Source organism: Pseudomonas nabeulensis, from assembly GCF_004682045.1.
GTDB classification, from domain to species: Bacteria; Pseudomonadota; Gammaproteobacteria; order Pseudomonadales; family Pseudomonadaceae; genus Aquipseudomonas; species Aquipseudomonas nabeulensis.
The window spans coordinates 1-42525 of the sequence record NZ_QUZT01000062.1; the positions used below are offsets into that span (position 1 = coordinate 1).

At 63.4% G+C, this 42525-nt stretch carries 36 protein-coding genes; 27 read left to right on the forward strand and 9 right to left on the reverse strand.

Annotation, left to right across the window (positions count from 1 at the left end):
* Positions 1–504: 504 nt before the first annotated feature.
* Positions 505–3249: a beta-glucosidase gene (locus DYL61_RS24795; protein WP_135310518.1), complete on the reverse strand. Its 2745-nt coding sequence runs from the start codon at positions 3247–3249 to the stop codon at positions 505–507.
* A 496-nt stretch (positions 3250–3745) separates the two neighbouring features.
* Between DYL61_RS24795 and DYL61_RS24800 the strand changes: the two genes are divergently transcribed.
* The 22 genes from DYL61_RS24800 (at position 3746) to DYL61_RS24910 (ending at position 25349) form a co-directional block, all read left to right on the forward strand.
* Positions 3746–3958 carry a hypothetical protein gene (locus DYL61_RS24800; RefSeq protein ID WP_135310519.1) on the forward strand — a complete coding sequence of 71 codons (213 nt, stop codon included), beginning with the start codon at positions 3746–3748 and terminating at the stop codon, positions 3956–3958.
* A gap of 139 nt (positions 3959–4097) precedes the next feature.
* On the forward strand, positions 4098–5819 hold the full coding sequence (gspE, locus tag DYL61_RS24805; protein ID WP_135310520.1) for a type II secretion system ATPase GspE: 1722 nt from the start codon (positions 4098–4100) through the stop codon (positions 5817–5819).
* The gene (gene gspF, locus DYL61_RS24810) at positions 5816–7018 is read left to right on the forward strand and encodes a type II secretion system inner membrane protein GspF (RefSeq protein WP_135310521.1); all 1203 of its coding nucleotides are present in this window, start codon (positions 5816–5818) and stop codon (positions 7016–7018) included. Before gspE ends, gspF begins: the two co-directional genes overlap by 4 nt.
* 20 nt (positions 7019–7038) lie before the next feature.
* The gene (gene gspG / locus DYL61_RS24815; RefSeq protein WP_105696441.1) at positions 7039–7455 is read left to right on the forward strand and encodes a type II secretion system major pseudopilin GspG; all 417 of its coding nucleotides are present in this window, start codon (positions 7039–7041) and stop codon (positions 7453–7455) included.
* Positions 7456–7464: 9 nt separating this feature from the next.
* On the forward strand, positions 7465–7896 hold the full coding sequence (locus tag DYL61_RS24820) for a GspH/FimT family pseudopilin (RefSeq protein WP_105696440.1): 432 nt from the start codon (positions 7465–7467) through the stop codon (positions 7894–7896).
* Positions 7893–8261: a prepilin-type N-terminal cleavage/methylation domain-containing protein gene (locus DYL61_RS24825; protein ID WP_135310522.1), complete on the forward strand. Its 369-nt coding sequence runs from the start codon at positions 7893–7895 to the stop codon at positions 8259–8261. Before DYL61_RS24820 ends, DYL61_RS24825 begins: the two co-directional genes overlap by 4 nt.
* Positions 8258–8878, forward strand: a complete 621-nt coding sequence (locus DYL61_RS24830) for a prepilin-type N-terminal cleavage/methylation domain-containing protein (protein ID WP_135310523.1) — start codon at positions 8258–8260, stop codon at positions 8876–8878. The genes DYL61_RS24825 and DYL61_RS24830 overlap by 4 nt, the downstream gene beginning before the upstream one ends.
* On the forward strand, positions 8875–9597 hold the full coding sequence (locus DYL61_RS24835) for a general secretion pathway protein GspK (protein WP_135310524.1): 723 nt from the start codon (positions 8875–8877) through the stop codon (positions 9595–9597). The genes DYL61_RS24830 and DYL61_RS24835 overlap by 4 nt, the downstream gene beginning before the upstream one ends.
* On the forward strand, positions 9594–10619 hold the full coding sequence (locus DYL61_RS24840; RefSeq protein WP_135310525.1) for a PilN domain-containing protein: 1026 nt from the start codon (positions 9594–9596) through the stop codon (positions 10617–10619). The genes DYL61_RS24835 and DYL61_RS24840 overlap by 4 nt, the downstream gene beginning before the upstream one ends.
* Positions 10594–11205, forward strand: coding sequence for a type II secretion system protein GspM (gene gspM / locus DYL61_RS24845; RefSeq protein ID WP_135310526.1), 612 nt, complete (start codon positions 10594–10596; stop codon positions 11203–11205). The genes DYL61_RS24840 and gspM overlap by 26 nt, the downstream gene beginning before the upstream one ends.
* Positions 11202–11726: a general secretion pathway protein GspN gene (locus tag DYL61_RS24850; RefSeq protein WP_135310527.1), complete on the forward strand. Its 525-nt coding sequence runs from the start codon at positions 11202–11204 to the stop codon at positions 11724–11726. Before gspM ends, DYL61_RS24850 begins: the two co-directional genes overlap by 4 nt.
* Positions 11723–13930: a type II secretion system secretin GspD gene (gene gspD, locus DYL61_RS24855; RefSeq protein ID WP_135310528.1), complete on the forward strand. Its 2208-nt coding sequence runs from the start codon at positions 11723–11725 to the stop codon at positions 13928–13930. The genes DYL61_RS24850 and gspD overlap by 4 nt, the downstream gene beginning before the upstream one ends.
* A gap of 973 nt (positions 13931–14903) precedes the next feature.
* Positions 14904–17297, forward strand: coding sequence for a TonB-dependent receptor plug domain-containing protein (locus tag DYL61_RS24865; RefSeq protein ID WP_135310529.1), 2394 nt, complete (start codon positions 14904–14906; stop codon positions 17295–17297).
* Positions 17298–17313: 16 nt separating this feature from the next.
* Entirely contained in the window at positions 17314–18279 is a 966-nt protein-coding gene (locus DYL61_RS24870; protein ID WP_135310530.1) for an amino acid ABC transporter permease, read from the forward strand.
* Positions 18272–19045: an amino acid ABC transporter ATP-binding protein gene (locus tag DYL61_RS24875; protein ID WP_135310531.1), complete on the forward strand. Its 774-nt coding sequence runs from the start codon at positions 18272–18274 to the stop codon at positions 19043–19045. Before DYL61_RS24870 ends, DYL61_RS24875 begins: the two co-directional genes overlap by 8 nt.
* A gap of 18 nt (positions 19046–19063) precedes the next feature.
* Positions 19064–19987 (forward strand): ABC transporter substrate-binding protein, encoded by a 924-nt coding sequence (locus DYL61_RS24880; protein WP_135310532.1) that lies wholly within the window; start codon positions 19064–19066, stop codon positions 19985–19987.
* Between the two features lie 12 nt (positions 19988–19999).
* Complete coding sequence (locus tag DYL61_RS24885) at positions 20000–21583, forward strand: flavin monoamine oxidase family protein (RefSeq protein ID WP_135310533.1); 1584 nt, start codon at positions 20000–20002, stop codon at positions 21581–21583.
* Between the two features lie 11 nt (positions 21584–21594).
* Entirely contained in the window at positions 21595–22029 is a 435-nt protein-coding gene (locus tag DYL61_RS24890) for a RidA family protein (protein ID WP_135310534.1), read from the forward strand.
* A 154-nt stretch (positions 22030–22183) separates the two neighbouring features.
* Complete coding sequence (locus tag DYL61_RS24895; protein WP_135310535.1) at positions 22184–23536, forward strand: LLM class flavin-dependent oxidoreductase; 1353 nt, start codon at positions 22184–22186, stop codon at positions 23534–23536.
* A 162-nt stretch (positions 23537–23698) separates the two neighbouring features.
* Positions 23699–24331 carry a hypothetical protein gene (locus DYL61_RS24900; protein ID WP_135310536.1) on the forward strand — a complete coding sequence of 211 codons (633 nt, stop codon included), beginning with the start codon at positions 23699–23701 and terminating at the stop codon, positions 24329–24331.
* Positions 24328–24846 carry a hypothetical protein gene (locus tag DYL61_RS24905; RefSeq protein ID WP_135310537.1) on the forward strand — a complete coding sequence of 173 codons (519 nt, stop codon included), beginning with the start codon at positions 24328–24330 and terminating at the stop codon, positions 24844–24846. The genes DYL61_RS24900 and DYL61_RS24905 overlap by 4 nt, the downstream gene beginning before the upstream one ends.
* Positions 24843–25349: a hypothetical protein gene (locus DYL61_RS24910; protein ID WP_135310538.1), complete on the forward strand. Its 507-nt coding sequence runs from the start codon at positions 24843–24845 to the stop codon at positions 25347–25349. The genes DYL61_RS24905 and DYL61_RS24910 overlap by 4 nt, the downstream gene beginning before the upstream one ends.
* Positions 25350–25616: 267 nt before the next feature.
* On the opposite strand, the gene DYL61_RS24915 is transcribed toward DYL61_RS24910, so the two are convergent.
* Genes DYL61_RS24915 through DYL61_RS24945 form a run of 7 tightly spaced genes read right to left on the reverse strand, consistent with a single transcriptional unit; the run spans position 25617 to position 34375 of the window.
* Positions 25617–26735, reverse strand: coding sequence for an LLM class flavin-dependent oxidoreductase (locus DYL61_RS24915; protein WP_135310539.1), 1119 nt, complete (start codon positions 26733–26735; stop codon positions 25617–25619).
* A complete protein-coding gene (locus DYL61_RS24920; protein WP_135310540.1) occupies positions 26725–27702 on the reverse strand; it encodes an LLM class flavin-dependent oxidoreductase in 978 nt (325 codons plus the stop codon). Before DYL61_RS24920 ends, DYL61_RS24915 begins: the two co-directional genes overlap by 11 nt.
* Positions 27695–28675, reverse strand: a complete 981-nt coding sequence (locus DYL61_RS24925) for an LLM class flavin-dependent oxidoreductase (protein ID WP_135310541.1) — start codon at positions 28673–28675, stop codon at positions 27695–27697. The genes DYL61_RS24920 and DYL61_RS24925 overlap by 8 nt, the downstream gene beginning before the upstream one ends.
* Positions 28672–29652, reverse strand: a complete 981-nt coding sequence (locus DYL61_RS24930; protein ID WP_135310542.1) for an LLM class flavin-dependent oxidoreductase — start codon at positions 29650–29652, stop codon at positions 28672–28674. The genes DYL61_RS24925 and DYL61_RS24930 overlap by 4 nt, the downstream gene beginning before the upstream one ends.
* On the reverse strand, positions 29649–30557 hold the full coding sequence (locus DYL61_RS24935; RefSeq protein ID WP_135310543.1) for a 5'/3'-nucleotidase SurE: 909 nt from the start codon (positions 30555–30557) through the stop codon (positions 29649–29651). Before DYL61_RS24935 ends, DYL61_RS24930 begins: the two co-directional genes overlap by 4 nt.
* Entirely contained in the window at positions 30554–31891 is a 1338-nt protein-coding gene (locus DYL61_RS24940; RefSeq protein WP_135310544.1) for an LLM class flavin-dependent oxidoreductase, read from the reverse strand. The genes DYL61_RS24935 and DYL61_RS24940 overlap by 4 nt, the downstream gene beginning before the upstream one ends.
* Positions 31892–31948: 57 nt before the next feature.
* A complete protein-coding gene (locus tag DYL61_RS24945; RefSeq protein ID WP_135310545.1) occupies positions 31949–34375 on the reverse strand; it encodes a TonB-dependent receptor plug domain-containing protein in 2427 nt (808 codons plus the stop codon).
* Positions 34376–34661: 286 nt separating this feature from the next.
* Between DYL61_RS24945 and DYL61_RS24950 the strand changes: the two genes are divergently transcribed.
* Positions 34662–35657, forward strand: coding sequence for a P1 family peptidase (locus DYL61_RS24950; protein ID WP_135310546.1), 996 nt, complete (start codon positions 34662–34664; stop codon positions 35655–35657).
* A 121-nt stretch (positions 35658–35778) separates the two neighbouring features.
* Here the strand turns inward: DYL61_RS24950 and DYL61_RS24955 are convergent, their stop codons facing one another.
* Positions 35779–37125, reverse strand: coding sequence for a tetratricopeptide repeat protein (locus DYL61_RS24955; RefSeq protein ID WP_135310547.1), 1347 nt, complete (start codon positions 37123–37125; stop codon positions 35779–35781).
* A gap of 317 nt (positions 37126–37442) precedes the next feature.
* On the opposite strand from DYL61_RS24955, the gene DYL61_RS24960 reads away from it, so the two are divergent.
* Genes DYL61_RS24960 through DYL61_RS24975 form a run of 4 tightly spaced genes read left to right on the forward strand, consistent with a single transcriptional unit; the run spans position 37443 to position 42431 of the window.
* Positions 37443–39026 carry an ABC transporter substrate-binding protein gene (locus DYL61_RS24960; protein WP_135310548.1) on the forward strand — a complete coding sequence of 528 codons (1584 nt, stop codon included), beginning with the start codon at positions 37443–37445 and terminating at the stop codon, positions 39024–39026.
* A complete protein-coding gene (locus tag DYL61_RS24965; RefSeq protein WP_135310549.1) occupies positions 39023–40000 on the forward strand; it encodes an ABC transporter permease in 978 nt (325 codons plus the stop codon). Before DYL61_RS24960 ends, DYL61_RS24965 begins: the two co-directional genes overlap by 4 nt.
* On the forward strand, positions 40000–40827 hold the full coding sequence (locus tag DYL61_RS24970; RefSeq protein ID WP_135310550.1) for an ABC transporter permease: 828 nt from the start codon (positions 40000–40002) through the stop codon (positions 40825–40827). The genes DYL61_RS24965 and DYL61_RS24970 overlap by 1 nt, the downstream gene beginning before the upstream one ends.
* Complete coding sequence (locus DYL61_RS24975) at positions 40824–42431, forward strand: dipeptide ABC transporter ATP-binding protein (protein ID WP_135310551.1); 1608 nt, start codon at positions 40824–40826, stop codon at positions 42429–42431. Before DYL61_RS24970 ends, DYL61_RS24975 begins: the two co-directional genes overlap by 4 nt.
* Positions 42432–42525: the final 94 nt, after the last annotated feature.

Consider the following 42525-nt stretch of genomic DNA (forward strand, 5'->3'; position numbering starts at 1 on the left):
GGGGGGGGCGATTCCAGATCAAAAGCAAGAGCGCGGCGGCCTTAGAGCCGACCGGTATTTTATGCCGTTCACAGTGCAAATGTGGGAGGGGGCTTGCCCCCGATGGCGGTGTGTCAGCTGTAAAATTTTCGGCTGACACTCCCTCATCGGGGGCAAGCCCCCTCCCACATTTTGATCTCCACAATTCTGAAGATTTTGATCTGCTCTGGCTCTTGATCTTAGGCGCCCCGTTAAACCACGCTGGCCGAACGCAGGCTTGAATCCGTGGGTAACCCGGCAGGACGGCGGCCCACGGATTCAAGCCGGAGTGAGGGCATGTCGAGCCTAGGCGAGGCACCGAGTGGTGGGGCAAGAGTCTTTTGGTTACTTTTGGGCTCTTTCCAAAAGTGACCCGCCGTAAGGGCGGAACCAATAGCCGCCGTTACCCAAATAACGGATATGCACACCGACAGACCGCCATCGGGGGCAAGCCCCCTCCCACCGAAAAGCACCATCACCTAGCGATCAATTACCGGCAGCGCTGCCTTGGCTGCTGTCGTACCCATCTCCTTCACTGCTATCACTGTCATCACTCTGGCCTTGATGCAGCACCCCACCCGTCTTCACCTGCGGCAGCTCGCGCAACGTCGAATTCAACGCCGAGCGCGGCAGAGGATTGCTGGTGGTGGTCGACAGCTCCTGACGGAACGGGTTGACCAGCTTGGCATTCAGGCGAATGTCCTGGGACGAAGCCCCCACCGACAGATTGAAACTGTCAGCATCCACCACCCACTGCTTGCTCTTCACATCGTAGTAAGCCAACGAGCGGTCATTCAGTTCGATGGTCACGCGCTTGCTCTCGCCAGGCTTCAAGAACACCTTCTTGTACCCCTTGAGTTCCTTGAGCGCACGCTCGACTTTCGGGTGATTCTGGCCCACGTACAACTCGGCCACTTCAGCCCCTGCAACCTTGCCAGTGTTGGCCAGGTCGAACGACACCTTGATCGGCGCACCCGCCACGGCAACCCCAGGCGTCACGCTGATATTGCTGTAGCCGAAGGTGGTGTACGACAAGCCATAACCGAACGGATACAGCGGCTTGATGCCCTTTTTCTCATAGCCGCGATAGCCCAGGAACAGGTCGTCCTTGTAGCTCATCGTGTCCAGGGTTTCCTGGTTGTCGAATTTCGGGAAAGTCCCATAGATCGGGTTGTCTTCGATATTGCGCTCGATGCTGATCGGCAGCTTGGCCGACGGGTTGACCTTGCCCAGCAGAATCTCCGCCAGCGCCTGGCCGCCGTTCTGCCCAGGGTAGAAGGCATGCAGCGCCGCCGGCACCTGGTCGATCCAGTCGCTCATCTTCAAGCCAGTGCCGCCATGCAATGTCACCACGGTATGCGGGTTGACCTTGGCGATGCTCTGGATCAACTGGCCCTGGAACTCCGGCAAATCGAAGCTGTGGTCGAAGCCTTCGCCCTCGTACTCATTGCTGTTACCGGCTGCCACCAGCACCGAGTCGTACTGCGCCAGATCCTTGGGCGCAACCAGCGAAGCCCAGCTCATTTGCACGCCCACCAGGCCGCCCATGGTCGACAGGTAGCCGTTGCGGCGCGAGTACTCAAGCTTGATGTCGACTGCTTTGCCGGCCTCCAGCTTGACCTTGGCGAACACTGGGATGGTCGGTGGAATGCTGTTGTTCGGCAGTGGATTGCCGTCGCCGTTGTCGAGGATTTTCTTGCCGTCGACGTACAGGCGCACGGCCCCGTCGGCGCGGATCTTGAACACCTGCTCGCCGCTCACCGTCGGCGTGACCTGGCCGCTGTAGCGGATCGAGGTGGCGGCGGTGTCACCGTTGACCGGCACGTTGTCGGTGGACCAGTCCAGGTCGACATGGGTGTCGGTACGGCTGGCGGCGGCGTCACCGGACCAGTTGCTGTTGCTGAAGAACTCGGTCTTCAAGCCCTTGGCGCTGTTGCCGGCGCTGTCGGTGTGGGTCCACACCGAGGCGCTCGGGTCCAGGGACAGGCCGTCGATAAACTCGACCTTGGCGCCCGGTGCCAGTTGTTGCAGGCCGCTCAACTCGCTGATGTAGTTGGCCGCCATCACATTGGCGCTGCCAAAACCGGTGGGCGGCGCGTACTTGGCCAGGTTGCCGACCACGGCGATGCGCTTGGCTTTTTGAGGGTCCAGCGGTAACAGGCTGTCCTGGTTTTTCAGCAGCACGATGCCTTCGCGGGCGGCATTCAGGGCCACGCGGTTGCTGGTGGCGCTGTTCATGTTGTGGTTGGTCAGCGGCGCCTTGCTGTCGAACTTGAACAGGTAGATCTGCTTGAGGATGCGTCGCACCTTGTCATCCAGGGTCGCGCCGCTCAGCTCGCCACTGTCCAGGAACGGCTTGAGCACCGCGCTGTTCATCTGGTAGCCCATCATGTCCAGGTCGGTCCCGGCCTGGGCGGCGGGCAAGCCATTGACCACGGCGTTGTAGTCGCTCTGTACAAAGCCTGGATAGCCCCATTCGGTCTTGAGGATGTCGTGGATCAGGTGCGAGTTCTCGCAGGCGAATTCACCGTTCACCTTCTGGAACGCGCACATCATCATTGCCACTTTGCTGTTCTTCGAGGCGGACTCGAACGGCGGCAACGTCATCTCACGCAGCACGCGTTCGCTGATGATTTCATCCAGGTGGAAACGGTTGCTTTCCTGGTCGTTGGCCGCGTAGTGCTTGGCGTTGGCCCACACCCCACGGGACTGGATGCCGTTGATCAACGCCGGGCCCAGGCTGGCGCCGAGGAACGGGTCTTCGCCGGACAGGTACTCGAACGCCCGACCGCTGTAGGGCATGCGGTACAGGTTCACGCCCGGCCCGGTGACGAACTGGTAGCCGCCGCTGGCGGTGTCGTAGCCCAGGGCGCGACCCACGTCGATGGCACGGCGCGGGTTCCAGGTGGCCGCCACGTTCGGGCCGGACGGGTACACCACGCCCTGGTCGTTGCCTTCACTGGTGTAGCGCACGCCCACACCGCCGTCGGCGCCGTGAATCTGCGGGATGCCGTACTGGCTCAGCGGCTTCACATCCCAGCCACCGATGCCGCCGATGTAGGCGAGCTTTTCTTCCTGGGTCATCTTCGCCAGGGTCTTGTTCGCCGCCTTTTCCGCGCGGCTTACCATGCCTTCGTCCAAGGCCGGGCTGGTGGCCGCGTGCGCATGGGACACGGCCAGCGCCAGCAGGGCGAACGCCGACTGTGCACCGATGATCTTGCGTTTACTCATGGGTCTCTCCAACAACGGTTGTTAAACATGGCGCGCCAACAAGTGCGCGTTCGTCACTTTTTTGCAGGCAATAGTTGGCCTGTATCGCAATTTCTGGCCGATGGCTAATTGCAATTACTTGGCGAATTTCGCTGCTTGCTTAGTTTAAAAATTGTATTGCTTGTTGTTATAAGTAATGTCTATGCGATATCACGAGATGGCATTTTGAATCGCAAAAGCCGAATAATTAAGGCAATTCTTGCGCTTATAAGTCAAACAAAAGCTAAATTTTGCGTTAAATAAGAAATATTTCATTACGATTCTGAACTAAGGCTAAACCTACCAGTCGATTGGTTTAGCGATTTTCATGCTGGCATGGCGAACTAATGGCTTTGCTCGATAGTTCTAAAAGGCCATGTTTAATACACGCTGTCATACACAACGCTTTGGTGTAGGGTCTTGAGCGAATTCAAGGCGCCACTTGAGCAATCTGCTGTTTTTGATCTGGAGAAAGTTGATGAAGATTTCCCTGTTGAGTGCCGGTGTCGTGCTGGGTGTTGCGCTGAGTGGCGTGGCCATGGCGGCTGAGTCCACGGATGCGGATGCCAAGTCCGGTGCGGCGGATTCCACGGTGATTACCCAGGCCCACGATGCCAAGGCTGCCAAGAAGCAAAAGGCGGAGACCACCAAGGGTGGGCGGCCGTTGAAAGAGAGCAAGGCCTCCAACTGATCCCCTGTGGGAGGGGGCTTGCCCCCGATAGCGGTGTGTCAGCCACAGCTATACAAACTGACACTCCCTCATCGGGGGCAAGCCCCCTCCCACACAGCTCGCTCCTACAGGTTTTTATTCGTCCCTCAGATTTGTACCTATGTCCCCGCCCATCGACGCCTGCCAACTGCACCTCCCCGACACCGACCAGGTGTGCGCCTGGTTGATGCAGCACGCCGGCTTGAAAACCTTCGACCTGGAGCGCGCCCGCCGGTTGTCCCAGGAGTCTGACGACACCGAATTGCTCGGCCTGCTCACGCGCCTGGGGCTGGTCTCCGAAGTCGAGTTGGCGCGGGCCTGGGCCGGTTTGCTCGATGCGCCGCTGGTGCTGGCCGATGCCGCGCCGCCGCTGCTGGACCCGTTGCCCGTGCTGACCGAGCGCTTTATGCGCCATCACCAAATCGTGCCGCTGGGCTGGAGCCACGGCGGCTTGCGCGTACTGGCGGCCAACCCATCGCAGCTGTATCCGTTCCAGGCCGTGGCGTATGCCTGTGGTGTGCCAGTGTGGCTGGCGATCGGCCCGCGCAATGAAGTCGACACGTTGATCGAGCGCTACTACGGCCAGGGCCGCTCGGCCATGGGCACGCTGATCGAAAACCTCGACGAGCAGGGCGGGTCGCTGGAAGACATCGAACACCTCAAGGACATGGCCTCCGAAGCGCCGGTGATCCGCCTGGTCAACCTGATCCTGCAACGCGCCGTGGAACATCGCGCCTCGGACATTCACATCGAACCCTTCGAAAGCCAACTCAAGGTGCGCTACCGCATCGACGGCGTGCTGCACGAAGCCGAAGCGCCGCCGTCCAGTTCGTCGGCGGCGGTGATTTCGCGGGTGAAGATCATGGCGCGGCTCGACATCGCCGAGCGTCGCCTGCCCCAGGACGGGCGCATTATGCTGCGCATCCAGGGCAAGGAACTGGACCTGCGGGTGTCCACGGTGCCCACCAGCTTCGGCGAATCCGTGGTGATGCGCTTACTCGACCGCCAGACCGTCAGCTTCGACTTCCAGAGCCTGGGTTTCGACGGCCAGCGCCTCGCCACCTTTCTTGACGTGTTGGAGCGGCCCCACGGCATCCTGCTGGTCACCGGGCCCACCGGCTCGGGCAAAACCACCACGCTCTATACCGCGTTGTCGCGGCTCAACACCGCCGAACGCAAGATCATCACCGTGGAAGACCCGGTGGAGTACCAGCTCGAAGGCATCAACCAGATCCAGGTCAAGCCGGCCATCGGCCTGGATTTTGCCGGCGCGTTGCGCTCCATCGTGCGCCAGGACCCGGACGTGATCATGATCGGCGAGATCCGCGACCTGGAGACCTGCCGCATCGCGATCCAGTCGTCGCTCACCGGCCACTTGGTGCTGTCGACGCTGCACACCAACAGCGCCTCGGCGAGTATCACGCGGCTGTTGGACATGGGTGTGGAAAGCTACCTGATCGCATCGACGGTCAACGGCATCCTTGCCCAGCGCCTGGTGCGCCGCCTGGACCCGGCCACCCGCGAAGCCTTTGAAGCGCCGCCCGAATTGATCGCCGAGCACGGCCTGGATCGCTTCACCGATGAGCGGCCCATCAAACTCTATCGTCCCCGTGCCGGCGCGCCCGGCGGCGGCTATCACGGCCGTAGCGCAATCACCGAATTGCTGGTGATGAACGACGAATTGCGCAGCCTGCTGATGCGCCAGGCCGACGCCGCCACCCTTGAAGAAGCCGCCCGCCGTGGCGGTTTACGCACCTTGCATGAAGAAGGCTTGCGCCAGGCCGTGGCTGGCGTGACCTCACTGGAAGAAGTGTTGCGCGTGACCCGAGGCGACGGCACATGAGCCTGTTCAAATACCGCGCCCTGGACAGCCAGGGCGCGCCGCAGAACGGCACCCTGGAAGCCAAGGACCAGGCCGCCGCCGTTGCCGCCTTGCACAAGCGCGGCCTGCTGCTGTTGCAGATCGAGCCCGCCGGCAGCCAGGGCTTGCGCAATGCACTGGGACGCGGCCAATTGAACGGCGCTGCGCTGGTGAGTTTTACCCAGCAACTGGCCACGCTGCTGGGCGCCGGCCAACCGTTGGAACGCTCCCTGGGCATCTTGCTCAAGCAACCCGGCCAACCGCAAACCCGCGCGCTGATCGAACGTATTCGTGAACACGTCAAGGCCGGTAAACCGTTATCCAAAGCGCTGGAAGAAGAGGGCAGCCAATTCTCCCCGCTGTACCTGAGCATGGTCCGTGCCGGAGAGGCTGGCGGTGCGCTGGAGAATACCCTGCGCCAGCTCAGTGATTACCTGGAGCGCAGCCAGCTGTTAAGGGGCGAAGTGATCAACGCGCTGATCTATCCGGCGTTTCTGGTGGTGGGCGTGCTGGGCTCGCTGGCGCTGTTGTTGGCTTACGTGGTGCCGCAATTTGTACCGATCTTCAAAGACCTCGGCGTCCCCATCCCGCTGATTACCGAAGTGATCCTCGGCCTCGGCCAGTTCCTCGGCGCCTGGGGCCTGGCGGTATTGGCCGGGTTGATCGTAACGATCTGGAGCCTCGCCGCCCGCCTGCGCAATCCCCAGCGCCGCGAGCGCTATGACCGCCGCGTGCTCGGCATTCGCATCATCGGCCCGCTGTTGCAGCGGGTCGAAGCCGCCCGCTTGGCGCGCACCCTCGGCACCTTGCTCAGCAACGGCGTGGCCTTGCTGCAAGCCTTGGTGATCGCCCGCCAGGTCTGCACCAATCGCGCCCTGCAAGCCCAGGTCGCCCAGGCTGCCGAGTCGGTGAAAGGCGGCGGCACCCTGGCCAGTGCGTTTGGCAGCGAACCGCTGCTGCCGGACCTGGCCCTGCAAATGATTGAAGTCGGCGAACAGGCCGGCGAGCTCGACAGCATGCTGCTCAAGGTCGCCGACGTGTTCGACGTCGAAGCCAAGCGCGGTATCGACCGCCTGCTCGCCGCCCTGGTGCCGTCGTTGACCGTGGTCATGGCGGTGCTGGTGGCGGTGATCATGCTGGCGATCATGCTGCCGCTGATGAGCCTGACCAGCAATATATGAACCCCAAAGGACCTAACCCCATGCGCTTCAAACCTGCACGCCGCCAAGGCGGTTTCACCCTGTTGGAAATGCTCGCCGTGATCGTGCTGCTGGGCATCGTTGCGACCATCGTGGTGCGCCAGGTCGGCGGCAACGTCGACAAGGGCAAATACGGCGCAGGCAAGGCGCAACTGGCCAGCCTGTCGATGAAAATCGAAAGCTACGGGCTGGACGTCGGTTCGCCGCCCAAGACCCTGCAACAGTTGGTGGACAAGCCCGCCAACGCCGCCGGCTGGGCTGGCCCGTACGCCAAACCGTCGGACCTCAAGGACCCGTTCGGCCATGCCTTCGGTTATCGCTTCCCCGGCGAACACGGCGCGTTCGACCTGATCTTCTACGGCCAGGACGGCCAACCCGGCGGCGAAGGCTACAGCGCCGACCTGGGCAACTGGGAATAACCCGCGACCATGCCCAACCCTCAACGCGGCTTTACCTTGCTGGAGATGCTGGTGGTGATCGTCTTGATCAGCATCGCTGCCGGGTTGGTGGGATTTGGCTTGCAACAAGGGCTCAAGGCCGCACGCGAACGCCAGGTGGTCGGGCAAATGGTCGATGCCTTGCGCAGCACGCGGGCGCGAGCGATTGTCAGCGGGCAGGCGGCCAGGACCGAATTCGACCTGCGTGCCCTGAGTTTCCAGGCCCCCGGTCGACCGCTCAAACACTGGCCGGCGGACTTGCAAGTGACGCTGCACACCGCTGAGCAAGCGGGCTCGGCGGTGGAGTTTTACGCCGATGGCAGCTCCACCGGCGGCAACCTGTTACTCGCCAATGGCAGCCGCCGTTGGCGTATCGACATTGGTTGGCTGACCGGCAGCGTGCAGTCCAAGGCGCTGCCATGAAGCGGCAGGCGGGGTTCACCCTGCTGGAGATGCTCGCCGCGCTGATGCTGATGGCGCTATGCAGCACGGTCTTGCTGGTCGCGTTTGGCCAGAGCGCGCGGTCGTTGGCGCAGGTCAATCACAGCGATCGTCTCACCCACGCCGCGTTGAGTGTGTTGGATCAGCAAGCGTCGGGGCCGCTGGCCAGTGGTGTGCAGCAGGGCAAGCTGGACGCTATCCATTGGCAACTGCGCATCGCCCAGCAGCCGACGCGCTTCGGTCAACCGCGTTTGTTTCGCCTCGACCTGACGGTCAGCGAAGGCCCGCGCCAGGCGCATTTCAGCACGCTCAGGTTGCGTGCCGTCAGCGACAGGGCGCCCCTGTGAAACGTCGCCAACAGGGTTTTACCTTGCTCGAAATCATGATCGTGCTCAGCTTGCTCGGCGTGTTGCTGACCCTGGTCGGCGGTGCGTTGCTGGGGGCCAATCGTGCCGTGCAAAAGGCCCAACGCTACACCGACAGCCTGGATGAAATCCGCGCCGCGCAGCAGTTTTTGCGCACCGCCATCAGCGAAGCGTTGCCGCTGGACGTGACCGAAGACGACAGCCAGACCGATGGTTTTTTTGTCGGCTCGGCCCAGCGCCTGCAATTTGTCGCGACGTTGCCTGGTGTACTCGGGGGCGGGATTCAGCGCTTTACCTTGCAGCTCGTTGGCCGTGATGTGCAGGTGGCGTTCGCCCAGTTTGAATCTGCCGCCCAAGTCAGTGTGCCGGCTTCGCGCGCAGAGCCGCAGGTGTTGTTGAGGCATGTCGAAGACTTGCAATTGAGCTATCGCGGCACTTCGCCCAAGGGCCAGGCCACCGGCTGGATCAGTGCCTGGCCGTGGACCAAGCGCTTGCCCTCTGCGGTGCGGATTGACGCGACGGTGAGCGGGCCGGTGCCGTGGGTGAGCCAGGTGGTGGCGTTGCGCTTGAACCTGTCCGGCGGAGCGACCGATCAATGAAACATCAACGCGGCGTGGCCTTGTTGCTGGTGCTGTGGGTGCTGGCGTTGCTCAGCCTGTTGCTCGGCGGCCTGGCCGGTTGGGTGCAGTTGGAAACGCGCCAGGCGGCGTGGCACCGCCAGCACACCCAGGTCGCGTTGGCGGCAGAGGCGGGCGTGGCGTTGGCTGTGCAGGCGCTGGCCGATCCGGTGCAGCGCAAGCAGTGGGTCGCTGACGGGCGCGAGGTGGCGTTGGTGTTCGACGACGCGCAGTTGCACGTCAGCCTGCGCAGCGAGCGCGGCAAGTTGTATCTGAACAGCGCCGAGCCCGCGGACTTTGCCCGCGTGGCCCTGGCCTGCGGCGCCAGCCAGGCCCAGGCCAGCCGCCTGGCCAAAGACCTGGAAACCCGCCGCGACCAGGGCGTGGCGCCGTTCCGGGTAGTCGAAGAATTACGCCAGTTGCCGGGCATGACCCAGGCGCTGTACAGCCGGCTGGTGCCGCAGATCACCTTGTGGAGCGGCCTGGATCGGCCCGATCCGGCGTTCGCCAGTGCGCTGATGCGCAAGGCCATGAACCTGCCGCAACAGAGTGCGGTGGGCGCCGACCCCGGCGAAATCCTGGTGATCAGCAGCCGCGCCGAACGCCCCGGCGGTTACCACGCACGGTTGCACGTCACTGTCTTATTGAGCCCAGCGGAGGGAAGCGCGCAACCGTATCGGGTGCTGCGTTGGCAAGAATGAATCGACTGTTATCCAAACCCCTGACGCAGCTTGAACCGTTGGCCGAGCGCTGGCGGGGCAGCCTTCTACAGCAAGGTTGGCGCCTGTGGCTCAACGAATTGCGCGGCTGCCTGCCGGCTTGGTTGCGGCAAAACCAGCCGCCCGAACAGCACTATGCCTGGCCGTTAACCGAACCGGTGATGGCGGTGCCCGACAACGTGCGCCAGGTGCTGGTACTCGAACCCTCGGCGGTGCTGCTGCAAAGCCTGCCCCTGCCGTTGGCGGCGGCGCGCAACCTGACGGCGGTGGTCGGCTATGAGCTCGACCGCTTCACACCGTTCGACGCCGACCAGCTGTACTTCGTCGCCCGTCAGGAACGGCGTACCCCCACGCACCTCAAGGTGACGCTGGTGGCGATCCTGCGCGAGCGCCTCGACCAGATCCTGCACGACTGCGCCGCCCTGGGCTTGCGTCCCCATCAAGTGGATGTGCAAGGCCTGGGCATCGACCTGTTGCCCGCGCCGTTGCGTCCGCGCCAACGCACCGCCGGCAAGGGTTTGCAACGCAGTCTGCCGTGGCTGTGCGGTGCCTTGCTGATTGCAGCGATGGTGCTGTGGCTCAACGACCGCCAACGGGTACTCGACGTCATGCACGACAGCGTCCAGCAACAAAAGGTGCAGGTCGCCGAAGTCCAACAGCTGCGCCAACAACTGCTCAACACCCGGGGTGCGGCGCAGTACCTGATCCGGCGCAAATCCGCGCAGCCGCCGTTGGCAGCACTGCTCAACGAACTCACGACCTGTTTGCCCGCCGACACCTGGATCGATCAATTGGAAATCAGCGATGGCGCCGACGTGTCGTTCTCCGGGCAAAGCGCCAAGGCCAGTGCCTTGATCACCCGGATCAAGGCCTGCCACAGCCTGGAAAACGCCCAGTTCGAAGGGGTGATCCAACCCGATGCACAAACCGGCAAGGACCAGTTTTCCCTGCGCGCCCACTTGCACCAGGAGGCCGCCGATGCGCCGACCACTGACACCCCGTGAGCGTCGCGGCGCCGCACTGTTATTGCTGGCCGTGGTGCTGGGCGCAGCGTATTGGTTGTTGATCGACAGTTGGTTCGCCGGGCCCTTGCGCAGCATGGGCGAACAGGCTGAACAACTGCGCGAGCAGCAACAACGCTACGCCGGATTGTTGCAGCAGGGCGCCTCGTTGCGTGAACAACTGGAGCAGGCACGCCAGGACCCGGCCAGCAGCACCAGCCTGTTGCCCGGCGATGATCCCAGCGCGGTGGCCGCCGACTTGATGCAGCGCGTCGCCGACTTGATCAGCAGCCAGGCCAGCCTCGGCGGTGGCTGCAAGCTCACCCAGCGCATGCCCATCACCCCCGAACAGGACGACAGCGAACCGTACCGCCAGGTCAAGGTCAGCCTGACCCTGGACTGTGCCATCGAGCCGTTGACCGCGATCCTGCATGCGCTGGAGTACCAACGGCCGTTCCTGTTCGTGGATGAAATGAGCATCCGCCGCCGACCCGATGCGCCCGCCAGCGGCGGCGCCGGCAAACTGGTGGTGCACTTGTTGGTGCGCGGTTACCTGCAACCGGCTGGCGCCAGGCAGGTGAACCGATGATCCCGGTATTGCGCCCCATCGAGTGGGGATTGCTCGGCTTGTCCGGTGTGTTGGGCGTGTTGATGGTGGTGATCCTGAGCAGCGTCGGCGATGCGCCGCAGTGGCTGCCCGAGCCTGAACCCACCGCGTCGGCCAACGCCTCGGCCAAGGTCCTCAGCGCGCCGCAGGCCAGCCTCGAAAGCCTGGCTGGCACCTGGCAGGCGCCGTTGTTCAGCCCGGACCGCAGCCCTGATCACGCAGTCGGCCAAGCCCAGGCATCGAGCCTGTCGAACCTGGTACTGACCGGCGTGGTCCTCGACGGCGCGTTGCGCGTGGCGTTGCTCAAGCCGGCTGATGGCCCTGCGTTGAAAGTCCACCAAGGCCAGAGCCTGCCCAACGGCTGGCGCCTGGAACACCTCACACCCCGCGATGCGCGTTTTGCCCTCGATGGCCGCACGCAAACCCTGAGCCTCAAGGCCCTGCGTTTGCCGCCGCCGTCCACGACACCCCCAATTACCCTTCCTCACGAGCTCAACCCTTGATCGATACAGTTCCCGGCGCCTTGCGCACCACCGTGTTTTGCCTGGCCACCGCCGTTTCCCTCGGCGGCTGCGGCTCACTGCCTGACCACCTCGACCCGGACGACGCGCTGATGCACGAGGCCATGCAGGGCACCGGCTCGCAGCGCCCGCCCGTTGAGCCGGCCAGCGAGCAACCGCCGCAACCCGTGGCCAAAGCGCCTGCGCAGCGCCAACTGATTCGCGGCAACCAGCAATTCGTGCGCCCGCCCACGGCAGCCGCAGCGGGCGAGCAGGCCGGCGGCGATATCGTGTTCAACTTCGCCGACCAACCCATCGAAGCGGTGATCAACAGCGTGATGGGCGACCTGCTGCACGAGAACTACAGCATCGCCCAGGGCGTGAAGGGCAATGTCAGCTTCTCCACCTCCAAGCCGGTGAACAAACAGCAAGCGCTGTCGATCCTGGAAACCCTGCTGTCCTGGACCGACAACGCCATGATCAAGCAGGGCAATCGCTACGTGATCCTGCCTGCCAACCAGGCGGTGGCGGGCAAGCTGGTGCCGCAGATGCGCGTGGCGCAGCCGTCCAGCGGCCTGTCGGCGCGGTTGTTCCCTCTGCGCTATATCTCGGCCACCGAGATGCAAAAACTGCTCAAGCCATTTGCGCGGGAAAACGCCTTTTTGCTGGTGGACCCGGCGCGCAATGTGCTGAGCCTGGCCGGTACTCCGGAAGAACTGGCCAACTACCAGGACACCATCGACACCTTTGACGTGGATTGGCTCAAGGGCATGTCCGTGGGGGTGTTCGGCCTGCAACGCGCGTCGGTGGCCGAGCTGATGCCCGAGCTGCAAAAAATGTTCGGCCCCGACAGCGGCATGCCGTTGGCGGGCATGGTGCGTTTCCTGCCCATTGAACGCACCAACTCGGTGGTGGCGATCTCGTCGCAGCCGCAGTACTTGAGTGAAGTCGGCGACTGGATTCATACCATCGACGAAGGCGGCGGCAACGAGCCGCAAATGTATGTGTACGACGTGCGCAATATGAAAGCCACCGACCTGGCCAAGTACCTGCGGCAGATCTACGGCACTGGTGCGATCAAGGACGACGCGCCGGCCAAGGTTGCGCCCGGTTTGCGCACCGCCACGCTGTCTTCACCGGGCACTAATAGTACGTCGGGCAGTACGTCGGGCAGCACGCTGGGTGGGCTGAGCAACAACCTGAACAACAACCCGCCCACCGCCGATGATGAAGAACAGGATGCCGACGTCAGCCAGGACAGCGAAAGCGTCGAACAGGACGCGCCGACCAAAAGCCTCGACGCGGGCACCCGCATCACCGCGCAAAAGAGCAGCAACCAACTGCTGGTGCGTACCCGTCCCGTGCAGTGGAAGGAAATCGAATCGGCGATCAAACGCCTCGACAATCCCCCGCTGCAAGTGCAGATCGAAACCCGCATCCTCGAAGTCAAACTCAGTGGCGAACTGGACCTTGGGGTGCAGTGGTACCTCGGGCGCCTCGCCGGCAATTCCACCAGCACCACCGTGGCCAATACCTCCGGCAGCCAAGGCGCCTTGGGCGGTGGAGGGGCAGGGCTGGGGGCGACGGATTCGTTGTTCTATTCCTTCGTCAGCTCCAATTTGCAGGTGGCCTTGCACGCCCTGGAAACCAACGGCCGCACCCAGGTGCTGTCGGCACCGTCGCTGGTGGTGATGAACAACCAACCGGCGCAGATCCAGGTGGGCGACAACATTCCCATCAGCCAGACCACGGTGAATACCGGCACCTCGGATACCACCCTGAGCAGCGTCGAGTATGTGCAGACCGGGGTGATCCTGGATGTGGTGCCGCGGATCAATCCGGGTGGGTTGGTGTATATGGATATTCAACAGCAGGTCAGTGATGCCGAGAACCAGACGGCCAGTGATACGCAGAATAATCCGCGTATTTCCACGCGCTCGGTGTCGACACAAGTGGCGGTGCAGAGTGGGCAGACGGTGCTGTTGGGTGGGTTGATCAAGCAGGACAACGCCGAGTCCGTCAGCGCGGTGCCGTACCTGGGAAAGATTCCGGGGTTGCGGTGGTTGTTTGGCAATACCAGCAAGTCCAAGGACCGGACGGAGTTGATTGTGTTGATTACGCCGAGGGTGATTACCAGCAGCAGCCAGGCGCGGCAGGTGACGGATGATTATCGGCAGCAGATGCAGTTGTTGCGGCCAGCTGACTGAAGAAACGGGGTTGGAATGTGGGAGGGGCGGTGCGACGATTCGACTTGCCCCCGATGGCGGTGTTTTGGTGTACATATCCATGGCCCAGTGCGGCTAACCCGGCGTCCTGCCGGGTTAGCCACGCTCCGAAGCCTGCGTTCGGCCAGCGTGTTTGACGGGGCGATCGCAGATCAAAAGCAAGAGCGCGGCGGCCTTAGAGCCGACCGGTGTTTTATGCCGTTCACAGTGCAAATGTGGGAGGGGGCTTGCCCCCGATGGCGGTGTGTCAGCTGCAAATTTTTTGGCTGACACTCCCTCATCGGGGGCAAGCCCCCTCCCACAGTTTTGATCTCCATGTATCAGATGGAAAGTAGTTTGCTCTGGCTCTGGCTCTGGCTCTGGCTCTGGCTCTGGCTTTTGATTTGGCTTTTGATCTTGATCTTAGGCGCCCCGTTAAACCACGCTGGCCGGAGTGAGGGCATGCCGAGCCAGAGCGAGGCACCGAGTGGTGGGGCAAGAGCCTTTTGGTTACTTTTGGCTGGGCCGGCATCCCGGCTCTTTTCAAAAGTGACCCGCCGTAAGGGCGGAACCCTAAGCAGCCGTTACCGCAGCAACGGATATGTACTCAATCCCCCCCCAATCCATAATCTCAAAAAGACATTATTTAAATGAATAACCAAATCTAAAAATAATAAAATACAAGAATATTAGCTTAGACCAAAACAGCATTATATTTTCAAAACCCATTCCGTTATGTTTGATCCCAACAGCCTACCCCTGACCATGGATGGTACCCATCGTGATTCAGATTCTGCTTCCATAACCGGGTAAGCATGCCCGCAGCAGAATCGTTGGAAGGGAATTCAACGTATGTTGCCGATTCAACCCCTGCACGCGCCTTAGCCCCAAATCGCCGCGACACCCCAAAAAATCCGAGCACCGCGCCCACCCGCGTGACTGCCCGACTGCGCGATTTGGAAAGACAGGCACGCCTATGAAGCAAACGTTAACCCCCACCGCCGTATTGGCCCTGGCCCTCCTGGCCAACACTGCCCAGGCCCAGGACGACAGCACCCTCTCCACCGTCGTCGTCACCGGTAACCGTGGCGCCGAACAGCGCACCGTCACCAGCAGCCCGGTGCCGATCGATGTGGTCAGCGCCAAGCAATTGCAGAGCACCGGCAAGCCCGGTTTGATGGAGGCCTTGAGTGCGGTAATCCCGTCGCTGACCCTGCCGGAAAAAACCGGTTGGGACGCCAGCGGCATCGCCCGCGCCCCTAACCTGCGGGGCCTGAGTGCCGCCGAAGTGTTGGTGCTGGTGAACGGCAAGCGCCGTCATACCAGCGCCACCCTGAACATCAACGGCATCAACACCGGCGCGGCGCCTGCCGACCTGGACCTGATCCCCATCAGCGCCATCGACCATGTGGAAGTATTAAGGGACGGCGCCGCCGCCCAGTACGGCTCCGATGCCATCGCCGGGGTGATCAACGTGATCCTCAAGGCCGACACCAGCGGCACGTCGGTGACCAATGTCGGCCAGGGTTACGACGGCAAGAAGCAGACCGTGCAACAAAGCCTCAACAAGGGGTTCGAAATCGGCAACGGCGGCATCGTGCAACTGGCCCTGGACGCGCGCAGCCAGAACGATGACAACAAGGCCAGCGCCAACGGCTACACCTACGATCAAGCCTATGAACAGGCCGGCCGTTCCACCTATGGCGGCTACGGCACGCCCAAGACCAACCTGCTGACCCTGGGCTACAACGCCGAGCTGCCGATTGACGACACGTTCAGCCTGTACTCCTTCACCACGTATTCGCGACGCAAGGCCGAGCAGGGCCAGAACTTCCGCCTGCCGACCATCACCAACACCATCACCACCGGGCCCAACGGCTACCCGGCGGGCTACACGCCCACCTGGTTTATCGACGAAGACGACTTCCAGGCCGCATTCGGCGGCAAGGGCACCGTCGGCGAGTGGGACTGGGACCTGTCCACCACCTACGGGCGCAACGAAGCGGAGCAGGGCACCACCCATAACCAGAACCCGTCCCTGGGCGAGGCCACGCCGAATCACTTCACTTCCGGCACCTGGATTTCCACCGAGCTGACCACCAACCTCGACTTCAAGCGCGGCTTCGATGTCGGCCTGCAAAAGCCGCTGGACCTGAGCTACGGCTTCGAACATCGGCGCGACACCTATGAGGTACAGGCCGGCGACTATGCGTCCTACGCCAACGGTGGTTATTGCGTGGCACCGGGCAATTGCGCTTCAAGTGGAGCGCAGGTGACCAACGGCATCTCGCCGGATGAAGAAAGCAGCGCCTCACGCAACAGCCTGGCGAGCTATGTCGACGTGGGTTTCAACCCGGTGCCGGATTGGTACATCGGCACCGCGTTTCGCTACGAGCATTACAACCAGGGCGTCGGCGCTACGCGCAGCGGTAAGCTGACCACCCGCTACGACTTCACCCCACAATTTGCCGTGCGCGCCACGGTGAGCAACGGTTTCCGTGCGCCGTCCCTGGCCAACAGCCTGTTCAGTGCGCGTTCCACCACCTATGGCGTGGTGGACGGCGTGTACCAGTCGATCAACTACGGCGTGCTGCCGGTGGGCTCCGCCGCGGCCCAAGCCCTGGGCGCGCAGGAACTCAAACCCGAACGCTCCACCAACTTCAGCCTCGGTTTCACGCTCACGCCCACCGACCGCCTGAGCTTCACCGCCGACGCCTACGTGATCAACCTGCGTGACCGCATCACCCTGACTGGCACCTTGCTCGGCCCGGAGATCACCCAGGTCTTGCAAGGCAACGGCATCACGTCCACCTCCGGCGGCCAATACTTCATCAACGGCGCCGACACCCGCACCAAGGGCCTCGACCTGGTCAGCAACTACAACCAGGACCTGGGCCAATACGGCTCACTCAAGTGGACCGCCGCGTTCAACTGGAACCAGACCAAGATCCTCAACTACAAGGAATCCACCACGATCCTCGGTACGTCCTACGACCTGATGGATCGCCAGGCACGCAACCTGATCACCGGTGTACAGCCCAGCACCAAGCTGATCCTGGGCGGCGACTGGAGCATCGACCGCTTCAACCTCAACCTGGCCCTGACCCGCTACGGTTCCTACAAAGAGGTCAACGTCTCCGCCGACCGCAGCCTCGACCGGGTCTACAGCGCCAAATGGATCACCGACCTGGACCTTGGCTACAACCTCACCAAAGACCTCAACATCGCCATCGGCGCCAAGAACCTGTTCGACATCTACCCCAAGAAACAAGGCGTGCCCAGCAGCACCATGGTCAGCAGCTACGGCACCTATTCGCCCTTCGGTTTTACCGGCGGGTACTACTACACCCGGTTGACCTATGCCTTCTAAGGCCGAGGAATAAAACATGCCCATCGTCGCCAAACCCTATGACCTGATAGATCAGCCCGCTCCGGTTCGCCAGGCGCGCGTCGCCACACCGATCAAGGCCCTGCAAGTGGTGCCCGCACGGCACCCCTGGCGCTGGGCCGGGTCGATCTTTGCCGCGCTGGTGTTGTTGACCATCGTGCATTCCCTGGCCACCAACCCGCGCTGGGAGTGGGGCGTGTTCGGCCAATGGTTCTTCTCGCCCTCGGTACTTCGCGGCCTGGGCCAGACGCTGTTGCTGACCTTGCTGAGCACCGTGTTCAGCATGATCCTCGGCACGGCACTGGCATTGGCGCGGCTATCGGGCTCGCCACTGCTGGCGGCGTTGGCCTGGGGCTATATCTGGTTTTTCCGCTCGATGCCGGCGCTGCTCGTGCTGATCATCCTCTACAACTTTGCCTACCTGTATGACCACATCGTGCTCGGCGTGCCGTTCACCTCGGTGGTGTTCGCCGAATGGTCCACCGTGGATGTGCTCAGCCAGTTCACCGTGGCGGTGCTGGGCTTGAGCCTGATGCAAGCGGCGTACGCAGCGGAGATCATTCGCGGTGGCCTGATCGGGGTTGATGCCGGCCAGCATGAAGCGGCGGCGGCCTTGGGATTGCCAGCCTCACGACGGATCTTCCGCATCATCCTGCCCCAGGCATTGCGCTCGATCTTGCCGTCGGGTTTCAACGAAATCATCGGCCTGGTCAAAGGCACCTCCATCGTCTACGTGCTGGCCTTGCCGGAGCTGTTCTACACCGTGCAGGTCATCTACAACCGCACCCAGGCGGTGATCCCGCTGCTGATCGTGGCGACGGTCTGGTATTTGATCATCACCACCGTGCTGACCAGCGCCCAGTATTACGTCGAACGCTACTTCGCCCGTGGCACTGCGCGGGTACTGCCGCCCACACCGTTGCAACGCATTCGCGGCTGGATCAAGGAGAAGACCCATGGCTGAAGCCCGCGCCGGACGCATCCAGATCCAGGGCGTGGGCAAGCGCTTTGGCAACCAACAGGTGTTGAAAGACATCGACCTGACCATCGATCCCGGCAAGGTCACGGTGATTCTCGGGCCATCGGGCTCGGGCAAGTCGACCTTGCTGCGCACCATCAATCACCTGGAAAAGATCGACAGCGGGCATATCACTATCGACGGCGAATACGTCGGCTACCGCCGCAAGGGTGACCTGCTCTACGAACTGAAAGAGCGCGAGATTCTCAAGCGCCGCATCGACGTCGGCTTCGTGTTCCAGAACTTCAACCTGTTCCCGCACCTCACCGCCTGGGAAAACATCGCCGAAGCGCCCCTGGCCCACAAGCGCTGGGGCAAGGCCGAAGCCCACACCAAGGCCGCCGAATTGCTGGCCAAGGTTGGCCTGGCGGACAAGGCAGACGCCTACCCACGCCAGCTCTCCGGGGGCCAGCAACAGCGCGTCGCCATTGCCCGCGCCCTGGCGCTGGACCCCAAAGTGCTGCTGTTCGACGAACCCACCTCGGCCCTCGACCCGGAATTGGTGGGCGAAGTCCTCGACGTGATCAAGGGCCTGACCCAACTGGGCGTGACCCTGGTGATCGTCACCCACGAAATCGGCTTTGCCCGCGAAGTCGCCGACCACGTGGTGTTCCTCTGCGACGGCCAGTTGATCGAAGAAGGCCCGCCTGAACAGATGTTCCGCCAACCCCGACACCCCCGCACCGTGGCCTTTCTCGGCAAGGTGCTTTAGTTCAAGGAGTGACTGCCCATGTTTATCGCTACTGCCCGCGTGGCCCTGCTGGCACTTGCCGTCAGCACCGCGCAAAGCGCGTTCGCCGTGCAACAGGTCGACCTCAGCCCCGACCGCGTGCGCATCCATGTGCCGCGTAATGAAGCGGCCATCGCGCAGATTCCGCCGGGCTTCAAGTTCGCCCAGCCGGGCAAGTTCACCGTGGCCGTGTCCGGTGTCGCCGGGCCGCCCCTGGCGCTGTTGGCCAGCGATGACAAGACCACCATCGGCAGCGAGGCCGACACGGCGCAGCTGGTCGCCGACAGCCTGGGCCTGCAACTCAACGTGGTGCAGACCAGTTGGGAAGATTGGCCGCTGGGCGTCAGCTCGGGCAAATACGACGCGGTGATCAGCAACGTCACCGTCACCGAGGCGCGCAAGAAGCGCTTCGACTTCGCCACCTATCGCCAGGATGTGCTCGGGTTCTACGTGAAGAGCACCAGCAAGATCACCGAGATCAAACAGGCGGCGGACATCGCCGGGTTGAAGATCATTGTCGGCTCCGGCACCAACCAGGAAAAAGTCCTGTTGGCCTGGAACGAGGCCAACGAAAAGGCCGGCATCAAGCCCGCACTGTTGCAGTACTTCGACGACCAGGCTGCCGCGCAACTGGCGGTGCAATCCGGACGCAGTGATGCGCTGTTCGGTCCCAACTCGGTGTACGCCTATTCGGCGGCCATCACCGGCGGCATCAAGCGCGTCGGCACCGTCAACGGCGGCTGGCCGTTGCAGGCGGACATTGCCGTGACCACGCGCAGAGACAACGGCCTGGTCAAGCCGATCCACACCGCTCTCGAAACCGTGATTGCCGGCGGCCAATACGAACAGGTGCTGCAACGCTGGGGCCTGGACGTGGAACGCGTCGACAAGTCGCTGATCAACCCACCGGGCCTGCCGGATTAAGGAGCGTCACCCATGGGACTGACACGACGTGAAGCGCTGTCGAGTATCGCAGCGGTAGGGGGCGAACACGCCGTCAAGGACGTGCTGGCGGTGCTGGGCCTGGGGCCTTCGTCTCACCGCCGCCCGCAACCGTTGAAACTCAAGGAGGGCCTGGGGCAGGGCACCCGCGTGCTGGTGCTGGGCGCCGGGATTGCCGGGTTGGTCACGGCCCTGGAACTGAGCCGAGCCGGGTTTGAGGTGCAGGTACTGGAGGCGCGCGAACGGGTCGGCGGGCGCACCTGGACGATTCGCAACGGCGACCGCGTGGACTACAAGGATGGCCGCACGCAGACCGCCGCGTTCGACCAAGGCCACTACTTCAACGCAGGCCCGGCGCGGATTCCCAGCCAGCACCGCACCATCCTCGACTATTGCAGTGAGCTGGGGGTGCCGCTGGAAGTGCTGGTCAACAGCAGCCATGGCGCCCAGGTGCGGCCAGATGTGAACAAACCGGCGTTCAGCGTCGGCCAGGCGATCAACGATGCACGCGGGCAGGTGTCCGGCTTGCTGGCCAAGGCCGTGCAACGCGATGCCCTCGACGATGTACTGAGCGGTGAAGAGCGCACGCGGTTGCTGGCGTTTTTGCAGGTGTACGGCGACCTGTCGCAAGAGCTGGCCTTCGAGGGCACGATTCGTTCGGGGCATCTGGAATCACCGGCTCATCCTGGCGCATTACCCGCCAGCCGCAGCCCGTTGTCGCTGGACCAACTGCTGCATCCAGAGCTGTGGGGGGCATTGCTGCACACCGAGTTCCCGGAGTTTTCCGCCACCATGTTCCAGCCAGTGGGCGGCATGGACCGCATCACCGATGCCTTCTACGGGCGGGTGCGCGACCACGTGCAACTCGGTGCCCAGGTACGGCAGATCCGCCAATTGGAAGACGGCGTGGCGGTGACTTATCACGACCAACACAGTGGCCGCGAACAGGTGGTGCGGGCCGACTACCTGATCTCCACCTTGCCATTGCCGCTGCTGGCCAGGCTCGACACGGATTTCAGCGACCCGATCAAGGCCGCCTTGCTCAGCACCCGCAGCGACCAGGCGACCAAAGTGGCGTGGCAATCGCCGCGCTTCTGGGAGACCGACTACCGCACCTACGGCGGCCTGTCGTGGATCGAACACCCGGCGCGCCTGCTGTGGTACCCGAGCAACGACCTCAACACCCGCGAAGGCTTGTTGGTGGCGGGCTACGTGACCGGGGAGGGCGCCGATGTCTTCGGCGCGCAACCGTTCGACCAGCAGTACGCCACCTCCAGGGAAGCCGTGGAGCTGCTGCACCCCGGTTATTCCCAACACCTGCGCAACCCGCTGGCGGTGTCCTGGGAACAGATCCCCTACAGCGAAGGCCCGTGGCTGCAACGTGAACACTTCCCGGCGCACGCCAGCGCCCTGCTCGAAGCCGGCCACGGCCGCGTGTACTTCGCCGGCGACGGTCTGGTGCAAAGCGGCGTAGGCATCTGGCAGGAATCGGCGGCCAACTCGGCGCGCCATGTGGTCGGGCAACTGGCCGAGCGTGTGACCCAACAACGACAGACTGCGGCCCTTGCCGCCTCTTAAGGAGCTTCATCATGAGCGATAGCATTCAACGCACCAGCGTCGGCAACTTCCCGATCTCCCAGACCGTCACCGTGCCGGCCTCCGCCAGCCTGGTTTTTGTCAGCGGCACCTTGCCCGACCTGCACGACGCCAACGCCCCGGCGGGTACGCCGGCGGCCTATGGCACTACCGAGGTGCAGACGGTGTCGGTGTTCAACAAGCTCCGCCAGATCCTGCGCCAGCAAGACCTGGACCTGGGGGATATCGTGCAGTTGCGGGTGTTTTTGGTGGGCGCGGAAGAGACCGGCGGCAAGCTGGATTTTGCCGGGTTGCAGGCGGGGTATACGCAGTTCTTCGGCACGCCTGAGCAACCCAACAAACCGGCGCGGACGGCGTTGCAGGTTGTAGCGCTGCCGTTGCCCGGCGCCTTGATCGAAGTCGAAGCCATCGCCGCCAGAACTGACTGACAAACTCGGTCAAAATGTGGGAGGGGGCTTGCTCCCGATAGCGGTGTATCAGCAGCAAATTTATTAGCTGACACTCCCTCATCGGGAGCAAGCCCCCTCCCACATTTTTGATCCGGTTCCTCCAGTGATTTCCATCTATTTCAGGAGAACTCCCATGCCAACCTCACCCCGCCAGCTCAAATTCGGCGCCATCCTCACCGGCGTCGGCACCGCGCAAAACGAATGGCTGCACCCGCAGATCCCCGGCAATGCCAGCGTGGACATCAACTGGTATCGCGCACAGGCCCAACAGGCCGAAGCCGCCAAGTTCGACCTGGTATTCATCGTCGACAGCCCCTACATCACCCCCGATTCCGCGCCGCACTTTCTCAACCGCCTGGAGCCGTTGACATTGCTGTCGGCCATCGCCGGTGCCACGTCGAAAATCGGCCTGGTGGCGACTCTCACCACCTCCTACACCGAACCCTTCAACGTGGCGCGCCAGTTCGCCTCGCTGGACCATATCAGCGGTGGCCGCGCCGGTTGGAACGTGGTGACCACAGGCCTCGAAGGCGCCGCCGGCAACTTCGGGCTTGAGCAACATATCGACCACACCGACCGCTACCGCCGCGCCGCCGAGCACCTGGATGTGGTGCAAGGCCTGTGGGATTCCTATGAAGACGACGCCTTTGTGCGCGACAAGCCAAGCAAGGTGTTCCTCGACCCGCAGCGCCAGCATCGGCTTGATCATCAGGGCGAGTTTTTCTCGGTAACCGGCCCGTTGAATATCGAGCGTTCAGCCCAGGGCCAGCCGGTGATTTTCCAGGCGGGGATTTCCGAGTCCGGGCGCGGTCTGGCGGCGAAGTATGCCGAGGGGATTTTTGCCGGTGTCGGCAATTTCGAAGATGCCCAGGCGTACTACCGCGATATCAAGCAACGCACGGCGGCTGCGGGGCGTAACCCTGATCACGTGACCATTCTGCCGGGCATTTCACCGATCATTGCCGACACCGATGAACAGGCCCAGGCCATCGACCGTGAGCGCAATGGCGAGCTGGATCTGACCAAGGCATTGGTGCAGTTGGGGCGGCCGTTCAACTACCACGATTTCAGCCAGTACCCACTGGACGAACCTTTCCCTGAACTGGGTGATCTGGGCAGCAACGGCTATCGCGGGCATGCCGAGAACATCAAGCAAGTGGCCCGCGACCAGGGCCTGACCTTGCGCCAGGCGGCGTTGCGTTTTGCCAAGCCGTTCTCCAGTTTCGTCGGCTCGCCAAAAACGGTGGCGGATGAGATTGAGCGCTGGTTTGTCGAGGGCGCGGTGGATGGGTTCAACATTCACGTCGGTGCGCCGGAGGACTTTGCACGCTTTACCGAGCAAGTGCTGCCGTTGCTGCGTGAACGCGGGTTGTTCCGCAGCGAGTACAGCCACAGCACGTTGCGTGGGCACTTGGGGTTGCCGGTGCCGGTTAATCGCCATACCGCTGCGCGTGAGGTTGCGCCTTTGCAAGGGGTTAGTGCATAGGTGCCGAGGTGTGAGTACAGGCCCCACCACTCACCCGCTGGTCAACCCCCCCATCCTGCCGTACCATTTGCGCCCCTCGCAGTGACGCGAGGCACAGCGCCAGGAGGGCATTCACATGCTTGTCCTGTGCCGCTTTTTTAAAGCCAGCACTCAGGATCGAACATGTCTCGCTTTTCCAGGCCCCTGGCCTTGTTGCTTATGGCCGCCGCCTTGACCGGCTGCGGCACCCAGCCCGCCGCCGTGGTCAGCGAACCGCTGCTGCCGGGCCCGCAGGAGCCGGTGGCGTATCTGGTCGGCTCCATCGGCCCGCAAAGCCTGGCGGCGTCTCCTGCCCCCAACCAACGCCTGTTGTTTCGCAAGCGCGGCTCGGCCTATGGCGCGGCCGGCGTGTGGGTCGGCATGGGCCGCGAAACACCCCAGGACGTGAAGGACGCCACCGGCGCCGCCAGCGTGTTCGTGTTGCCGCTCAAGCCCGGGGACTACGAGTTCTACGATTTCCAGTTCTTCTCCAGCAACTACTCACCCTACATGGGCACCACCTACACCTCGGTGCAGGCGCGAGAGAAGTTCAACCTGCCGCTGCGCCTGCAACCGGGCAAGGCCTACTACCTCGGTGAATTCCGCTCGTTATGCCTGGGCGGTTCGCTGTGCGCCTTCCGTTGGCGCGACCAGCAGGCGCGGGATGAGGCCATCGCGCGCCAGTCCGTTCCCGGCCTGCCGCCGCTAGAGTTGATGCCGCTGGATTACCGCAGCGCCGCCCCCTACATCATCGTGCCCCAGGAGGCCCGCCCATGAACCGCCTTATCGCCCTGAGCGCCCTGGCGCTGCTGACGGGTTGCGCCACCAGCAACACCTTGCCCGAACGCACCTTGCCCGATGGCCAGGACTACCTCCAGCCGATCCACGTCATGGTGGATGACCCGCTCAACGCTGCGCAGATCCGCAACCAATTGCGCGAAACCGGCGTATTTCGCAGCGTCGAGACCGGCATGGGCAAACCAGGGGACTACTCGGTACTGGTCCGCTTCAACAGCCAGCGCGAGCTGCCACCGTTCCCGGTGATCCTGCTGAGCACCGCCACCCTGTTTTTGCTGCCGTTGTCCCAGAGCATCGACACCACCACCGAGTTCGCCGTGCAACAGGACGGCAAACCGTTGAAGCATTACAGCTACCGTAACGTCACTCAGAAATACACCTGGCTGCTGGACGGCAGCGGCGGCATGCAGCAAGAAAACATCGGCCGCATCACCCGCGCCTTTGCCCAGGATGTACAACGCGACGGCCTGCTGCCCAAGGAGCAAGCGCAATGATCAAACCGACCCTCTTGGCCGCCGTGCTGTTGCTGGCAGGTTGCAGCACCGCCCTCAAGCCCCTGGACTACAAGGCCGAGCGCGCCTATGTGCCGATGAGCGTGACCATGCCGTCGCCGGCGTCGCGCTTCGACGAACAGAAGCAACGCGAAGTCATCCAGCGCCTGCGTGAAACCGGTGCGTTCAGCTTTATCGACGGAGGTTTCAGCAAGACCGGCTACAGCCTGCTGGTGGACCAGAGCGGCGGCAAAGGCGCCGGTGTATTCCCCGCCGTACTCGGCGCGTTGACCCTGCTGACGGTGCCGATCCCCTACACCTACGAGCGCCAGTTGCACGGCTCGCTGTACAAGGACGGCCAACTGGTCAAGGCCTACGCCTACAAACGTGGCGGCTGGACGGCAACCACCTGGTACATCCCGATGACCGAACCGCGCAGCGAAAGTGAAATGCTCGGCGAGTTGATGCGCGATCTTGACCGGGATCGGTTGATTCCGTACCAGTGAGTCATGGTGCGCTGGAAACCAATGTGGGAGGGGCGGTGCGACGATTCGACTTGCCCCCGATGGCGGAGTGTCAGTCAGCTTATCTGTAGCTGACACACTGCAATCGGGGGCAAGCCCCCTCCCACAGGGGATTGGTGGTATGGCTACTTCCTTATCCTGACGCAATTCCAAATGTGGGAGGGGGCTTGCCCCCGATGGCGGAGGGTCAGCTGCATGTGTGTTGACTGACACACCGCCTTCGCGAGCAAGCCCCCTCCCACAGGGGATCTAGGGTGTGGCGCAGATCTTGTGTAATAGAGGCAACACCTCCGCCCCCACATGAATCGCCTCTTCCAAATGCGGAAACCCGGACAAGATAAAACTATCCACCCCCAATTGGTGATACTCCTCGATCCGCTGCGCCACGTGCGCATAACTGCCCACCAGCGCCGTTCCCGCACCTCCACGCACCAGGCCCACACCCGCCCACAGGTTGGCGGACACTTCCAGCTCCCTCGCACCACGGCCACGCCCTTGCATCAATTGCGTCTGGCGGCTTTGCCCCACGGATTCATACGCGGCCATCTGCCGTTGCGCCTGGTCGATGGCGCCTTTGGGGATTTCTTGCAGCAGCCGTTCCACATGGGCCCACGCTGCGTCGTCGGTGCTGGCGGCGAATACGTGCAGACGCAGGCCGAAGCGCAGGGTACGGCCCTGGGCGGCGGCGAGGTCGCGCATGCGGTGGATGCGTTCGGCGATCATCGCCGGAGGTTCGCACCACATCAGGTAGGTTTGCCCATGGGCCGCGCCGACCCGCTCGGCGGCTTCGGAGGCGCCGCCGAAGTAGATGGGCGGCACTTCGGCGCCTGGGGCAATGGGCGTGTGGATGCCGCTGCGGTAGTAACGCCCAGGATGGGCCGGTGGCTGGCCCGCCCATACGGCCTGGAACACTTGCAGGAATTCGGCGGTGCGTGCGTAGCGTTCGTCGTGTTCAAGAAAGTCCCCGAGGGAACGCTGTTCGAAACGGCTGGAACCGGTCACCACGTGCAGCGCCAGGCGGTTTTCGCTGAGCAGTTGCAAGGTGGCGGCGCGGTGCGCGGTGTAGGCGGGCAATTCGGTGCCGGGGCGCAGGGTGAGCAGGAATTTCAGGCGGCGTACTTCCTGGGCGAGCACGGCGGTGATTAGCCAGGGGTCTTCGAAGCCGCTGGCGGTGGGCACCATGATCCCGTCGAAACCGGCCTGTTCGGTGGCCCGTACGATCTGGCGCAGGTAGTCCAGTGTCGGCGCGCGCTCGCCTTGCTGGAACAACCCGACCTTGGGCAAGCCGCTGCTGGTGAGGTGGCGACCGTCGCCGTTGGTGGGCAGGAACCAATCCAGTTGGATCGGCGGGCGGACTTCAACACTCATGGTGCGGGCGCTCCTTGCGCAAGTGGGGCAATACCTGTTCACCAAAGCGCAGCACGTCGCGCACGGCCGGGCCGCCTTCCAGGATCAGGTGGTTCAAGCCCAACCCATGCAGCTCCTGCAGGCGCGTGGCGATCTGTGGCGGGGTGCCCACCAGGATCAGTGGTTGCCCCGGCGCGAGTTGCAGCAGGTTCGGATGCACTTCCCATTGGCGCAGCGGGTGACGCGCGCGCGGTAGGGTGGCGAAGGATTCAGTGGGTAAGTCCGGGACTGGCAACAGACTGGCGGCGGTTTCCCAGGCCAGGTCTTCGCTGTCGCCAAGGATCAGGCCGAAGGTGCAGGCAAACTTTAACGACGGTTGGATCGCCCGCCAACGCTGGATCTCCTTGCCCAGCCACTGCGGATGGCCGGGGGCGAGCAGGCAGGTCTGGGCATGTTCGGCCACCAGCGCGTGGCTGTGGCTGTCGTCCAGTACCAGCGTCGGCGCGGGCAGTTCACGACGGGCAACGCCGGCGTTTTCCAGCTGGAAGTACAGGCCCTGGTAATCCAGCCCGCCTTCATTGGGGGCGAGCAATTGTTGGAGGATATGCAGGTACTCGCCGATGCGTTCGCTGCGCTGATCACGGTTAAGCCATTCGCCAAACGCACTGCGCTCGCTGTTGGGCAGGTGCAGGTGCACGCGGTGGCCGCTGATGGATTGCAGGCTTTGCAGGGTGGTCGCCAGCGCCGCCGGCAGCATCACCTCCGGCGGCACGCTCACCGACAATTGCACCCGCCGCGTATGCGCACACAACGCCGCGGCAACGCCGAGGCTGTCGGCGCACAGCGCGCCGCCGGGGATCCACAGGCTATCGAGGCCGGCGTATTCCACGGCCTGGGCCAGCTGGATCCATTGCCCTGGCCGCGCCGCCCAGTCGGGGGTGCATAGAGGCAGTAGCCAGCTGAAGTGCAGGGGCGTGCGGTCAGTCATGTTGTTTCCAGCCCAGGGCCGGGGCGATGTCCCGGGCGAGGGTTTCCAAGCGCTTGAGGATCTGTGCCTGGGTCGAGCTTTCGGCCTGGACCACGGCGATCATGTAATCAGCATAGGGCAGCAACGAGGGGTCCTGTTGCAAGCTTTGAATCACTTCATCGGGATGACCGTGGTGCACGTTCATCAGGCGCAGGTGTTCCTGTAAATCCACGGCCTGGTCGATCAAGCCTTCGCGTTGCAGGCGCGGAATATGCCGCTCGATATCCACCGCCAGCTCGGCCTGGGCGCTGGCGCGGTCGGCGGCGGGGAAAATGGCGCGGACCACGCCGATGCGCGGCTGGCGATCAGGGTGCTGCCAGGCGTTGAGGTACGCGTCGGCCAAGGGTTTTTGCACGGTCAGTGGATCGTGAGTGGCGGTGCCCAGCAGCAGGCCGTTGCCTTGTCGTGCGGTGTACACGGCGCCATCGAGGCTGCCGTGGGAATGCCACAAGCGCGCGTCCAGGCCCGGTGCGGGCGGTTGCAGTGTCAGGTCACCCGTCAGCCGCTTGCCCTGCACCAGGTGCTGCAAGCGCTGTTGACGTTCGGCAAAGTCCGCCTGGCGTTGGCTGGGGTCGCGGTCAAACGCGCTGAAGTTATCCAGATTGGCGCCGCCACTGCCCAGGCCCAATTGCACCCGTCCGCCGCTCAGGGCGTCGAGCACACTGGCGTCTTCGGCCAGGCGGATCGGGTCTTCGAACGGCAACACGATCACCCCGGTGCCCAGCTCGATACGCCGGGTACGCTCGGCCACCGCCGCCAGCAACACCAGTGGCGAAGGCAGGCGGCCAAAGCCGTTGCTCAGGTGGTGCTGGGCAATCCAGCCGCCATCGAAGCCCAGGGCTTCGGCCACTTCGAACTGCTCGATGAGGTCGCGGTACACCTGTTGCGGGTCATCGCCAAAGGCGTGGCTGAGAAAGCCCAGTTTGAAGGTCATGAGGCGGTTCCTGTGGGCTGCCAGCCGAGGGCCGGGGCGATGTGTTCGCGGATGATTTCCAGGGCGCGGATGGCGTCGCGCAGCGGCGTGCTGGTGGTTTGTACTTGCAGGATCAACTGGTCGTGGGCGGTCAGTGTCGGGCCTTGCTGCAACTGTTCGATGATCTGCTCCACCGGGCCGTGCAACACGCCAAGGCGCTTGAGGGTGGTGTCGAAGTCATCATCCTGTGTGCCCTTGAGTACGCCGATGCTTTGCTGGCGTTGCACATAGGCCTGGATATCGCGGCGAGTGGCGTCGTCCGGGGACGGCAGCAGCGCTTGCACCCGTGCGAGGCGCGCCGGGGTGCCGTTGTCGCCGGTCCAGGCGTTGCGGTAGCGCGCCACCAGCTCCACACCGGCTTCGGGCGGCTGGTGCGGGTTGGGCGCCATGATCAGGCCGTGACCGCGTTCGGCGACCAATTCCACCCGCGACGTCGCTTCCCATAGTCGATGGCTCAAGCCATTGGCCCGTGGCAGCAAGCGCGAGCCGCTGTCGGTCAACGGCGCATTGCCCAGGGCGTTGAGCAGTTGATGCAAGTGCTGTTCGTAATCGCGATGGCGCGCGTCAGGTTCACGGCCAAATGCCACAAATGTCTCGGGATCAAACCCCGCGCCCAGCCCAAGCTCCAGCCGCCCATGGCTGAGTAAATCCAGCACGGCGGCATCTTCGGCCAGGCGCAGCGGCGCCTCCTGGGGCAACACGATAATCCCGGTGCCCAGGCTGATGCGTTGTGTGCGCTGGGTAATCGCGGCGAGCAACACCAACGGCGACGGCAGTCGCCCATGCTCACTGGCGAAGTGGTGCTGCGCCACCCAGCCGCTGTCGAAGCCCAGTTCTTCGGCGACCTTGAACAGCTCCAGGGTGTCGCGATAGACCTTGGGGTCAAAGCTCGGGCTGTAGACGCGGCTCAAGAACCCCAGGGAAAAACCGGCGCTCATGGCTTCACCTCAAGTTGCTTTTGCAGCGCCGGGCCAGCACTGATGGACTCCGGCAAGCCGCTGAACGGGCTGATCGTCAGGTAACCCTTGTTCAACCACACTGCTTCATCATTCTGTTGCGCGGCGGTGGCGGCGGGGCTGTATTGAAAGCCGATACCGGGCTTGCCGGGCAGGTTGAACTGCTTGAGATCGTCGGTGTACAGCGCCGCAAAACCCACGTAACTGCCGACGCGGGTGAGTTTCACGCCTTTGATGTGCGCGTCCTTGGGCAGGTTGATATTCAGGCCCAGGCCCGCGGGCAGCAAGGCGCCATTGGGTTGGCGATGCTGGTCGAGGGCCTGTACCAGTTTGGCCACCAGGGCGGCTGCACGGTGCGGATCCTGCTCCTTGAGATCGGTGCTCACCGCCAGCGCCGGAATGCCTGACTGTAACGCCACGCTCGCCGCGTTGAAGGTGCCCGAGGCCATGTTGATCGCCCCCAGGTTATTGCCGGGGTTGGGGCCGACGATCACCAGGTCGGGGTGAGGCAGCACTTTGTTCAGGCCCATTAACAGGGCCATTACCGGCGTGCCGCTGATTTCGATCTGCACCTCTTTGCCGGCGCACTCGGCGCTCTGGCACACGCCTTTTTCGGTAGTGCTGATGTAGTAACTGTCGGGGTAGGCCGGGTCGCTGTCGTGGCCCACGCTCACTTCCCGCCCGAAGAAGAATGAGCCGCCGCGTGCGCTCTGGTCACTCTGCGGCGCGGCGATCTTCACGTTATGCCCCTGGGCTTTAAGCTCGGTATAGAGCGCGCGGATATTCGGATGCTGGTAGCCGTCGTCGTTGCTCAGCAGGATATTCAGGGCGAACGCCTTGGGCGCGATCAGGCTGGCGGCGGCGAGCATCCATGCGTTGCGCTTCATGCCGGGGCTCCTGTGGTAAAGCGGTTGGCCGGGCGCGGCAGGCCAAGGTTTTCCCGCAACGTAGTGCCTTCGTATTCATCGCGGAACAGCCCGCGTGCCTGCAACAGCGGAATCACGCGGTCGACAAACAGCTCGATGCCCCCCGGAAAGTACGGAAAGAACACATTGAAGCCGTCGCAGGCCCGCGCCTCGAACCACGCTTCAAAGTGATCGGCCACGTCTTCGGCGGTGCCGATCACCGGGTTGCCGCCGGCCAGGCGCAGGTACAGCTGGCGGATGCTCAGGTTTTCGCTGCGGGCCAACTCCAGCACCTTGTCGCGACGGCTGCCGCGTTGGCCCACGGGGGTGTCTGGCAGTGGGCCGTCGAGGTCATGGCCGGACAGGTCGATATCATCGCCCAGGGTGTCGGCCAGCAGGCGCAGGCCCAGCACCGGGTCGATCAGTGCCTGGAACTCTTCGAACAAGGCCTGGGCCTGTTCGCGGGTGTCGGCGATAAACGGCGTGACGCCGGGCAGGATCTTGATGTGATCCGGGTCGCGGCCCAGCGCGGCGGCGCGTTGCTTGATGTCCTGGTAGAACGCCTGGGCGTCTTCGAGGTTGTGGGAATGGGCAAAGATCAGCTCGGCCACGCGGGCCGCGAGGTTCTTGCCCGGCTCCGACGCACCGGCCTGCACCAGCACCGGGTGGCCTTGGGGCGGGCGTGCCACGTTGAGCGGGCCGCGTACGGCAAAGTGTTCGCCGCGATGGTTGAGGGTGTGCAATTTGGCCGGGTCGAAGTATTCGCCGCTGGCCTTGTCGCGGGTGAAGGCGTCGTCGTCCCAGCTGTCCCACAGGTCCTTGACCACATCGTGGAATTCTTCGGCGCGCTGGTAGCGGTCGCCGTGGTCCACATGGTGTTCGCGGCCAAAGTTCCAGGCCTCGTCGGAGACCACCGAGGTCACCAGGTTCCACGCGGCGCGGCCCTTGGACAAGTGGTCCAGGGACGCGAACTTGCGCGCGATATGGTACGGCTCGTTGTAGGTGGTGGTGGCGGTGGCGATCAGGCCGATGTTGTTTGTAACGGCGGCCAGGGCCGACATCAAGGTCAGCGGTTCGAAGTGTTCGGCGCGAGCGGTGCGGCTCAACGCGTCGTGGTGATGCCCCCACAGCGCGACGACATCGGCGATGAACAGCGCGTCGAATTTACCGCGCTCGGCGGTTTGCGCGATGTGCTTGAAGTGCTCGAAATCCAGGCTGGCATCGGCCTGGGCCAGCGGGTGGCGCCAGGCGGCGACGTGATGGCCGCTGTTGGCGAGAAATGCGCCCAGCTTGAGTTGGTCGGTGCGGCGGGTCATGAACAGGCTCCCATGAAAGTCACGCACGGGGCCGGCGAGCCGGCCCGGTGGGTTGGGTTAGAAGTTGTAGGTCACGCCGGTGTACCAGTAGCCGCCGGTGGTGCCGTAGGGCGAGAAGTTGCCGTAGGGGAAACCGCCCGAGCTGCTGGCCAGGTGGGTGCGTTCCGGGTACTGGTTGAACAGGTTGTTGGCGCCGGCATTCAGGGTGATTGCAGGCGTGAGGTGGTAGTCGATATTCAGGTCGGTGATCCACGCCGGCGAGAAGGTGCGGTCGTATTGTTCGGCGGTGCCGTACTGGGTGTATTCGCCGTAGCGGGTCAGGTTCAGGCCCACTTCGAGTTTTTCATAGGTCCAGGTGGTGCCCAGCAACAGCTTGGATTGCGGCAGGCCGTACTTGAGGTTGCCCTGGCGCTGACGGTCATAGCCACCGGTTGGGCCGAGGGCTTGCTGGGCCACGCTGGAGGCGTGGATATCGTCGATCTGCGTGGTGTTCCAGTTGAAACCCAGGGTGTAGCGCAGGTTGCCGTAGGCGCCGATGCTCTGGCGGTAGTCGCCCACCAGGTCGACGCCACGGGTGGTGGTGTCGAGGGCGTTGGTGAAGTACGTGACCGCCTGGTTCGGGTTGAGCCCGGCTGCGGCGAGGATCGCGCTGATTTGCGGGGTGCCGCCGAGGTAACCGGTCTGCGCGATACGGTCCTTGATTTTGATCTGGTAGGCATCAAGGGTAATGCTGGTGGCATCGGTGGGTTGCAGGGTGAGGCCGAGGCCGAAGTTGGTGGACTTCTCAGGTTTGAGCGTGTCGGCGCCGAGGGCTTTGGCCACTGCGGAGTCCACCGCCACGTTGCGGTAGTCGAACAACTGGCCGTTGACGCTGGTTTGCGAGGTGGAGCTGTAGATCTGCTGGGCCAGGGATGGTGCGCGGAAGCCGGTGCTGAAGGAACCGCGCACCGCCAGGATCGGCGTCAGTTGGTAGCGGGTGGCGAACTTGCCGTTGGTGGTGGTGCCCGAACCGTCGTTGTAATGCTCGTAGCGACCGGCCAGGTCCACGTGCCATTTATCGGTGAGGTCCTGGCCGATCTCGCCGTAGCCGGCCAGGCTGGTGCGGCCTTTCTCGGCGGCGTCCTCTGGCGTGGTGCCGGCGCCGGAGATGGTGCCCGGTGCGATCAGGCCACCGCTGGCGCCGGTGGTGAAGGGGCCGCTGGCGTAGGAGGCGTAGTCACCCTTGCCGATCTTGTAGTTCTCGTAGCGCTGTTCCAGGCCCCATGAGATTTGCGTGGGCTTGTGCAGGCCGAGGTCGAAGGCGCGGGTCAGGTCGAGGTTGTTGGTCCACTGGCTGAAGGTCTTCACGCCGGTGTCCACCGAGGTCGGCGAGTCGGCGCCGTAGCTCAGGTTGTAGGTGTGGCGCAGGGTGGCTTCGGCATGGTCCTGGCCGTAGGTGCTGGACAGGTCATAGTTCCAGCCGGCGACTTCGCCCTTGCCACCGAAGGCCACCTGGAAGTCATTTTCGATAAAGCGCAGGGTGTCTTCCACGCCTTCGGGGAACGGCGTGGCGATACCGTCGAAACTGGCGGGCTGATGGAAGGCCAGGGGTTTTTCCGAGTTGCGTCGGGTGTAAGTCGAGAACGAATAGAGGGTGAGAGCATCATCCACCGGCAGCTCGGCGTTGTAGCCGAAACTGAAATTGCGCGCCTCGGGCAGGCCGGTGCCGTAGTAGGTGTGTTCCAGGCTGGTGTTGCCGGCAGAGTCGGTATACGGCGCCTTGTCGGACCGGTCGGAGATCTTCTGTTTCTTCACGTCCAGGGCGAGGTTGATAAAGCCGTCATTGGGCAGCGCCAGGCCGATATTGCCGGTTTGCCGCGCGGTTTCGCCGTCACCGTTTTCGTAGTTCTGGCCGTAGCTGGTGGACAGGCTGCCACCGTGGTCGGTCTGCTTGAGCACGATGTTGACCACGCCGCCAATCGCATCCGACCCGTACTGGGCAGAGGCGCCGTCGCGCAGCACTTCGACGTGATCCACCAGGGCGGTGGGGATCATGTCCAGGTCCACCGGCTGCGAGCCGGAGTTGAGGTAGGTGCCGTTGTTCAGCAGCGCACTGTTGTGGCGGCGCTTGCCGTTGACCAGCACCAGCACCTGGTCGCCATTGAGGCCGCGCAGGCTGATGGGGCGCACCACCGACGTGGAGCCGAAGCCCGACGATGCCGGCTGGTTCAGCGACGGCAGCACTTTGCTCAGGGCGCGGGTCAGGTCGCCCTGGCCGGTGGCGAGCAATTGCTTGGACGAGATCACATCCACCGGCGCCGGGCTTTCAGCGAGGGTGCGCGCCTGGCCACGGTTGCCGATCACCACTACGGTGTCCAGCGGGTTGTCGCTGGCCGGCGCGTCGGCGGCGAGGGTCAGGCCGCTGTAGCTGGCGGCTTCGCACAGGGCGATAAATAACAGGGTGTGGGCGAAGGCTTGGTGAGGCCTGCGGCGAGAGGCATTCATGATGGGCAACACTCCAGTGGGTAAGGTGGCTTGTTGGGTTCAAGCTCTGGTGTTGCGGTGAGAGCAAGGGCTGTGCCATCTGGAAAAGTTATTTAAAAACAGTGTCTTATTGGTTTGTTGAACGGTGGGTTGGTGTTTTTCTAACAGGGCGAAGGGCAGGGTGTTGGTTTTTGTGCAGAGGGTTTTCGAGGCGACTGGGTTTTGCGCCGTCAGGCCGGGATAACGGCGTTTGGCACACCCCTTGCTCACCCCACGCCATACCTAAACCCAAGGAAGCTTTTTCTGTATGCCTAGACCCGGCCCGCGCAACGCCCTCACCGATATCCCAGGCCTTACGGTCGGCCACGCCACGGACCTGCACGTCGACACCGGCGTCACGGTGATCCGCCCCGATGGTTTCTGGACCGCCAGCATCGACATTCGCGGCGGCGGCCCCGGCGGGCGTGAAACCGCCGCCCTTGAACCGGAAAACATGGTCGGCCAACTCCACGCGCTGGTCTTTGGCGGCGGCTCGGTGTTCGGCCTGGGCGCGGCGGATGCGGTGGCGGCCAAGCTGTCCCAGGACCAGGTGGGCTTGCACCTCAAGCCTGGTGCGCCGGCTATCCCTATCGTGCCTGCCGCTGTGTTGCATGACCTGGGCAATGGTGGGGACAAGGACTGGGGCCTGGAACCGCCTTACCGGCGCCTGGGGTTTGAAGCGCTGGCCAATGCCAGTGAAGACTTTGAACTGGGTTCAGTGGGCGCGGGCCGTGGCGCCATGGCCGGGGTGTTGAAGGGTGGATTGGGCACGGCGTCCCTCGACTTGGGCGATGGGCTGATCGTCGCCGCATTGGTGGTCGCCAATCCCATTGGCTCGGTGTACATGCCCGATGGCAAAACCTTCTGGGCCTGGCCGTGGGAAGTGGCGGGGGAATTCGGCGGCCAGCGCCCGCACACCGAGATGGATTGCAGCGACCCGATGCCGGAGCTGTCACGCCTGGACTCCATGGGCCGCTTGCAAGCAGGCGCCAACACTACGTTGGTGGTGGTCGCCAGCACCGCACGGCTTACTGTGGCCGAGTGCAAACGCGTGGCGATCATGGCCCAGGACGGGATTGCCCGTGCGGTACGCCCGGCGCATTTGCCGTTTGATGGGGACACGGTGTTCGCGTTGGCCTCGGCAGCGGTGGAACTGACCGATGGGCCACGCCGGCAAGTGGAGATTGGCCGGATTGGCGCGGCGGCGGCGGATTGCGTGGCGCGGGGGATTGCGCGGGGGGTGTTCAGCGCACGCGGAATTTAAGTCAAATGCGGTCAAATGTGGGAGGGGGCTTGCCCCCGATGAGGGAGTGTCAGTCACAGCATTTTTGCTTGACCCACCGCTATCGGGGGCAAGCCCCCTCCCACATTTTGATCTGTGTATGTCAGGTAAATCGTGACACTCGCGCTTTGGCTTTTGCTGCCTGCTCTGGTAGCCCCAGCGCCCCATACACCCGCACCAAACTCCGATTCGTCGGCACATCCCACCCGTCATACCGGCGCCGCAACTCCAGCGTTTGCTGTGCGCCAAACCAATCTCCCGCCTGCAACCGCGCATCCAATTCCACCTGGGCAAACAGATCACGCTGGGCATGGCTGCCGCCAATTTCATTCAGCCGGGGCAGGGCGATCGTCAGTTGCTCAAGCGCGTGTTGCCACTCCCCTCGGGCATGGGCCAACAAGCCCTTTGCCAACGGCAAGGTGACTTCACCCCACACCGGCCGCGCCGCAGCACTGTAGGCTTGCAGCGCCGCCAGTAACTCATCCGCTTCCGGCTTGCCGGCCCGTGCCAAGCCGTACAAATACTGCACGCTGAGAAACGGCTGCACCGTATCGCCAGCTCGCCGTTGCAGATAGGGCGCCAGCGCTTGCCAGCGCTCGCCCACGTCGATGCCGGCCAGTTCCAGGCGTGCCAGCAACGACACTGCGCCCACCTGATCCTGGGAATACTCCGGCAGGATGCCCCACACGTGCTGGTCGTAGATCTCCAGCACCCGCTGATTCTCCCCCCGCGCCAGGTAGAACAGCGCCAGGTGCCACCAGTTGTGGGTGTACATAAACGAATTCAAACCCTGCCAATGATGGGCGACGCTTTCCAGAAACGCGGTGCCTTCCTCGATGCGTCCTTCGGTCAGCATCACATGGGCCAAGGCATGTTGCGCCCACGGCTCCGAGGGTTGCAGGCGCAGGGCTTCACGGGTGCTGGCTTCGGCTTCTTCCAGCAGATGGCATTGCTCATAGGCGAAGGCCAGCAGGCCGTGGCTGTGGGCGATGTCGGGGGCGCCAGCGGTGGCCTTGAGGCCGATGCGCAGCAAGGCGGGCCAGTTGCCGCGGTTGAATTCCACGTATTGGTTGAGCTTGGCGGCGAACAGGTCGCGGGGGTACAGGTCGAGGGCGTGTTCGCTGAGGTGCAGGACTTGATCAAGATCGTCGTTGATCCACGCGTGCAATAGCGACAGATACAACTGGGCGCGCGGATGGTCGCTGTTCACGGCGACCCCGCGCTGGTGGTATTTCGCGGCCAGGGCCGGGCCTTCGGGGGACTCGATGAACATCAGCAACACACCGGCGAAGGCGTTGGCCAGGGCTGAGTCGGGGTCGGCATCGGCGGCGGCGAGGATGCCTTCGGCGCGGGGCTGGTAGCCGAGGAAGCCGCCGATGAAATCGTCCAGGCCCTGGCGGGTGGAAGGGTGGGGGGTGTCGATGGGGTTGCCCAGGTAATCCAGTGGCATGGGTAAAGGCTCGTTCGGTCAGATGGAGATGACAGGGCAAACCCTGTGCCATCTGAACACTGGTGATCTCAATGTGGGAGGGGGCTTGCCCCCGATAGCAATGTGTCAGCTTGCCCATCTGTCTCTGACCCACCGCCATCGGGGGCAAGCCCCCTCCCACATTTGAACCAGAGCGCTGCTGCTTTTTGCACACTCAGCCGCAGCGCTGTGGTTTTTTCATCAGCTTGACGCCCCATAGCACCCACAATCTCGCCTGAAACCCCCATGGCACAGCCCTTGCAAAATCCCTCGCAGAACTTTCCATTCGAGGAGCCTCCATGCGCCCATTCTCTTTTCGCCGTGCCCTGTCATCCGTTGGCCTGTGCACCGCGCTGCTGGCCGGCCAGGCCCTGGCGCAACCCCAGGAGGGCGGGGTGCTCAACCTGGTGGCCCAACCCGAACCGCCGTCGTTGATGCACGGCGTGGTCAGCCATGTGTCCACTCAATACGTGAGCGGCAAGGTGCTGCAAGGCCTGCTCACCTTTGACACCGACCTCAAACCCAAACCGGTGTTGGCCAAGTCCTGGACCATCTCCCCGGACGGCCTCACCTACACCTTCGTGCTGCAAGACAACGTGCACTGGCACGACGGCCCGGCGTTCACCGCCGATGACGTGGTGTTCAGCTTCCAGACCTTCTACCCCGAGGTGGACAAGCGCCTGGGCGGCATCATTGGCGAGTATGTCGACAGCATCACCGCCAACGGCCCGCAGCACGTCGTGTTCAAGCTGAAGAAGCCCTTCGCCCCTCTGCTTTCGGCCCTCGGCAGCGGCCTGCGCCCGGTGGTGCCCAAGCACCTCTACGAGAACACCGACTACCGCAACAACCCCTACAACCTCAAGCCGGTCGGCACCGGACCATTTGTGTTTGTCGAGTGGAAGCGCGGCGCCTATATCAAGCTGGCCAAGAACCCCCACTACTGGAAAAAAGGCCTGCCGCACCTCGACAGCATCATCTTTCACGTGATCCCCGACGGCTCCTCACGCGCTGCCGCGTTCGAGCGCAATGACGTGCAAGTGCTGCGCAGCGGCGATGCCGATTACTCCGACCTCAAGCGCCTCACCGCGTTGCCGGATGTGCAGTCGTCGGAGAAGGGCTGGGAGTTGTATTCGGGCCTGGCTTTCCTGCAAATCAACACGCGCAAACCGCCGCTGAACAACCCCAAGGTGCGCCAGGCGATCCTGTATGCGCTGAACCGCCAGTTCGTGGTGGACAACATTTTCTTCGGTTCGGGCAAGGTGGCTCAGGGGCCATTCGTGTCGACCTCGCCGTACCACGACCCGCAATTGCCGCAGTACGCCTATGACCTGAAAAAGGCCAAGGCGCTGATCGCCGAGTCCGGCGTGGACGTGGGCGCGGTGCGTATCCGTTTGCTCAACGGCGAAAAGGGCGGCGCCTGGGAACGGTTGGCCGAGTACACCAAGCAGTCCCTGCAACCCATGGGTTTCAAGGTGCAAGTGGTGACGTCCGACTCGGCGACCTGGTTCCAGCGCGTGAGCGATTGGGACTTCGACCTGACCTACAACTTCATCTTCCAGATCGGCGACCCGTACCTGACCAGCGCCTACCTGTTCCGCTCCGACTACATCCTCAAGACTTCGCCGTTCGCCAACGTCAGTGGCTACAACAGCCCCGAGGCAGATGCGTTGTGGGCCAAGGTCGCCGACACCCCGGAAGGCCCGGCGCGCAAGCAGCTCTACAGCCAGTTGGAGAACGTACTGAACACCGACCTGCCCATCGCACCGATCTTTGAAATGCGCTACCCGACGCTGTTCCACAAGCAGGTGAAGAACCTGTTGCAGACCGCCACCAGCCTTAACGAAGACTACGAAAGCGTCTACCTCGACGCCCCCGCGCCATGAACGGCGTGCTGTATTTCGGTGGGCGCCTGTTCAAGGCACTGCTGATGGTGGTGGCGGTGCTGGTGTTGAGTTTCCTGCTGATCCGTTTGGCGCCGGGGGATCCGGCGCTGTTGCTGGCCGGTGAAGCAGGGGTGGACGATGTGCAGTTTATCGAGCAGTTGCGCCAGACCATGGGGCTGGATAAGCCGCTGCTGCATCAGTTGCTGATTTACCTGGGCAACATCGCGCAGTTGGACCTGGGCTATTCCTACCGCAACCAGACCTCGGTGTGGTCACTGATCAGCGAGCGCTTGCCGGCGACATTGGCGCTGATGGGCTCGGCCTTTGTGCTGTCTTCGGTGTTGGGGGTAACCCTGGGCGTGCTCGCGGCGCGGGCGCGGCAGAAACGCCATTGGCTCGACGGTGTGATCTCCCATGGCGCGTTGCTGCTGTACGCCATGCCGCCGTTCTGGTTGGCGATGCTGATGATCCTGCTGTTCTCCGTCAGCCTGGATTGGTTACCGGCCTTCGGCATGGAAACCGTCGGCCGTGAGTTCTCGTTGCTGGATCGCTTGCAGCATCTGCTGTTGCCGTGCCTGTCCCTCAGCGTGTTGTTCCTGGCGTTGTATATCCACCTGACCCGCGCCGCCGTACTCGACGCCCTCGGCCAGGAATACGTGCGCACCGCCCACGCCAAGGGCCTGCACCCACGGCGGATTCTGTTTGTGCATGTGCTGCGTAATGCACTGCTGCCGGTGGTGACCTTCGCCGGTTTGCAACTCGGTCAACTGGCCAGCGGCGCCTTGCTGGTGGAGGTGGTGTATTCCTGGCCCGGCATCGGCCGCTTGATGTACGACTCGCTGGCCCAGCGTGACTACGGTGTGTTGATGGGCGGCTTTCTGGTGATCTCGATACTGGTGGTGGGCTTTAACGTGTTGACCGATGTGATCTGCCGGTTCCTCGACCCGCGTATCGGCGCCGGAGGGCAGGGCTGATGGCGGTATTCAAACGTTTTATCCGCCAGCCTTCGGCGCTGGTGGGTGCGGTGTTTTTGCTGGTGTTGGCCGTGCTGGCGCTGACCGCACCGTGGCTCACCAACAGCTCGCCCTGGGAAATGAACACTCAACCCATGCTGCCGCCGTTTCACGACGCTGCCCATTGGCTGGGCAGCGATTTGCTTGGGCGTGACCTCGGCAGCGGCTTGCTCTACGGCGCCCGTGTGTCGTTGGCCGTGGGCGCACTGGCCAGCCTGGCGACGTTGTTGGTGGGGCTGATCGTTGGCGCCATCGCCGGCTACTTCGGTGGCTGGCTCGACGGCGTGCTGATGCGCATCGCCGAGTTCTTCCAGATCATTCCGCAACTGGTGCTGGCGGTGATCCTGGTGGCAGTGCTGGAACCGTCGTTGGGCTCCATCGTGCTGGCGATTTCCCTGGTGGCGTGGCCAGCGGTGGCGCGCCTGGTGCGCAGTGAATTCCTCACCCTGCGCCAGCGCGAATTCGTGCAGGCGGCACGGGTACTGGGGCAGTCGCCGTGGGGGATCATCACGCAACAAATCCTGCCCAATGCGCTGGCGCCGTTGCTGGTGACCATGACCTTTGTGATGGCCACGGCGATCCTCACCGAAGCGGCCTTGGCGTTCCTCGGCCTGAGCGACCCGGAAGCCATGAGCTGGGGTTACATGATCAACGCTTCCCGTGGCCTGCTGCGGGATGCCTGGTGGATGAGCTTTTTGCCGGGGCTGGCGATTGTGCTGTGTGTGCTGGCGGTGAACCGTGTGGGTGAAGGCTTGCGCGTGGCCTTTGAGCCGGGGAGGTCGCTATGACGTTATTGAGTGTGGAACACCTGCGTATTGCCTTGCCCGCCGGTGCGGACCGCAGCCATGCGCTGTATGACCTGTCGCTGCAACTGCGCAGCGGCGAGTGTTTGTGTGTGGTGGGCGAATCCGGCTCGGGTAAGTCCATGTTGGCCAAGGCGCTGCTGCGGCAATTGCCGGCGCCGCTGAGCGTGGAAAGCGGGCGCCTGGTCTTGCGTGATCAAGACCTGGCGAGCTTCAGCGAGACCGCCATGCGCCAACTGCGCGGGCGCGATATCAGCATGGTGTTCCAGGAGCCCATGAGCGCGCTGAACCCACTGCTGCGTGTCGGTGAGCAGATCGATGAAACCCTGCGCGCCCATGGCGTGAAGGCCTTGCGGGAACGGCGTCAGCGCGTGGTGGATTTGCTCGGCTATGTCGGCTTGCCAGACCCCGAGCGCCTGCGCCTGGCCTACCCGTTTGAACTCTCCGGCGGGCAACGTCAGCGGGTGGTAATCGCCATGGCGTTGGCCTTCGATCCGGCGCTGCTGATTGCCGATGAACCGACCTCGGCCCTGGACGTCACCACCCAGGCACAGATCCTCGACCTGCTGCGCAAGATCCAGCAGGACAAGGGCATGGCGCTGTTGTTTATCACCCATGACTTTGCCGTGGTCGAGGCGATTGCCGACCGTGTGCTGGTGCTGGAAAAAGGCGTGGTGGTGGAGCAGGGCAGTGCCCGGCAGGTGTTACGCGAACCGAAGGCGGCGTATACGCGGCAACTGCTGGCGGCGGTGTCGGCCGAGCCGTTGGCACCACGCGGTGTGATCGACGGGCCGGTGGTGCTCAAGGCCGAGCGACTGGGCAAGGCGTTTCGCAGCCGCAGCGGTTGGTGGGGCAGGCGCAGCACCCAAGCGTTGGACGCGGTACAGCTGGAACTGCATGAAGGCGAGACCCTGGGCATCGTCGGTGAGTCGGGTTCGGGCAAGTCCACCCTGGGCCGTTGCCTGGTGCGCTTGCTGCGTGCCGACAGCGGGCATATCCAGTGGCTGGGCCAGGACGTGGCCGGACTGTCCGAAGGGCAACTGCGACCGCTGCGCAGCGATGTGCAGATGATCTTCCAGGACCCGTTCGCCTCCCTCAATCCGCGCCAGACCGTGGGCCGCATCATCATGACCGGGCCTCTGGTGCAGGGGCGTTCCAAGGCCGAGGCCGAGCAGCGCGCCCGGGAGTTGTTGAGCCTGGTCGGCTTGCCGGGCACGGCGTTTGAACGCTATCCCCATGAGTTTTCCGGCGGCCAGCGCCAACGCATCGGGATTGCGCGAGCGTTGGCGGTGGAGCCCAGGGTGCTGATCGCGGATGAGTGTGTGTCGGCGTTGGATGCGTTGATTCAGGTGCAGATTCTGGAGCTGTTGGAGTCGCTGCAACGGCGCTTGAAGTTGAGCATTGTGTTTATCACCCACGACCTGCGCGTGGCGGCGCGGTTGTGTGATCGCATTGCGGTGATGCAGAACGGGCGGGTGGTGGAGCAGGGGGGGACGGCATCGTTGTTTGCGGATGCCAGCCATCCCTACACCCGGGCGCTGTTGCAATGTGTGCCAACGAGCCCACTGCCAGAGGCACAGGTGATCTAAGTGTGGGAGGGGGCTTGCCCCCGATTACGGTGTGTCATTTGGTGGCGGTGTTTGGTCGGAGTACATATCCGTTATTTAGGTAACGGCGGCTTAT

What these genes read in the sequence shown, in the direction of transcription:
- DYL61_RS24795 (WP_135310518.1), bottom strand. Translation starts at nt 3,249, where the DNA reads ATGAGTAAACGCAAGATCATCGGTGCACAGTCGGCGTTCGCCCTGCTG.
- DYL61_RS24800 (WP_135310519.1), top strand. Translation starts at nt 3,746, where the DNA reads ATGAAGATTTCCCTGTTGAGTGCCGGTGTCGTGCTGGGTGTTGCGCTG.
- gspE (WP_135310520.1), top strand. Translation starts at nt 4,098, where the DNA reads ATGTCCCCGCCCATCGACGCCTGCCAACTGCACCTCCCCGACACCGAC.
- gspF (WP_135310521.1), top strand. Translation starts at nt 5,816, where the DNA reads ATGAGCCTGTTCAAATACCGCGCCCTGGACAGCCAGGGCGCGCCGCAG.
- gspG (WP_105696441.1), top strand. Translation starts at nt 7,039, where the DNA reads ATGCGCTTCAAACCTGCACGCCGCCAAGGCGGTTTCACCCTGTTGGAA.
- DYL61_RS24820 (WP_105696440.1), top strand. Translation starts at nt 7,465, where the DNA reads ATGCCCAACCCTCAACGCGGCTTTACCTTGCTGGAGATGCTGGTGGTG.
- DYL61_RS24825 (WP_135310522.1), top strand. Translation starts at nt 7,893, where the DNA reads ATGAAGCGGCAGGCGGGGTTCACCCTGCTGGAGATGCTCGCCGCGCTG.
- DYL61_RS24835 (WP_135310524.1), top strand. Translation starts at nt 8,875, where the DNA reads ATGAAACATCAACGCGGCGTGGCCTTGTTGCTGGTGCTGTGGGTGCTG.
- DYL61_RS24840 (WP_135310525.1), top strand. Translation starts at nt 9,594, where the DNA reads ATGAATCGACTGTTATCCAAACCCCTGACGCAGCTTGAACCGTTGGCC.
- gspM (WP_135310526.1), top strand. Translation starts at nt 10,594, where the DNA reads ATGCGCCGACCACTGACACCCCGTGAGCGTCGCGGCGCCGCACTGTTA.
- DYL61_RS24850 (WP_135310527.1), top strand. Translation starts at nt 11,202, where the DNA reads ATGATCCCGGTATTGCGCCCCATCGAGTGGGGATTGCTCGGCTTGTCC.
- DYL61_RS24865 (WP_135310529.1), top strand. Translation starts at nt 14,904, where the DNA reads ATGAAGCAAACGTTAACCCCCACCGCCGTATTGGCCCTGGCCCTCCTG.
- DYL61_RS24870 (WP_135310530.1), top strand. Translation starts at nt 17,314, where the DNA reads ATGCCCATCGTCGCCAAACCCTATGACCTGATAGATCAGCCCGCTCCG.
- DYL61_RS24875 (WP_135310531.1), top strand. Translation starts at nt 18,272, where the DNA reads ATGGCTGAAGCCCGCGCCGGACGCATCCAGATCCAGGGCGTGGGCAAG.
- DYL61_RS24880 (WP_135310532.1), top strand. Translation starts at nt 19,064, where the DNA reads ATGTTTATCGCTACTGCCCGCGTGGCCCTGCTGGCACTTGCCGTCAGC.
- DYL61_RS24885 (WP_135310533.1), top strand. Translation starts at nt 20,000, where the DNA reads ATGGGACTGACACGACGTGAAGCGCTGTCGAGTATCGCAGCGGTAGGG.
- DYL61_RS24890 (WP_135310534.1), top strand. Translation starts at nt 21,595, where the DNA reads ATGAGCGATAGCATTCAACGCACCAGCGTCGGCAACTTCCCGATCTCC.
- DYL61_RS24895 (WP_135310535.1), top strand. Translation starts at nt 22,184, where the DNA reads ATGCCAACCTCACCCCGCCAGCTCAAATTCGGCGCCATCCTCACCGGC.
- DYL61_RS24900 (WP_135310536.1), top strand. Translation starts at nt 23,699, where the DNA reads ATGTCTCGCTTTTCCAGGCCCCTGGCCTTGTTGCTTATGGCCGCCGCC.
- DYL61_RS24905 (WP_135310537.1), top strand. Translation starts at nt 24,328, where the DNA reads ATGAACCGCCTTATCGCCCTGAGCGCCCTGGCGCTGCTGACGGGTTGC.
- DYL61_RS24910 (WP_135310538.1), top strand. Translation starts at nt 24,843, where the DNA reads ATGATCAAACCGACCCTCTTGGCCGCCGTGCTGTTGCTGGCAGGTTGC.
- DYL61_RS24915 (WP_135310539.1), bottom strand. Translation starts at nt 26,735, where the DNA reads ATGAGTGTTGAAGTCCGCCCGCCGATCCAACTGGATTGGTTCCTGCCC.
- DYL61_RS24920 (WP_135310540.1), bottom strand. Translation starts at nt 27,702, where the DNA reads ATGACTGACCGCACGCCCCTGCACTTCAGCTGGCTACTGCCTCTATGC.
- DYL61_RS24925 (WP_135310541.1), bottom strand. Translation starts at nt 28,675, where the DNA reads ATGACCTTCAAACTGGGCTTTCTCAGCCACGCCTTTGGCGATGACCCG.
- DYL61_RS24930 (WP_135310542.1), bottom strand. Translation starts at nt 29,652, where the DNA reads ATGAGCGCCGGTTTTTCCCTGGGGTTCTTGAGCCGCGTCTACAGCCCG.
- DYL61_RS24935 (WP_135310543.1), bottom strand. Translation starts at nt 30,557, where the DNA reads ATGAAGCGCAACGCATGGATGCTCGCCGCCGCCAGCCTGATCGCGCCC.
- DYL61_RS24940 (WP_135310544.1), bottom strand. Translation starts at nt 31,891, where the DNA reads ATGACCCGCCGCACCGACCAACTCAAGCTGGGCGCATTTCTCGCCAAC.
- DYL61_RS24945 (WP_135310545.1), bottom strand. Translation starts at nt 34,375, where the DNA reads ATGAATGCCTCTCGCCGCAGGCCTCACCAAGCCTTCGCCCACACCCTG.
- DYL61_RS24950 (WP_135310546.1), top strand. Translation starts at nt 34,662, where the DNA reads ATGCCTAGACCCGGCCCGCGCAACGCCCTCACCGATATCCCAGGCCTT.
- DYL61_RS24955 (WP_135310547.1), bottom strand. Translation starts at nt 37,125, where the DNA reads ATGCCACTGGATTACCTGGGCAACCCCATCGACACCCCCCACCCTTCC.
- DYL61_RS24960 (WP_135310548.1), top strand. Translation starts at nt 37,443, where the DNA reads ATGCGCCCATTCTCTTTTCGCCGTGCCCTGTCATCCGTTGGCCTGTGC.
- DYL61_RS24965 (WP_135310549.1), top strand. Translation starts at nt 39,023, where the DNA reads ATGAACGGCGTGCTGTATTTCGGTGGGCGCCTGTTCAAGGCACTGCTG.
- DYL61_RS24970 (WP_135310550.1), top strand. Translation starts at nt 40,000, where the DNA reads ATGGCGGTATTCAAACGTTTTATCCGCCAGCCTTCGGCGCTGGTGGGT.
- DYL61_RS24975 (WP_135310551.1), top strand. Translation starts at nt 40,824, where the DNA reads ATGACGTTATTGAGTGTGGAACACCTGCGTATTGCCTTGCCCGCCGGT.